The sequence below is a fragment of the Nevskia sp. genome (genome assembly GCF_051860985.1).
In the GTDB taxonomy this organism is placed as follows: domain Bacteria; phylum Pseudomonadota; class Gammaproteobacteria; order Nevskiales; family Nevskiaceae; genus Nevskia.
In genome coordinates this window covers 1-46,118 of record NZ_JBIMKV010000025.1, presented here as the reverse complement: position 1 = coordinate 46,118, position 46,118 = coordinate 1, and the positions used below count along the sequence as shown (strand labels likewise).

The following is a 46,118-nucleotide window of genomic DNA, read 5'->3' as shown; positions in this document are numbered from 1 at the left end:
GATTCCGGGTCAACTCCCACCATCCACACCGGTTCCAGCACCGGCGAGCGCCGCAGCTTGTACAACAGGTCCGTCCCGATGTTCCCGGGGCCGATGATCGCGCAGCGGATTTTCTTCATGTTCGGTTTCCTGATCTGGGCATGGTCCAGGGGCCGGAGTGCGCTGCCCAGATCCAGGTCGCGCGTCGGCTTCACATCAGGGCCCATCAGCGGCATCACCGCAGTCGGGCCATTGCTACGGGACTCGACGCCGGCCAGCTACGCCGCCCGGCGTCGAGTCCCCTGCCGCGTTTCTCCGGTCCGGCTCAGGCGGCCCGGCGGTCGTTCGGCGCGGCCAGCAGCGCCTGCTCGGCTGCCTTGGCTGCTTCGATGCTGCGCTGCTTGACGTGGCCGTAGCCGCGGATCTCGTCCGGGATGGAGGCCAGCGCCACGGCCGTGGTGTGGGTTGCCGGGCTCAGCGTGGCGAGGCTGCGATCCAGCTGCTGGATGTAGTCCTCGATCAGCTGGCGCTCCTGATGACGCTCCTCGGTCTTGCCGAAGACATCCAGCGCGCCGCCGCGCAGCCCCTTGAAGCGCTTCATCACGCCGAACGCGGTGCCCATCCACGCGCCGAACTGGCGCTTGACCAGATGGCCGGTGACCGGATCCTTCTTGGAGATCGCCGGCGGCGCAAGGTTGTACTTGACGCTGTAGCCCTGCGGGAACATGGCATCCAGCTGCGCCAGGAACGCCGGATCACGGTGCAGACGGGCGACCTCGTATTCGTCCTTGTAGGCCATCAGCTTGTACAGGTAGCGGGCCGCCGCTTCGGCCAGGCTGCTGTGGCCGGCCATCACGCGGCGTTCGGCATCGACCACGCGCTTGACGATCTCGGCATAGCGCCTGGCGTAGGCCGCGTCCTGGTAGGCGATCAGTTCCGGCACCCGCACTTCGACCAGACGACGCGTCTCGCCAACAGCGCCGATCGACTCGACGATCGCCTGCGCTTCCGTCGACAGCGACACCGCCACCTGCTTCGGCGCGTAGCGAGCGATTTCGGCTTCGACGAACGCGCGGTCGACCACCGTCATGCGGCCCCAGCGGAACGCGGCGAGGCTCTGCTCGACGCCGACGCCGGACTGGCTGATCGCCGCTTCGATCGACTCCGCCTTCAGCGGAATGGTGCCGGCCTGGAACGCCACGCCGACCATGAAGTTGTTGGTCGCCATGGCATCGCCGAACAGGCCTTCGGCGAACGCCTGGCCGTCGAGGAAAACGTTGTCGTCACGGCGCGTGACCTTGTTGATGCCGGCCGTCAGCGCCGTGATGTTCGGGAACAGCGCGTTTCGGTTCGACACCATCTGGCCGGTCGGCGTCTGGGTCGTCGAGACCACCGCGATGGTCCGTTCCGGCAGGCACTTGTCGAGGTTCTTCGGATCGGTGGCGTTGAGGATGTCGAAGCCGAGGAACAGGTCGGTGCGGCCGTCGGAAATCTTGCTCGAGCCATTGAACGGCTGGTGCGAGATCTTGATGTCGGAAATCACCGCCCCGCCCTTCTGCGCAAGCCCGGTCTGGTCGAGACCGATGACGTGCTTGCCTTCCAGACGCGCGGCATTCGCCAGCGTGGCCACGACCGTCACCGAACCGGTGCCGCCGATACCCATCACGTGGATGCCGACGCCCAGCGTGTCATCGACCTTCTTGACCGGCTCCGGCAGCGCCCGGTCGAGCACCGCGATGCGGCCCTTCTTTTTCTTCTTGACCAGGCCATCGGCCGCCGCCGGCTCGGCGTTCGGCGTGATGGTCAGGAACGACGGGCAGAAGCCCTTCACGCAGGAGAAATCCTTGTTGCAGGACGACTGGTGGATGCGGGTCTTGCGGCCGAACTCGGTCGCCACCGGCTCCACGCTCATGCAGTTGGCCTTGACGCCGCAGTCGCCGCAGCCTTCGCAGACGCGCTCGTTGATGACCGTGACTTCCACCGGCTCCTCGGCCTTGCCGCGGCTGCGTGCGCGACGCAGTTCGGCGGCGCATTCCTGGTCGTGGATCAGCACGGTGGTGCCGGGGATCGCCGCCAGCGCGCGCTGCGCCTCGTCGAGCCGGTCGCGGTGCCAGACCTCGGTGCCGCCGGCGAGGCTCACGCTCTGGTAGCGGCCCGGATCGTCGGTGGTGACGATGACCCGCTTGACGCCGTTGGCCAGCAGGTCGGCCACCACGTTGCCGACCGAGCGGATGCCCATGGCTTCCTGGCCGCCGGTCATCGACACGTGCGAGTTGTAGAGGAGCTTGTAGGTGATGTTGACGTTGGCCGCCGCCGCGTAGTGGATCGCCAGCACGCCGGAGTGGAAATAGGTGCCATCGCCGATGTTCTGGAAGATGTGCTTCTCGTCGGTGAACGGCGCCATGCCGATCCACTGCGTGCCTTCGGCACCCATGTGGGTGCCCATGACGACGTTGCGATTCATCCACATCGCCATCGTGTGGCAGCCGATGCCCGCCGACACGACGCTGCCTTCGACCGCCTGCGTGGAGCTGTTGTGGGGGCAGCCGGAGCAGTACCAGGCGGTGCGAGTTGCGGTCGGCAGCTTGTTGCGCGAATGGATCTCGTCGACACGCTGAAGCCAGGCTTCCGCCGACTCCACACGGGCGCGCTGCGACAGCCGCTTGACCAGCGCCCGGCCGATGACGTCCGGCTCGAACTCACCGTAGTGCGGCAGCAGCGTCTGCTCGCTCTGGTCGAACTTGCCGACGATGCGCGGCGCGTTGGCCATGCCGTACAGCACGTTCTTGGCAAACATCTCGAGGAACGGCCGCTTTTCCTCGATGACGAAGATCTCTTCCAGCCCGCGCGCGAAGTCGCGGACGATGGTCGGCTCCATCGGGAACAGCATGCCCATCTTCAGGATGCGGATGCCGTAGCGACGCAGTGCCGCATCGTCGAGACCCAATTCCAGGAACGCCTGCCGCAGGTCGTTGTAGGTCTTGCCGGCGGTGATGATGCCGAGCCAGGCGTCCGGGCAGTCGAACACCACATTGTTCAGCTTGTTCGCGGCCGCGTAGCGCTTCGCCACTTCCAGCCGGCGCGTGTACAGCGACTGCTCCATCTCCAGCGCTTCGGCGCGCACGTTCATGCCCAGGTTCATCCGCGGCGTGAACAGCTTGCCGTCGAACTCCATGTCCGGCGTCAGGAACTGCAGGCGGTCCGGCGAGACTTCGGCCGTGCCGGTGCCGTCGGCGATGTTGGTGACGAACTTCAGACCCATCCACAGGCCCGACAGGCGCGACATCTGGTAGCCGTGCAGGCCGTAGTCCAGCACTTCCTGGACGTTGGCCGGGTACAGCGACGGAATGCCGACGTGCATCAGCATCGGCTCCGACTGGCTGCACAGCGACGACGACTTGCAGCTCGGGTCATCGCCAACGATCGCCAGCACGCCGCCGTTCTTGTCGATGCCGGTGTAGTTGGCGTGCTTCAGCGCGTCGCCGGAACGATCGACACCCGGCGCCTTGCCGTACCACATGCCGGTCACGCCATCGAACTTCTGCTTGCCGACGGCATGCAGCATCTGCGTGCCCCAGACCGCCGTCGCCGCCAGGTCTTCGTTGAGACCATCGACGAAGTGGATGTTCTTCTCCAGCAGCGTCTTCTGCTGCTTCTGCAGCGCAGCGTCCAGCATGCCGAGCGGCGAACCGCGATAGCCGGAGATGAACATGCCGGTCTTCAGGCCGCGCCGGGCATCGGTGCGGACCTGGTCAAGGCTCAAGCGAACGAGTGCATCGACGCCCCCCAGATGAATCTGCCCTTCTTCCTGGGTGAACGGGTTGCTGCGGGGCGGCTTTGCGGACATGAAACGAGTGACCTTCCTGGCAATCAGACGAAACGCATCGACACGCTGCCCAGATCCTGGAAACGGACCTGGATCGAATCACCGGCGGCCACCGGAATCGCTTCCGTGGCACCGCCGCTCATGATGTAGGTGCCGGCCGGAATCTCTTCGCCGCGCGCGGCCAGATGGTTGGCCAGCTGGGCGATCGCTTCAGCCGGATGACCGAGCACCGAAGCGCCGGCCGCCATCGCCACCACTTCGCCGTTCTTCTCCATCACCATGCCCAGCGTGCGCAGGTCCAGCCCTTCGATGCCGCGGGCGACACTGCCGACCACGAAGCGCGACGACGAGGTGTTGTCGGCGACGACGCTGACCAGGTCGAAGCGGAAGTTCTCGTAGCGGGAATCGATGATCTCCACCGCCGGCACCACGAAATCGGTGGCCGCCAGCACCGCGCCGACATGGCAGCCCGGTCCGCGCAGCGGCGCCTTGAGAACGAAGGCGATCTCCGCCTCCACCTTCGGGTGGATCAGTTCGCTGGTCTTCACGTCACCGCCGTTGGCGATGCTCATGTAATCGAACAGCAGACCGAAGCACGGCACTTCCACGCCCATCTGCTTCATCTTGGCGCGCGAGGTCAGGCCGGCCTTGAGGCCCGCCACCTGGTTGCCGCGCGCTTCCTTGCGGGCGCGGATGGCGGCCTGGATGGCGTAGCCGTCATCGAGCGTCAGCTGCGGATGGGCGTCGGTGATCTTCACCACCTCGCGCGCTTCCAGCTCGGCGGATTCGAGGTACTCGGCGAGCGAGTCGAGGGTCTTCTGGTCGATGGTCATGATGGTGTTCAGGAGAAGCGGGCCGAGCAGCTGCCGAGGCCGCCGACCGAGCAAGTGAAGAAATCGCCGGCCTTGACCGGCATCAGCGGCGACTGCGAACCGGACAGGATCACTTCGCCGGCCTTCAGCGGAATGCCGAGCGCGCCGAGCGTGTTTGCCAGCCAGGCCACCGCGTTGACCGGCGAGCCCTGCACCGAGGCACCGGCGGAGGTGGACACGATCTCACCGTTCTTCTCGACGACCATGCCGGCCACCGAAAGGTCGAGCCCGCGCAGGCTGCGCGGCGTGCCGCCGAGCACGAAGACGCCGCAGGAGGCGTTGTCGGCGACGGTGTCCTGGATCTTGATCTTCCAGTCCTTGATCCGCGAGTCGACGATCTCGAAGCACGGCATCACGAAATCGGTGGCGCGCAGCACGTCGGCCGCAGTGACGCCGGGGCCGTCCAGATCGCGCTTCAGGATGAACGCCACTTCGGCTTCGGCGCGCGGCGCGATCATGCTGTCAGCCGGAATCGCCTGGCCTTCGGCGTAGACCATGCCCGACAGCAGCAGACCGAAATCCGGCTGGTAGACGTTCAGCATCTGCTGCACGGCCTTGGAGGTGACGCCGATCTTCTTGCCGATCACCGTCTCGCCCTTGGCCAGGCGGCGCTCGATCATCCGCAGCTGGATGCGGTAGGCATCGTCGATGGTGATGTCTGGCTCGCGCTCGGTCAGCGGCGCCAGCGGCTGGCGGTCGACGAGCGCCTGGTACAGCGCGTCGCCATGAAGCTTGATTTGTTCTGGAGTCATGTCGTGGGACTGGAGGCATCGGCCTCGGCAAGGAAGGAATCGACGAGCTTGGCAAAGCGCGCCGCGTGTTCGATCTGGGTCCAGTGCCCGCACTGGCCGAAGACGTGCAACTGGGCCTTCGGAATCAGCGAGGCCAGGCGCAGCGAGGTTTCAAGCGGAATCACCCGGTCCTCGCGACCGTGGATGACCAGCGTCTCGTTGCTCAGCGCGGCAATCTGCGCTTCATCGCTGGCCAGCCCGTCGACGCCGTTCTGACGCGGCGCCGGGAACATCGACGCGTAGGCGTCCTGCACGCCGGGCCGCAGGCTGGCCTCGTAGCGCAACTGCGCCAGCGCATCAGTGACCAGTCCGCGATCGAAGGCGAACAGGTCCATCATCGTGCGCATCGCCTCGAACGACGGCTGGTAGCCCCAGACCTGGTCAAGCGCCGGGGTCAGCGTGAAGCGCAGGCCGGCCGAGCCCATCAGCACCAGCCGGCGCACCCGCGTCGGATGGCGGATCGCCACCGCCAGCGCCAGCGCGCCGCCGAACGAGTTGCCGACCAGGTCGACCGTCGGCAGCGCCAGCGCATCGAGCAGGCCGACCGCGTGCTCCACCCAGCTGTCGAGGCCGTAACGGTGACCGGCCGGCCGGTCGCTGTAGCCGAAGCCGACCAGATCAGGGGCGATCACCCGCCGCTGGCTGGACAGCGTCGGCAGCACCGCACGCCAGTTGGCCCAAGCGCTGACGCCGGGGCCGGAGCCGTGCAGCAGCAGCACCGGACTGCCCTGGCCGAGGTCGTGATAGTTGGTGCGAATGCCAGCCGCGACGATGCTGCGGCCGACTTCCGGACTGGTGTTGACGTCGCTCATGCGTACTTGATGCAGACGTTGCGGAGTTCGGTGTAGAACTCCAGCGAGTGCACGCCGCCTTCGCGGCCGATGCCGCTCTGCTTGGAGCCGCCGAACGGTGTGCGCAGGTCGCGCAGGAACCAGGAATTGATCCAGCACAGGCCGACGTCGATGCGCTTGGCGATCCGGTGCGCGCGCGACAGGTCCTGCGTCCACACCGTGGTGCACAGGCCGTACGGCGTGTCGTTGGCGAGTGCCACCACCTCGTCCTCGGTATCGAACGGCGCGATGTGGCAGCACGGCCCGAAGATTTCCTCGCGGATCACCGTCGCCGTTTCCGGCAGGCCGGTCCAGATGGTCGGCTGCACCCAGCTGCCGCCCTTCAGTTCGGCCGGCATGTCGGGCACGCCGCCGCCGGTGACCAGAGTCGCGCCTTCGGCCTTGGCCTTGCCGTAGTACGACAGCACCTTGCCGAGGTGTTCCTGCGAGATCAGCGGGCCGATGCCGGTGGACTTCTCGTACGGCAGGCCAGGCTTCATCGCTTCCGCCTTCAGCTTCAGTGCGGCGACGAACTTCTCGAAGATCGGCCGCTGCACGTAGACGCGCTCGGTACCGAGGCAGACCTGACCGCAGTTGACGAACGCCGCACGGGCGATGCCCTCGACGGCGGCATCGAAATCGGCATCGGCGAACACCAGGCCGGCATTCTTGCCGCCGAGTTCAAACGACACCGGCCGCAGGCCCTTGGAGGCCGCGCCCATGATCGCTTCGCCGGTACGCGTCTCACCGGTGAAGGTGATGGCGTTGACGCCGCGATGGGAGGTCAGGAACTCGCCCGCCGAATTCGGGCCGAGGCCGTGGACGACGTTGTAGACGCCCTTCGGGATGCCGACCTTGTTCATCACTTCGCCGAGCAGCGTGGCGGTGGCCGGCGTCTCTTCCGACGGCTTGACCACCACCGCATTGCCGCAGGCCAGCGCCGGCCCGACCTTCCAGGTCATCAGCAGCAACGGCAGGTTCCACGGGCAGACCACGGCGATCACTCCGCGCGGCACGCGCACCGCGTAGTTCAGTGCCTCGCCGCCATCCGGTGTCGCCATCTCGAAGGTTTCGCTGGGGACGTTCTTGATGACGTCGGCGAAGATCTTGAAGTTGGCGGCACCGCGCGGGATGTCGATGTGGGCGGCCAGGCTCGCCGGCTTGCCGGTGTCGGCGATTTCCGCCGCCAGGAAGTCATCGAAGCGGCGGTTGATCTCGTCGGCCAGCGCGTACAGCAGCTCGACGCGCTTTGCGACCGGCATCTTGCCCCAGGGGCCGTCGAGCGCAGCGCGCGCGGCCGCCACGGCGGCATCGACTTCCGCCTTGCCGCCTTCAGAAACGAGCCCGATCAGCGAGCCGTCCAGCGGGCTGCGGTTCTCGAAGGTCTTGCCGCTGGCGGAGGGAACGAAGGCGCCGTTGATGAAATGCGGGAAGTCGCGCCGGACGTTGACCGCCGCAGCTGCAGTTGATGCATCAGTTGCCATGTTGTGCTCGTGCTTGGATAGGGGGGCCGGACTCAGGTCACCACCGATAGGAAAGCTTCGTTGAGCTTCCGGTCGTGGTAGAAGATCGCCGGGCCGAGCTGGTCGTCGGTCCAGGTGATCGTCGGCTTGTCGGGGTACCAGATGTAACCGCCGGAAAACACTTCGTTGCGGTTGCCGCTCGGGTCGAAGAAGTAGATGGTTTCGCCGCGCGTGATGCCGTGGCGCGTCGGGCCGAGGTCCAGCGACACCTTCTTCTTCGAGATGATGTCGGCCGCCTTCAGCACTTCGTTCCAGCTGCCGAGCAGGAACGAGCAATGGTGGAACTTGTTCTTCATCGGCTGGCGGATGAAGGCCACGTCGTGCGCCTTGTTCGAGCAGGTCAGGAAGGCGGCGATCTGCAGCTTGTCCGGACCGGCGACAACCTGCTCGGCCAGGTTGAAGCCCAGGATCTTGGTGAACAGCTCGACCGTGCCATCGAGATCATCGCCATACAGCAGGCAATGATCGAAGCGCGACGGCGCCATGCCGCGCAGGCCGTCCGGCCATGGCTCCGGATTGAGGTAACCGGTGGCGCAGCCGGTGACATCGCGATGGGCGTACAGCTCCATCACGTGGCCGGTCGGGATCGTGAAGCGGAAGCGGCGGCCGGTATGCGGATGCTCGCCGGCAGCGATCCAGCTGGTCTCGGTGGCCAGCGGGCTGGCTTCGAGCTCGCCAGCCAGGCGATCGAGCGTGGCGTCGGAATCCACGCGCCAGCCCATGTAGTCCATGCCGGCCTCATCGGCCTTGCGCAGCACCACGCTGTGGTGGTCGGCTTCGTCCCAGGCCTTGAAGAAGACGCGTCCCTGCGCATCGCGCATCACCTCGGCCAGGCCCAGGATCTCGGTGTAGTGGTGAACCGCCTGTTCCAGATCAAGCACTCGCAGTGCGACGTGCCCTGGACGCAGGACTCCAGTGATTGCCATGTTCTTCTCCTCTTGTTCTTCGCGTACTAGCTACGGTGAGGCGCCGTCGCCGGCGCCCCGTAAAAGTGGAATGCACCGCGTGAGATATCGAAGGAGCGCGCCATCTTGCCGATCACTCGCAGGCTCAGGTCGCTCTCGGGAATCAGCTTGCAGGCGAGGCTGTAGCCTTCCGCCTCTTCTTCGGTGCTCACGCAGGCGCGGCTGATCGCCTCGTTGCGGTAGCGGCCGTCCAGCACCTTGACCTTGCAGACGCCACAGCCGCCGCCCCGACAGCCGACCGGAATGCCGCGCCGACCCAGGCATTCCATGGCCCGCAGCACATTGCTGCCATCTGGGCAGGGAAAGCTGTCGTCACAGTTCTCGATGTGGATGCGGATCGACATCGCGACACTCAGATCGACCGGAACAGCGGGCTGCGCGCCGAGGCATTGGCGCCGTCGGCGGAGGTCAGGAACTTCTCGGTGAAGATGTCGCGCTCGAACAGGCGGCCCTGCATCAGTGTGCGGATGCAGGCTTCGATCATCACCGGCGGGCCGCAAAGATAAGCGCGCCAGCCGCGGAAATCGTTGCTGAAATGCGCCATCGCGGCGTCATGCACGAAGCCCTTGAAGCCATCCCAGGCACAGGCCTCGGTCGGTTCGTTGAGCGCCGGCACGTAGACGAAATTCGGATACTCGTGCGTGAGCGCCACGAATTCCTCGTGGTAGTACAGCTCGGCACGGTTGCGGGCACCGTAGACCAGCACGATGTCGCGCATTTCCTGCTGTTCCAGCAGGTCCAGGATCATCGAGCGCGGGCTCGACAGGCCCGAACCACCGGCCATGAACAGCAGCGGCTTCGGGTCCGACGCGCGCACGAAGAAGCGGCCGTACGGGCCCGACAGCTCGATGCGGTCGCCGACCTTGAGTCCATCGTGCAGCCAGGTCGTGCCCTTGCCGTTCGGCACCCGGCGCACGTTCAGCTCGATGCGCCGCCGTTCACTCGGCCGGTCGGCCAGCGAGAAAGCGCGCGGCTGTTCTTCGCCGGGAATCTTCACCTGTACGTACTGCCCGGCCTGGAAATCGATGCCTTCCGGGTCGTCGAGTTCGATGACGATGCCCTTGATGGTCGGCGACAGCGTTTCGTGCACGACCACGGTGCCGGCGAAGTCCCGGACCGGACAATGCCGCGCGTCCGGGTCTTCGTCGATGTCGGCCTCGATGGTGATGTCCGACTGCAAGGTCGCGCAGCAGGCCAGCGCCTTGCGCTCGTCACGCTCGAAATCCATCAGCGCGAACGGCGATGCATTGCCGTGCTCGTAATCACCATCGAGCACCTGCACCTTGCAGGTGGCGCACAGGCCATGACAGCAGGCATGCGGCAGCCAGACGCCAGCACGCAGGCAGGCATCCAGAATCGTCTGCCCTTCCGCGGCCTCGACGCTGTGGCCCAGCGGCTCGATGGTGATCCGATAGCTCATGGCGTCAGCTGCAGGTGTCGTGGATGCCGCGCAGGCCCGGAGTCCGGAAGCGGATCACGGCCTTGTGCCCGAGTCCGTTGTCGGTGACCGACTTGCTGGCATCCGGCGTGAACGGCTGGCCGGAGCGCAGCCATTCAACCTTGTTCCAGTCGATCTTTGCGGTATCCGGATGCTGGGCGTAGAGGTTCGGAATGATCTCCGCGGTCAGCGCGCCGAACGGCAGTTCCGGGGGTACCGGAATGCACAGCGGCGCGCAGAACAGCAGGTGATCTTCCCAGCCGATGTACAGCAGCTGCTTGCCGTGGAAGTTCTCGACGCGATCCTTGATCTCGCCGGTGTAGCCGGGTTTGATGGCAGTAACGCTCATGTTCGTCTCCTCAGCTGCTGACGCCGGGCTTGCCGGTCCAGGATTCCCAGTTCTTGCGATCCGGCGAATCCAGGTACTCGCCGCCGTCGTGGCCGGGCTTGAAGTTGTAGTAATGGAGCACTTCGACAAGCGGATCGAAGCCCGGCGCCGTCGGGTCGGCTTCCGGACGGAAGCAGTTGCCCTGGTAGATCTGGTGCACCGGCAGCCACGACTGCACGTACTTCTCCGGCTCGTAGTCGAAAACGTCCTTGCAGCCGTCGGAGCAGAAGTGGAATTTGTTGCCGCGATATTCCGACTCGCGGTAGCAGATCTTGGTCGGATCATCCGGTTCGGTGAAGAACATCGGGATCTGGCAGGTCTGGCACAGCATCGGCAAGGTCGGGTTGTAGAAGCGCTTGCCTTCCTTCTGCTGCTCGCGCCAGTACTCGAAGCGCGCGCGGTAGTGCTTGTCGAAGGTGGTCGGATATTTCTCCGACAGCCACTTCATCTCGCTCTCTTCCGGCACCCAGGTGTGGAACGCCGCCGCATGGCCGTAGTTGTAGAACGTCGCCCAGGCCTCGTGGCTCAGGCGATGCTTTTCCTTCGAGGCCACCTCGTGGTACTTCGGCATGCGGATGCCATAGCGGGCAAGATCGTTGAACAGCGCGCCGCCGTTCTGCTCGAAGTACATCTCCCAGGCTTCGGCCCAGGACATGACGCGCTTCGGCAGCATGTAGTCCATCATCATCGACACCAGCGTCAGCAGCCGATAGCCGCGCCAGAACCACTTGTCCAGCCAGCGCTGGACGATCGGCACGTTGCCCGGGTCCTGCTCGAGAATGAACTTGACGACTTCCAGGCCCAGCGTCATGTGCCGCGATTCGTCGCTCTGCGCCGAGAAGCCGAACGTCACCGTCGCCATATCGCCGTTGTAGGCCGCGCCGCTCATGAACGGCATGAACAGCAGGTTGGTCAGCACGTACTCGAAGGAGAACGAGATCGCGGTGACGAACTCGAACGGACCGGCCGACATCGCGTCCTCGAAGTACGACTTCGGCACGCTGAGGTACCAGACCCGGTCGTGCATGTGACCCGGATCATGGAGTCCATTGAAGAACTTGTTGTAGTGGCTGATCGTGTGCGCCTGGGTCTGCGCATGACGCAGTTCGTCGATCGCCTGCATCTGGCTGGCGATCCGCGCGCTGGTGCCGCGGAAGTTGCGGCCGGCCATCGCGAAACCGCGATGCGCGGCGTATTCCAGCGGCGATACGCCGGTCAGGAACAGCTTCAGCGTGTTGATGTAACGCGCGTCGACGATGTTGAACTGGCCGTTGTTCTGCTGGAATGCATCGACGATGGCGTAGAGCTTGCGCTCCTTCTCGCCCTGGTACTTCCAGTAGGCGTCCATGGTCAGACGGAACGGGTCTTCCCACTTGTCCCAGTCGTGGATCTTGATGCCTTCGAACTTGTCCTGCGGGAAGGCGCGGTCCATGTCGACATAGCTGGTTTCCCAGCCCAGGCCGCGCGTCAGCAGCGCATAGTTTTCCTTCAGGCTCAGCTTCTTTGCCGGCTTGGCCGTCAATGGCATGTTCATCGTGGTGCTCCTCGAATCGAAACGAATGAAAGAGAGGGGAAATTCAGTTCCAGTGCAGGACGAACTCGTCGTCCGACTCTTCGATGTTTCCGGAAAGCGAGATCAGGTTGACCTGCAGTTCGCGCAGGTCGTAAGCGCGGCCAACGCGCTCCTCGATGGACTCGCGCTTGACGACAAGCCGGCCCGGCACGTCGATCTTCACCATCGCCGGATAGCGATTGACCTTCGCTTCGGGGTTGTCGGCTTCGATCGCCTCGATGATCGGGCGCGTGTCGTCGTTGGTCTGGAAGGCAATGAAGACGTTGCTCATCACGCCTTCTCCGCCAGTGCCACGCCAAGCTTCTCGACGCGGGCGCCGAAGCTCTGATCGACCTGCGCCAGGACGGCTTCGGCGTGCTCGCCGAATACTTCCGCTGCATAGCCCTGCAGTGAGGCGAACACGGTGCCGCGCCAGCTGAGAATCCAGCTGCGAAGCAGCGCGCGGTTCTCTTCCGACTCGGTCGCGACCGTCTTGATCACGGCGTCAACCCAGCGCGACGTTTCGTCGTACCAGTTGTTCATGAACTCGGTCAGCAGGCTCAGCACCGGGCCGACTTCATCGCTCAGCAGGCGATCAAGGTGCTGATAGACCAGCGGATAGAGCAGCCCGTCGATCACCAGGTTCTGGGCCACGAAGACTTCCATGCAGTCTTCGGTGACCATCAGTGTTTCCACCGCCTTGCGCAGGCCCTGCCAGGCGGCATTTTCCATCCACAGCGTCTTGCCGCGCGCCAGCGAATCGCCGGAGTTGCCATCCAGCAACAGGCCGATGCGGCTCACATACTGGGCAAGGCCCAGACGGTCCATCGTGTGGTACATCGTCGCCTGCGTCAGCGCCGTGCCCCAGCCGTAGGCCGTGATGTAGCAGTTGTTGGTGTTGGCGCCCCACTCCAGATGGCGCAGCGGCACCAGCGCCATGATCAGGCGATCACGCAGCGCGTCCGGCAGGCTGCGCATCAGGCCACGCTTGTCGACGAACTCGATGTTCTTCTCCATCGCATCCTGCTGGCGGGCGCGGGCGATGGTGTAGGCACCGTAGTAGTACTGGCGCGGATCACGCAGCGCGTACCAGTTCTTCATCTCGATCTTGGTGCGGCGACGGTCGTAGACCTCCAGTTCCGGCTGCCACAGCGGTCGGTAGTGGAAGTTGACCTGCGGCTGCAGATCGTAGGTGGCCTCCTGGTAACGCGACGCCGGCTTGTCGCCACCGATATGGCGGGCCGTGTGCGAGAACGTCTGGCGGATTTGGGTGACCGTTTCGGTCCTGATATCGACTTGCATGAACTCCCCCTACTCTTGGATTCCGGGACGCCCGAACTGCCACTTCGATCGTTCGAAATCGATCGTGTCGGCCTGTTCGCGCGTCAGGTAGATCACGCCGCGTTCGCGGCAGAAGGCCTGATAGGCAGCCAGAGGGAGCATCAATTCCACCGCCAGTTCGGGATCGCCGATGGCGAAGTCGAACAGCACGTAGCCGTCATCGCGGATCTCGCGAAAACGCACGTAGTGCTTGGTGACGTCGAACCGCGGGCGAGCCTGCGGCAGCTGATGGAATGACACCGTTCTCCTCCGGTTGCTGCCCTGACAATTCGGTCGCCGGATGGCCACGCTTGTCAGGTACGCGGATCGCTCCATTGCAGCGGCCGTGCCATGACCGCGCCTGCTGCACTGCGTCATCGATGCAACAGACTGTGTGCAATCAGATTCTTTCTTTGTAACCGTCATCAAGCGCGCTGTTCGAGGCGCGCCCATCAGCGCGCGCGTTGATTGAAATCACGCAAATCAGGGTAGGCGCAGCCGCGGGTTTCGCTGAAAATCCGCAGGCCATCCGGCCTGCGTTTCAGACCGATGAGATCGACGGCCGATCACCGCCGCCGATGTGGCCATTCACCGGACAAGGGGGACCGCCTGACGGCGACCCGCTACAGTGCCGGCATAACGACGGGCATGACGGCGCAGCCGGACCTGCCGAAGAAGTGTGCTTTGCGAGGAGAAGCTTGATGCCGACCGATGCCCCTGCATCCGCGCCGTCGCGCGGCTGGACCCCTGGCGAAAACCAGGTCGACGACAGCACGCCGGATATCGACGATCTGCTGGCGCGGCTGCATTTCGCGCCGGCCGAGGGCCGCATCTGGCTGGACGATCAGCGGATGCAGCTCATCCACACCTCGGCGATGGGCGTGCTGCGCCGGGAACTGATCGAAAGCCTCGGCATCGAGCGCGCGCGCGGCCTGCTGACCCGCATGGGCTACAACTCCGGCGCTCACGATGCCGAACTGGCCCGCCGCCTGCGGCCGCAGGCAGCCGTCGGCGACATGTTCGCGGTCGGCCCGCAGCTGCATGCCCTCGAGGGCATGGTCAAGGTCGACCTGGTCCGCCAGGAGATGGATATCGCCCGCGGCCAATATCGCGGCGAATTCATCTGGCGCCATTCCTCCGAGGACGAGGTGCACGTGCACACCTACGGCATCGGCGTCGAACCGGTCTGCTGGATGCAGATCGGCTACGCGTCCGGATACACGAGCGTGTTCATGGGCCGTCCGGTGCTGTTCAGGGAAGTCGAATGCCGCGCCACCGGCAGCGATCACTGCCGGATCATCGGCAAGCCGGTCGAAGAATGGGACGATGCCGAGGACGACGTGCGCTACCTGCGCGCGCAGAGCTTCTCCAGCGGCCTGTCCACCGGCGGCCGCGGCCGGCGCGCCGCGCCGAATCCGGAAACCGCCGCGATGTTCGCCGACGACGAGATCGTCGGCGTATCGACCGGTTTCAATGCCGTCTGCCACATGCTGCGCTGTGTGGCCGACACCGATGCCACCGTGCTGTTCCTCGGCGAAAGCGGCGTCGGCAAGGAAGTGTTCGCCCGCACGCTGCACCGGATCAGCCCACGCGCCGACAAGCCGTTCATCGCCGTGAACTGCGCCGCGATTCCGGAGAACCTGGTCGAATCCGAGCTGTTCGGCGTCGAGAAAGGCGCATTCACCGGCGCCACCGCCTCACGCGAAGGCCGCTTCGAGCGCGCCAACGGCGGCACGCTGTTCCTCGACGAGATCGGCATCATGAATCTCACCGCGCAGGGCAAGCTGCTGCGCGCGCTGCAAGAGCGGGAGATCGAACGCGTCGGCGATACCCGGGTGCGCCACGTCAATGTCCGCGTGGTGGCCGCCACCAACCTGGACCTGAAGGCCGAAGTCCGCGCCGGCCGCTTCCGCGAGGACCTGTTCTACCGGCTCAACGTGTTCCCGGTGAAGGTTCCGCCGCTGCGCGAGCGCCGCGAAGACATCCCGGTGCTGATGAACCACTTCCTGCGCAAGTTCAGCGCCCGCCATCGCCGCGACGTCACCGGCTTCACGCCGCGCGCGATCAATGCGCTGCTGAGCTACGAACTGCCCGGCAACATCCGCGAACTCGAAAACATGATCGAGCGCGGCGTGATCCTGTCGCAGCACAGCGGCGCCATCGACGTTGGTCAGCTGTTCGTCAGCGGCGAACGCTGGGACACCGCCACCTTCGGCCTCGACCGCGACGGCCATGTGGCCGCCGACGACGCGCTGCAGGACAGCGCCCGGAAAGCCGGCGCCGACTGCGCGGACCGGGAAGCCGGCGCGGTTCGCGACGCCATCCGGCGCATCGAGGCGCTGCTGTCGGAGGACGATGCACCGCACGACTTCTCCCTCGACAAGGTCGCCGGCTCGCTGGAGCGGGCCTTGCTCGAACGGGCGATCGCCAAGGCCGACGGCAACCTGTCGGCTGCGGCGCGAACGCTGGGCATCACCCGCTCCCGGCTCGTTTACCGGCTCGGCAACCTCGGCATCACAACCAGCTGACGCCTGCCTCGACCGACCTCTCAAGGTCTGCACCCCGACGACCGTCGGGGTGCGACCGCTCAGCCTGCGATGCCGTAACGGTCGGACAACACCGTCAGGAAGATTTCGACGGCGGACAGCTCGCGGTTATAGATCCGAACCTCGTCAAGCGCGCCGTTCAGCGGGTAGCGGTACAGGTTGGGGCCGAACAACGGCGCCTGGGCACCGAGGAACAGCGGCAAGGCATTGGCGACGTCGAAGCTGTAGCCTGCGTTCTCGATCGTTCGCGCCAGCTTGCCGTTGACGTACAGCCGAAGGCGGTTGGGGTTCGACCGATGCGTGACGGTCACATGCAGCCACTTGCCAGTTTCAATCGGTGTCTGTGTATCGAAAAGCGCCCCCGCACCGTAATCGATGAAACCAACGTAAGCCGGGCTCGACGGCGGCGCCGGCGATACGTAGCTGAACAGGCCCTGGGCATCGTGACGCTTGGCCACCGCGATCTGCGTCGCGTACGGCACGAATTGGCCGAACGCATTCTCGCCAGCCGGATCGTCGACGCGCACCCAGTAGCTGATCGTGAACACGTTGCCGAACGACAACGACGGGCTCGACGGCACTTCAATCGAGCCGATGTTCTGATAGCCGCCGAACTTCGCAGCGGTGCCGAGGACGCCCGGAACCAATTGCACCGAGCCGCTGGGCGTTCCGTGGTTGCCGCCGCCGCTGCAATCGGCACTGGTGGTCTTGTTGAAGCAGTAATACGCGACGAGGCCGTTCTTAGGGCCTGCAGCGTGGCCGGCCCCCGATACCAGCGCGGCAGTCAACAGCAGCGGCGTGACGAACAGCGAAGCCGGCGTTTTCAGGAAAGTCATGAGCGTTCTCCGTGATGAGCGTTGTCGCGGCCGGCCCCAAATGCCGGCCGCCCGTGAGTCTTTCCGTTCCGACGCGCACATTCCTCGCGGAAAGCTCACGGAGTTCCAACCGAATTTCATCGGCCGGCTCGGCGAACACATGCAGGCCGAGATCAGCAGCCGTCCTGCTGGGCTGCATGACGGTGGACCGGCAGAAATTCCGCGCGACGCCCCGACCAGCCCCGCCAGCTTGTGCCGCACCGCATCGGCGCCGGCACCCCGACCTTGACGCTCGCTGTATCGCGGAAGGCAGAGCAGGCCCTAGCAGGCAGCGTCGGAAACGAAAAAGCCCCTGCTGGCAGGGGCTTTCACACTCGAAGCAGGAATGGCGGAGAGGGTGGGATTCGAACCCACGGTACCTTGCGGTACGCCTGATTTCGAATCAGGTACGTTCGACCACTCCGCCACCTCTCCGCGTTGCCAGGGCGCCGGTGCGCCGGAGGGTCGATTCCGGACGCGGGCTTTGTTGCCGCAGCCCGACTATTCTATCAACCCGCTTTTGGCTGCGCAGGACTTTTTTGCGGCGACGGCACTGTCAGCCGCAAGCCGCGCGAGCAGCCGACGCGATACCTGCATGATGGCCACCAGAACAATGCAGCGGCCGGACCCGCGAGGGTTCGAGCGGCTGCGGGCACGCGAGACCGACATGACGACGGATGCAGCTTCACGATGATGGCCGTGCGGGGCCAGGTCTGGGCGGTGCGCAGCGTGCTGGTGGTAGCCATCGCGCTGGTCGTGCTCACCACCTGCTCGCCGCATCCCGGCAGGCTCGAGAAGGTCCGCGGCAACGGCGTGCTGCGGGTGGCGACCACCAACAGCCCGACCACCTGCTTCGATGGCCCTTCGGGGCCGACCGGCTACGAATGCGACCTGCTGCGCACCTTCGCCGAGAAGCTGGGCGTGAAACTGGAACTGGTCTACCTCGCCAACGGCGCGCAGGTGCTCGACTACGTGGCCGGCGGCAAGGTCGACATCGGCGCGGCCGGCATCAATGTGACGGTGGCCCGCAGCGAGATGGTCCGCTTCACCAAGCCCGTGCAGACCGTGCGCCAGCAGCTGGTCTATCGCGCCGACCAGCGGAAGCCGCGCGATCCCGGCGATCTCGACGGCAAGCTGGCGGTGCCGCTCGGCAGTTCGATGGCCGAGCGGCTGGTGCAGCTGCGCGCCAGCCGCTACCCGACCCTGCAATGGCTGGAAGTGCCGGATGCCGGCGGCAACGACCTGCTGGCCCGGGTGGCGGACGGCGAACTGACTTACACGATCGCGAACTCCGACCTGGTAGCGCTGAACCGCCGCCATGCGCCGAAGCTGCGCGTGGCGTTCGATCTGTCCGGCAACGAGGACATCGCCTGGGCGCTGCCGGTTGGCCGCGACAGCAGCCTGTACGACGAGGTCCAGCAGTACCTGACCACGTATCCGAAAGAAGAGCTGGCGCGCCTGCGTGATCGCCATTTCGGCGTCGTCGAGAACGACGAGTACCTGGGCGTGGTGCGCTTCGTCGGCGACGTCAAGGCACTGCTGCCGAAGTACCAGCGCCACTTCGAGGATGCCGCCGAACGCTATGGCATCGACTGGCGCACGCTGGCGGCAGTGGGCTATCAGGAATCGAAATGGGACCCGGATGCGGTCAGCTACACCGGCGTGCGCGGCATCATGATGCTGACCACCGACACCGCCCAGCACATGGAGGTGAAGGACCGCGAGGACGCCGCGCAGAGCATCGAGGGCGGCGCCCGCTACCTGCAGCAGCTGCTGCGCAAGATGCCGGCGTCGATCGCCGAGCCGGACCGCACCTGGATGGCGCTGGCCGCCTACAACCAGGGACTCGGGCACCTGCACGACGCCCGCAAGCTGGCCCAGAAGCTCGGCAAGAACCCGAATCTCTGGCAGGACGTGCAGGACAGCCTGCGCCGGCTGTCACAGGAACAGTGGTATTCGCAGACCAAGCACGGCTACGCGCGCGGCGGCGAAGCCGTGCACTTCGTCACCAACGTGCGCAGCTATTACGACGTGCTGCTGTGGATGACCGGCGGCACCACCGTGGCGCCCAGCACCGAGGCGCAGGCCGCCGCGATCAAATCCGCAGCCGAGACACCGGCTGACCCTTGAGCAGGTGCTCGGCGACGATCTCGTCGACATCGGCCTCGCTGCCGTAGCGGTACCAGACCCCTTCCGGGTAGACCACCATCACCGGGCCCTGCTCGCAGCGATCGAGGCAGCCGGCCTGGTTGACCCGCGCGCGGCCGATGCCGGTGATCGCCGCCTTCTTGACCTTCTGCTTGCAGTAGTCGCGCAGTGCGCTGGCACCGTGATCCTCGCAGGAGGCGCGGCCGTCGCTGCGCTGGTTGCAGCAGAAGAACACGTGGTGCTTGAAGTACGGGTCCGGCAGCGGCCGGGAGTCTGCGTCGCTCATGGCGTTCCGAACGAATAACCGAGGTTGAGGGTGGAAATCTGGTCGATGTGCCGGGTTGCGGCCGGCACCTGCGAGTTGTAGCGGATTTCGTGGTTGAAGGTCGCGAACAGGTTGCCGACGATGGTCAGCTTCAGCGCCGTGATCGGATTCACGTAGACATTGGTCTGGCCCGCTTCGGTGCGCAGCGTCTGGCTGAACTCGGCGTTCGGCGAAATCACCCAGATGTACTTGCCGCCGAAGGTGGCGATCGCCGCCGTCTCGTAGACATCCTCCTGGTCCCGCGTGCGGTTGGCACCGACGCCGGTTTCGATGTCCAGCGTATGCGTCGGCCCGGTCAGCAGGTGACGGCCGTAGCCGATCGTGGCGGCGTAGCGCTCGGCGATACCGGCGAAGCGGTCGTTGTCGTAGGCCAGGTTGGTATACGCGTAGTTGCGCTCGTTGAACTGCAGGTCGGTCTTGTTGGCGGCCGAGTAGCGCTCGTCGGTGGTCAGGCCTTCGCGCGTGCCGCTGAACGCCAGCGCGCTGAAACGGTTGCGCCAGCGGTCGTGGCGATACTCGATGGCGCCGCGCGTGTTGACCGAACGGGTGCGAGTGTTGCCGGAGGTGTTGACCACGCCGATCGCAACATCGCCGCGCCAGGGCGACGTCGGTGGTGGTGGCGGTGGAGCCGGCGGCGCTTCTGCCGCTGCTTCTGACGCGGCCACGTCCGGCTGCGCTTCGGACCCGGGAACCGGATCGCGGATCGGCTCGGCCGTCTCGTCGAAGGCATCGGTGTCGGCGGCGGCATCCGCGGCGGGCGCGGCAGCCTCGGCCACTGGCGCCGCATCGGCCGCAGCGCGGGCACCTCCGGCCATCAGCAGCAGCGACAGCAGACTCACGGATAACGGCGAACGGGCGGGCGGCTTCACGGGCATCGAATCGGGTTCCTCTCGGGGTTGGGAGCAGCCGGCACTGGCAAGCGGGGCGGACGGCCGGCTGTGCTAGCGTCGTGGCCATCATGTCGACGCCAGAATCGCGCCCGTTTCCACTTGCCGACGCGGACCTTTGCGTGAAGTGCGGGCTGTGCCTGCCGCATTGCCCGACCTACGGGGCATCCGGCACAGAAGCGGATTCTCCGCGCGGCCGGATCATGCTGATGCAGGGGCTGGCGACCGGCCGCATTGTCCCGTCAAGCGCCACCGAACGCCACCTCGACGGCTGCCTCGGCTGCCGCGCCTGCGAGCGCGTCTGCCCGGCCCAGGTGCCCTACGGCAGCCTGATCGACGCCGGCCGCACGCTGCTGGCCGGCCAGCGCCCGGCCCGGCTGCGGCCATCGCGGGTGGTCAGCGCGGTGCTGTCGCGGCGCGTGCTGCGCCAGTGGCTCGCGACACTGCTGAGACTCCACGCGGCAAGCGGTCTGCAGCGGCTCATCCGCCGTTTCCGACTGCTCGGCAACGGCCGGCTGGCGCGGCTCGAATCCCTGCTGCCCACGCCGCTGCCGGCGTCGGCGGCATCCGCGCCACGGCCGTCCGCCGAAGCGCGCGGCGACGTCATGATCTTCAGCGGCTGCGTCGGCGACATCGTCGACCAGCCGCTGGCCGACGACCTGGCCCTCCTGCTGGCCGACTGCGGCTATCAGGCGCGCCGCCCGGCGGCGCAGACCTGCTGCGGGGCGATCGACCAGCATGCCGGTGATCCGGCGGGCCTGATGCGTCTGGCCGCGCGCAACCGGGCGGCCTTCGGAAACGGCGATGAAGCGATCCTGCCGCTGGCCACCGGCTGCGCGGCGACGCTGCGCGACTACCCGCAGTGGATCGACGGCGGCGACGCCTTTCGCCGGCGGCTGCAGGATCCGATCGCCTTCCTGCTCGAACACGGCACGGCCCTGCGCTTCCGTGCCACGCCGATGACCGTCGCCATCCACGAGCCCTGCACGCAGCACAACGTGATCCGCCAGGGCGCAGCGCTGCGGACGCTGCTGGCGCGGGTGCCGGCGCTGAAGGTGGTGGAACTCGACGCCGGCGGCCGCTGCTGCGGCGCGGCCGGAACGCATTTCATCCACCATCCGGACGCTGCCGATGCGCTGCTGCAGCCGAAGCTCGATGCGGTAAAGCGGCTGCAGCCGGAGGTGATCGTCAGCGCCAACGTCGGCTGCGCGCTGCATCTGGCCGGCGGCCTGCGCCGGGCCGGCGGGATCAGCCCGGCGGTGCTGCATCCGGTGCAGCTACTGGCACGATGCCGGGCTTGAGGTCCGGCGCGTCCGGATCGGCCGTCGCCAGCCGCGCCTCGACCCGCAGCAGCACCCGCTCCGCCAGTTCGTCCTGGATGTAGCGGCGCAGGCGCGCTTCTTCGGCTTCCTTGGCCAGGATCTGCTGGGCGCTGAAGCTGTAGTCGCGCGACACCGTCTGCGACTCCGGTGCGATCAGCACTTCGGCCTTGCCATCGACGACCCGGCGCATCTCGAAGGTCACGCGGGTCACCAGCCGGTACTCGATGGCCCGGCCATCGGTGCCGATCGACAGCACCTCCTGCGCTTCCCGCAGGTCGGACAGCCGCAGCACGGTAGCGGCGTCATCGGCCTTGGAGATCACTTCGCCGCCGCCGCGGACGATGCGCGCCTTCAGCGCCTCCTCGACCGGCGGCGTGGTGACGCGATACGGGTCCACCAGTTCGACATGCACCGCGCGCAGCGCCTTCGGCAGCGGCCGGCTGCCGACCGGATGGAAGCCGCAGGCGGCGAGCGCCAGCGTGGCGAGCGAGATGCCGATCGGTCGAACGAGATTCATGCGCGGATCACACCACGAAATTGACCAGCTTGCCCGGCACCACGACCTGCTTCTTGATCGGCGCCCCGGCCAGGAAACGCTGCACGCCTTCGTCGGCCAGCGCGGCGGCGATGATCAGATCCTGCGCGGCGCCGGCCGGCACGCTGATCTGGCCTCTGAGCTTGCCGTTGATCTGCACGACCATCGCGATCTGGTCCGACACCCGCGCCTCTGCTTCCGGCTCCGGCCAGTCGGCGTCGATCACCGGCGTGGCATGGCCCAGCGCCTGCCACAGCGTGTGCGCAACGTGCGGCACGATCGGCGACAGCACGCGCACCAGCGCGTCCAGCGCCTCGCCGAGCACTGCCCGGCCCTGCGGGCTGCGGTCATCGAACTTCGCCAGCGCGTTGACCAGCTCCATGCAGGCGGCGACCGCCGTGTTGTAGTTGTGGCGACGGCCGAAGTCGTCGCTGATCCGCGCCAGCATGTCGTGCAGCTTGCGGCGCAGGTCCTTCTGCGCGGCGTTCAGCACCGCGCGGTCCAGCGGCTCGGTGGCACCGAGCGCGACATGCTCGGCCACCAGCTTCCAGACCCGCTTCAGGAAGCGCAGCGCGCCGTCGATGCCGGCATCGCTCCATTCCAGCGTCTGCTCGGGCGGTGCGGTGAACATCATGAACAGGCGCACGGCATCGGCACCGTGCGAGTCGATGATCGCCGCCGGATCGACACCGTTGTTCTTCGACTTCGACATGGTGCCGAGGCCGACCGCCGTCACCGGCTCGCCGCTCGCCTTCAGCGTGTAGCTGCCATCGGCGGCCCGCTCGACATCCTTCGGATTGATCCAGTCGCGGCCGCCGGCCTCGGTGGTGCGATAGAAGCCTTCGGCCAGCACCATGCCCTGGGTCAGCAGGCGCTTGAACGGCTCGGCGACCGCCGGCAGGCCGCAGTCGCGCATCAGCTTGGAGAAGAAGCGCGCGTAAAGCAGATGCAGGATCGCGTGCTCGATGCCGCCGATGTACTGATCCACCGGCAGCCAGTAGGCGGCGCGCTCGTCGACCATGCCGGTCTGCGCACCGGCACTGGCGAAGCGGGCGTAGTACCAAGACGAATCGACGAAGGTGTCGAAGGTGTCGGTCTCGCGCCGCGCCGGCTTGCCGCACTGCGGGCAGGGCACGTTGACGAAGCTGTCGAGGCGCAAGAGCGGGTTGCCGCGGCCATCCGGCACCAGGTCTTCCGGCAGGCGCACCGGCAGCTGATCGGCCGGCACCGGCACCGCGTCGCAGGTCTCGCAATAGATCACCGGGATCGGGCAGCCCCAGTAGCGCTGGCGCGAGACGCCCCAGTCGCGCAGCCGGTAGTTGACCCGGCGGCGGCCGGCGTTCTGCGCTTCGAGCTTGGCGGCGATGCCGTCGAAGGCGTCCTTGAACGCCAGGCCGGAGAACTCGGCGGAGTTGATCGTGAAGGCCTTTTCGGTGAACGCGCTCGCCGACAGGTCCGGCGCCGGGCCGTCGACAGCAGCGGCAATCACCGCCTTGATCGGCAGCCCGTACTTGGTCGCGAATTCCCAGTCGCGCTGATCGTGGCCGGGCACCGCCATCACTGCGCCGGAGCCGTAGCCCATCAGCACGAAGTTGGCGGCATAGACCGGAATGCGCGCGCCGGTCAGTGGATGGATGACCTCGATGCCGAGCGCGACACCGCGCTTCTCCATCGTTTCCATCGCCGCTTCGGTGACGTCACCCCGGCTGGCTTCCTCGACAAACGCGGCCACGGTGGCATCCCGCGCGGCGGCTTCCAGCGCCAGTGGATGCTGGGCGGCGACGCTGACGAAAGTGACGCCGTACAGCGTGTCCGGGCGCGTCGTGAAGACGGTCAGCTTCTCGTCTCGGCCGGCCACCGTGAAATCGATCTCCAGACCTTCGGAGCGGCCGATCCAGTTTTCCTGCATGCGCCGCACGGCTTCCGGCCAGTGCTCCAGCTGCTTCACTTCTTCCAGCAACTCATCGGCGTAGGCGGTGATCTTCAGGAACCACTGCGGGATCTCGCGCTGCTCGACGATCGCGCCACTGCGCCAGCCGCGGCCGTCGATGACCTGCTCGTTGGCAAGCACGGTCTGGTCAACCGGGTCCCAGTTGACTCTCGAGTTGCGGCGGTAGATCAGGCCGCGCTTCAGCAGCTCGGTGAAGAACCACTGCTGCCAGCGGTAGTAGTCCGGCTCGCAGGTGGCCAACTTGCGGTCCCAGTCGTAGCCGATGCCGAGCTGCTTCAGCTGCCCGCACATGGTGTCGATGTTCGAGTAGGTCCACTGGGCCGGCGGCACGCCGTTCTTGATCGCCGCGTTCTCGGCCGGCAGGCCGAAGGCGTCGAAGCCAATCGGCTGCAGCACGTTCCTGCCCTTCATCCGCTGGTAGCGACTGATCACGTCGCCGATCGTGTAGTTGCGCACATGGCCCATGTGCAGCTTGCCGCTCGGGTACGGGAACATCGACAGGCAGTAGAACTTCTCCGCCCCCGGCTTCTCGATGGCCTTGAAGCACTGGTTGGCTGCCCAGAACGCCTGGGCGCTGGACTCGACTTCGACGGGGCTGTAATCGGCTTTCATGAGGCGGCAGGCGGTGGCGCGCGTCGGGACGACGGGCTTGCGGGGGCGAACAGTTTACAGGCTGGTTCCGCGCGACCTGCGCACCGGGCATCGACGGACAACGACCCGCAGGTGCGTCCCGCGCGGACCGACGTTTTTTGTCAGCTTGCGACCCGGATCGGCCACGGCGTGTCAGTCGCCACCGGTCGCCGCTTGTAGAGCCACCCTGATTTTTCTCGCTTTTTCTCGCCCGTCGCGAGTGGCACAGCGGTTGCTCCCCGTTCGTTGCGCAGCATCCCGAATCCGCCGTTCCTGCCTACACACCCGGAGCACACCCATGAAGAAGGTCCAGCAAGGTTTCACCCTGATCGAACTGATGATCGTCATCGCGATCATCGGCATCCTCGCCGCCATCGCCCTGCCGGCTTACCAGGACTACGCGAACCGCGCCAAGGTCAGCGAAGTGGTCGTCGCGGCCGATGCCTGCAAATCGGCGGTCACCGAATCGTTCGCCTCGTCGGGCGCGCTGCCGGCAAATATTTCGGCAGCCGGCTGCGTCAGCGACACGACCAGATATGTTGAAAAGCTGGAGGTTGCGAATGGGGTTATCACCGTAACGGCGCAGGGTACCGGGCAGCCCACAATTGACACTAAGACGCTGGTCTTTACGCCGACTGCTTCGAGCAGTGGCACGCTAACCTGGGCCTGCAACGCCGCCGCCGGCTCCACGATCCCGGGCAAGTACCTGCCGCAGGCCTGCCGCTGATCGGAACAGCTCAGGCCGGCTGAGCGGATTCCGCGGCCAGCCTGAGTTGCACTTTCGCGAGAACGCCGCCGTCAAGGCGGCGTTTTCGTTGGTTCTCCGGAGCGCGCCGTGACACCTGCCACCTATCCTGCATCGGCCCTGCTGCTGGCACTGGCGATGGCCGCCGCGCTGCGGCATGTCGGCGGCCCTGAAACCGTTTCGCTGGCGCTTGCCCTGCTGCTGATGCTGGCACTGCTGCTGCCGACGACTGCGCGCGAGGACGGCGGGGTGGTGGCCGATACGTCGCCGACAGTGCCGGTGACGCTGGCCAGCGGCAGCCTGCTGGCCTTGTCGGCCTGGCTGCTGCTGATGCCGCGCTTCAGCGAACTGCCCGGCACCAGCGCGACGGTCGGCTGGATCATCGCGGCGCTGCCGCTCGGCTACCTGGCCGCGCAGCGCTTCCGCGATGCCGCCGACTGGGAGGCCGCCCTGTCGCTGCTGCGGGTGGTGGCGACACTGGTGCTGGCGATCGGCCTGGTCGATTTCCTGCTGCTGCGCAGCCGCCCGTTCTCGGTGTTCGAGGACGTCAACGCCTTCGCGGCGTTCTGCAATGTCTTCGCCGTCACCGCCATCGCCGGGCTGGAAACGCGCCGCCGCGCTGACGGCCTGGGCCCGGCGCTGCGCTCCGGCACCGCCGCCTTCGCGCTGCTGGCGCTGGCCTGCCTGGCCGCCACCGCCTCGCGCGGCGGGCAGCTGAGCTTTGCGCTCGGCATCACCGTGCTGGGGCTGCTGCTGATCCGCCGCGATCGCCGCGCGTGGACGACGCTGGCGGCTAGCCTGCTGGCCTTCGTCGCGCTGCTGGCGCTGATCGCGCCGCTGCAGCAGCACACCAGCGCACTGTCCCGACTGGCCGCGATCGAGGGCGACGGCTCCACGCGCGACCGGCTGGAAATGCTCAAGTCGACCTGGCGGATGGTCGAGGACGGCCCGTGGTACGGCAGCGGGCTGGGCACCTACAAGATCCGCTACCTGATGTACCGCAGCCCGGACGAGCAATCGACGACCGGCGATCTCGCCCACAACGATTACCTGCAGATGCTGGCCGAGGGCGGCCCGCTGCTGGCCGGCCTGCTGGTGCTGCTGGGCCTGAGCGCGGTGGCGGCGGCTATCCGGCTGTGGCGCAACGCGGCCGGTGGTGCAGCCACTTTCGGCGAAGCAGCCGGCTGGGTCGCGGCGCTGGCCTGCCTGTTCGGTCACGCAGCGCTGAATTTCATTTTCTACGTGCTGCCGCTGTCGCTGCTGGCGGGGCTGGCGCTCGGCCGGCTCGATGCGCTGCGCGACGATGTTGCCCGGATCGATCCGGGCCGTTACCTGTCGGGGCCGATGCAGCGGACGCTGATCGGCGTGCTGGCCCTGTGGCTGGCCGGCACGCAGGGCCTGCAGGGCGTCTATCAGGCGATGACCACCGGCCGCTGTCCGTTGCGCCTGTGCACCCAGCTGGCCGGCGACGAGCCGTTCTTCGGCCGCTACTCGGCGCTGCTGGTGGCCACCCAGCCCGACTACCTGCCGGCCCGCGAATGGTTGGTCAACGCCTACAGCGCGGCAGCCGACAAGCCGGCGGCAGCGCCCCCGGCGCGCGCGGCCGCCGCCCGGCAGGCCGCGCAGGAACTGGCCGAGCAGATCGCCCGTTTCCCGGCGGTGCCCTACCTGTACCGCGATCTCGCCAGCCTGCTGATCCGGCATCCGGATGCAGCGGCTGCGCTGCCGGCCGGCATCGAACGCCAGCCGATCGCCCTGCTGCGCGAAGCGGTACGGCGCAATCCGCTGGACATGCGCGCCCGCACGATGCTGGCCGAGCGGCTCGATGCCGATGGCCAGACAGCAGCGGCGTTCACGCTGCTGGACGAGGACGGCATGCGCTGGTGGAACGTCCAGGCCCTGCCGGACAGCGGCCGCATCGAGCTGCTGAAAACGGCGATCCCGCTGGCGCTGAAGCTGCGCCGCTGCAGCGATGCCGCCGAGATGGCACGCGGGCTGGCGGTGTTCCAGCCGGGCGAACCGCTGGCACAGCCGATCGCCGGGGACGGGCCGGACTGCGACCCGCCGGCGACACCCGCCGCGCCGCACTGACCTGGCTTGCGTCGCTGTTTCGTCACCGGCTACGGTCGCTTCATCTCCCGATTCCGGTCCGCCCGATGAGCGCCACCGTCACCCCGCTTCCCGATGCCGTTCCAGCGCCCGCCCTGCCGGCCGCACCGAAGACCGGCTTTGCCCAGACGCCCGGCTATCTGTTCGGTCCGTGGACCGATTTCTTCTGCCTCGGCGGGGCGACGCTGCTGATCATCCCGTGGTTCGCGCTGCTGCCGGACGACTGGAAGCAGTATGCGGACGTGCTGGTGATCACCACGGCGATCGCCCACTTCATCAACAACCCGCACTTCGCGCATTCCTACCATCTGTTCTATCGCGGCTTCACCGAGCGCGGCTTCTCCGCCGAATACCCGCGCGAGTGGCGCATCCGCTACCTGATCGCCGGTGTGGCGGTGCCGCTGGCGCTGGTCGGCTTCTTCCTGTGGTGCCTGCTGACCAAGAACGCGCGCGCGCTGGGCTTGAGCGTCAACCTGATGTTCTTCACCGTCGGCTGGCATTACGTGAAGCAGGGCTACGGCATGCTGATGCTGGATGCCGTGCTGAAGCGGCGCTTCTTCGACGAGCGCGAAAAGCGGCTGCTGCTATGGAACGCCTACGGCGTCTGGTTCCTGTCGTGGCTGCTCGGCAACGCCATGGCCTACAAGGCCGACTACTGGGGTATCGCCTACTACACGTTCGCCACGCCGGCGCCGATCCTGACCGCGCTGGAAGTGATCGCCGGCCTGAGCTCGGCCGCCGTGCTGGCGATGCTGGGCCGGAAGTGGTGGCTGACCCGGCAGCTGCCGCCGATCAATGGCCTGGTCGGCTACGCGGTGGCGCTGTACCTGTGGCTGCTGTACCGCGATCCGGTGCTGACCCTGGTGTTCCCGGCGCTGCATTCGATCCAGTACATGATCGTGGTCTGGCGTTACGAGCTGAACTACCAGCAGGCCCAGACCGGCGGCACCCGCCAGCCACTGCAGTTCGGCGCGAGGATGGCGATCTTCTACACGCTGGCGCTCGGCCTCGGCTATCTCGGTTTCTGGATGGCGCCGAAATGGCTGGCGACCGTCGCGCCATCGCTGATCGCAGGGGTTGGCGACTACGCCTTCCTGCTGGCGGCGTGGATCTTCATCAACGTGCACCACTACTTCCTCGACAGCGTGGTCTGGCGCAAGGGCAATCCGGAAACCGGCCGCTACCTGTTCCGCTGACACTCGGCCAGCGCGGTGCGGAATCGGTCAGAATCCGGCGGCGGCACGCGCCGGCGCGACACGGCACTGGCCGCGCCGGCACCGCCGGTGTAGCGTCCGGCAACCGGCCGCACGGCGCACCGAGTGCGCGAAAGGGTCCATCGTTTCAAGGCGAGATTCGTGGTCACCAACGTCCAGAGTGTTCCGTTCAGCACCTTCATCGGCGGCCTGCCGCGGCGCCTGATCAACGACGGCCTGCTGACCGAGGAACAGGCGCGCGAAGCGCTGGGCAAGGCCGCCAAGACCGGCTCCCATTTCGTGTCGGTGGTCGTCGAATCGAAACTGATCAACGCCGGCCGGCTGGCCGAAATCGCCAGCATCGAGTTCGGCACACCGCTGATCGATCTTTCGACCTTGACCATCGAAGCGCCGCTGGCGCGCGAGATCAACGAAAAGCTGATGCGCAAGCATCACGTGCTGCCGATCTACAAGCGCGATCGCAAGCTGTTCGTCGCGTTGTCCGATCCCACGCGCCTGCAGGCGCTGGACGAGGTCAAGTTCGCCACCGGCTATCTGGTCGAAGGCATCCTGGTGGAGGAAGACAAGCTCACCAAGGGGATCGAGGCCGCGGTCGCCGCCGTGCAGGCCACGGCGCTGCAGGGCGGTGACGAGGATCTGGAGAATCTCGAAGTCGAAGGCGGCGAAGCCGATCCGGCAGCGGACACGGGCACCGGCGGCGATACCGACGACGCGCCGATCATCCGCTACGTCAACAAGGTGCTGATCGACGCGATCAACCGCAGCGCCTCCGACATCCACTTCGAGCCCTACGAGAAGAAGTACCGGATCCGCTATCGCATGGACGGCGAACTGCGCGAGATCGCCACCCCGCCGGTGCAGATGGGCGGCCGCCTGGCTGCGCGCCTGAAAGTCATGGCGCGGCTCGATCTGGCCGAACGCCGGGTGCCGCAGGATGGCCGCATCAAGCTGAAGCTGTCGGTCAACAAGGCGATCGATTTCCGCGTTTCCACCTGCCCGACCCTGTGGGGCGAAAAGGTGGTGATGCGTATTCTCGATGCCTCCAGCGCGATGCTCGGCATCGACGCGCTGGGCTACGAACCGGACCAGAAGGAGCTGTACCTGAAGGCGCTGTCGAAGCCGCAGGGCATGATCCTGGTCACCGGCCCGACCGGCTCCGGCAAGACCGTGTCGCTGTACACCGGCCTGAACATCCTCAACACCGACGACTGCAACATCTCCACCGCCGAGGACCCCTGCGAAATCAACCTGCCGGGGATCAACCAGGTCAACGTCAACGTCAAGCAGGGCCTGACCTTCGCCGCTGCGCTGAAGGCCTTCCTGCGCCAGGACCCGGACGTGATCATGGTCGGCGAGGTCCGTGATCTGGAAACCGCCGAGATCGCGATCAAGGCGGCGCAGACCGGCCATCTGGTGCTGTCGACCCTGCACACCAACGATGCGCCGCAGACCCTGACCCGCCTGCTGAACATGGGCGTGCCGGCCTACAACGTGGCGAGCTGCGTGACCCTGATCATCGCCCAGCGTCTGGCCCGCAAGCTGTGCAAGTTCTGCCGCCGGCCGGACCGGGTGCCGAAGGAAGAGCTACTGCGCGAAGGCTTCACGCCGGAGCAGATCGCCGCACCGGGCTTCACGCTGTTCAAGGCGGTGGGCTGCGACCAGTGCAACGGTGGCTACAAGGGCCGTACCGGCATCTACCAGGTGATGCCGGTCACCGAGTCGATTTCGCGGGTGATCATGGAAGGCGGCAATGCCATCGACATCGCCGACCAGGCCCAGCGCGAAGGCATCCGCACGCTGCGCCAATCGGCGCTGCGCAAAGTGCTGGACGGCACCATCGACCTGACTGAAGCGAATCGCGTCACGACCGATTAGCGGTATTCTTCAAGCCGTTTTCCAGCGCTGTCCGTTGCCCGGCAGGCGCTGGATGCAAGAGCCGAAATCGTGCCGCCGGCGCGTCCGCACGCCTTGCTGCGGCGTCGGCCACTCACCCGGAATGGCCATGGCAAGCGCGAACGCACAACCCAAGGATTCGACCTTCAAGTGGGAAGGCCGCGACCGCAAGGGCGCGATCGTGAAGGGCGTTTCCGAAGGGCCGAGCGAGGCGGCGATCAAGCTGCAGCTGCGCAAGCAGGGCATCAATCCGACCCGCGTCAACAAGCAGCTTTCGCTGTTCGGCAAGCAGAAGAAGCCGATCAAGGGCCAGGACATCGCCGTGTTCAGCCGCCAGCTGGCGACCATGATGTCGGCCGGCGTGCCGCTGGTGCAGTCGCTGGAGATCGTTGGCCGCGGCCACGCCAATCCGTCGATGGGCGAGATGGTGCTGGGCATCAAGTCGAACATCGAGGGCGGCGCCACGCTGGCGGAATCACTGGCCAAGTACCCGCGCCAGTTCGACGACCTGTTCGTCAATCTGGTCGACGCCGGCGAGCGCTCGGGCGCGCTGGAAGCGCTGCTCGACAAGATCGCCACCTACAAGGAAAAGACCGAGTCGCTGAAGAAGAAGGTCAAAAAGGCCCTGACCTACCCGGCGGCGGTGATCGTCGTCGCCTTCATCGTCACCGGCATCCTGCTGTACTTCGTCGTGCCGCAGTTCGCGTCGCTGTTCCAGGGTTTCGGCGCCGACCTGCCGGCATTCACCAAGATGGTGGTCGCACTGTCGGACTTCATCCAGGAAGACTGGTGGATGATCCTGCTGGGCGGCCTGGGCAGCTTCTTCGGCCTGCGCGAGGCGCATGTCCGATCACCGAAGGTGCGGCGCTTCACCGACCGGCTGATGCTGCGGCTGCCGGTGGTTGGCGACATCCTCTACAAGTCCGCCGTCGCCCGCTTCGCTCGCACGCTGTCAACCATGTTCGCGGCCGGCGTGCCGCTGGTGGAAGCGATGGAATCGGTCGCCAAGGCAGCCGGCAACATCGTGTTCACCGAAGCGATCCTGCAGATGCGCGACCAGGTGTCGACCGGCCAGCAGCTGCAGCTGACGATGCAGCAGAGCGGCCTGTTCCCGCCGATGGCGCAGCAGATGGTGGCGATCGGCGAGGAATCCGGCTCGCTCGACCACATGTGCGCCAAGCTCGCCGATTTCTACGAGGAGGAAGTCGATTCGCTGGTCGACAACCTGACCGCGCTGCTGGAGCCAATGATCATGGTCGTGCTCGGCGTGCTGGTCGGTGGCCTGGTGGTGGCGATGTATCTGCCGATCTTCAAGATCGGCCAGGCGATCTGAGCCGCCACCCGGTTCGATCGGACGCTGTGCGCGATCAATCGGCGCGCCGGACGCCGCCGCCGTCTACTGGTTGCGCTTGATCGACAGTCGCACTTCGGAGCGGCCGCCGAGATACCAGAACTCGTACTGCCGCCACGATACCTTCGGGGTATGCGGGCTGAGCACGATCTCCTGCTGCCGGTGGCGGGTGATCAGCAGGATGCGGGCGCGGGGAATGACGCGTCGGTCCGGCTCCGGGGTCAGCCACTTGTCGACCAGTTCGGTGACCAGCAAGGTCAGTCGCGCGTTCAGGTCGAACGGCACATCGGGCCTCAACGTGATGGCGATCTGTGTGCCCATGAAAGGCTCCGGCGATGGCAGCAGGCTGTTCGTATATTCGCGTATCGATGGGCGTCCGTCACCCGCCTTCTCTACCGCAAGAACCCCGCCGGGCAACCGTGGATCGGCCGGTCGCCACTACTGCAGTGCGGACAGCAAAACGTGAGTGCTGCGCCGTGTCTCGCGACGCGACACGTCGTTGCGAATCGTCGCCATAGAACGATGATCGCTCCTCATCGCGCCCCGATTCGCACCGCGATCCATCGCCGCGCCACTCACGCTTCGTCGTGGGCGCTGTACTCGCCGATCGCCGCCGGTTTCACCGCCCGGTGGAAGCCTTCGAACGGCCGGGTGTTGCCATTGCCGGCCAGCGGAAACGCTTTCGGCGACAGGCTGGTGCCGCCGTCGATCCGCAGGCAGGTGCCGGTCACGAAGGCAGCGGCCGGCGACAGCAGGTAGACGATGGCGCTGGCGACTTCGCTTTCGGTGCCCATCCGCTTCAGCGGTGCGACGTCCGCCATCTTCGAGATCACCTCGGCGCGGAAACGGGCGTCGTAATGATCCATGCCGCTCGAGGCGATGTAGCCCGGCGCCACGGCATTCACCCGGACACCAGCGGCTGCCCATTCCAATGCGGCGGTCTCGGTCAGATTCATCATTCCGGCACGCGCCGCACCACTGTGCGCCATGCCGGGCATGCCGCCCCACATGTCGGCAATCATGTTGACGATCGCCCCGCCGTGGGCCTGCATGCTCTGCAGGTAGACCTCGCGGCTGATCAGGAAACCGCCGGTGAGATTGTTGGCAACCACCGCGTCCCAGCCCTTCTTGCCGATGCTCGCCAGCGGCGCCGGATACTGGCCGCCGGCGTTGTTGACCAGCCCGTGGATCACGCCGTGCTCGGCGACGATCGCCGCCACCGCCGCCTTCACCGCCTCCTCGTCGCGGATATCGAAGCTGGCGCAGCTCGCCGTGCCTCCGTCCTCGCGGATCTCGGCGACCGTGCGGTCGAGCTTGTCCTGCTTGCGGCCGGTCAGCACCAGTCGCGCGCCCAGCGCCGCCAGTTCATGCGCGGTGCAGCGGCCGATGCCGGAACCGCCGCCGGTGACAACGATGGTCTGCCCCTTGAACAGGTCCTTCGCGAAGATCGACTGGTACGCCATGTGGGTTCCTGCTGCGGAAAAGACGAAGGCCGGTTGCCCGGCCTTCGTGGATCAGCGTTGCGGACCGTTCGGTCCGGTCGGGCCGATGAGCCCTGGCGGCCGTTAGGCCTTGGCTTCGAGTTCCGGCACCAGCTGGAACAGGTCGCCGACCAGACCGTAGTCGGCCACTTCGAAGATCGGCGCTTCCGGATCCTTGTTGATGGCGACGATGGTGCGGGCGTCCTTGATGCCGGCCAGATGCTGGATCGCGCCCGAGATGCCGATCGCGAAGTACAGCTCCGGCGCGATGATCTTGCCGGTCTGGCCGACCTGCATGTCGTTCGGCACGTAGCCCGAGTCCACCGCGGCGCGCGAGGCGCCGACACCGGCCTTCAGCTTGTCGGCCAGCGAGTAGATGATCGAGAAGTTCTCGCTGGAACCCAGCGCACGGCCGCCGGAGACGACGCGGTTGGCCGACTGCAGTTCCGGACGCTCGCTCTTCTGGGCTTCCAGCTTCACGAAGCGGGTATGGGTCGGGATCGCGGCGTCGACGCTGATCTTCTCGACCGGCGCGGCGGCAGCGGCGGCGCCGGTGGCCTGGAACGAGGCCAGACGGATGGTCGCGACGATCGCCGGGGCGGCCGGCGCTTCGACGGTCAGGATCGCGTTGCCGGCGTAGATCGGGCGGTCGAACGAGGTCGCCGAATGCACGGCCATCACGTCCGACACCTGCTGCACGCCGAGCTTGGCGGCCACGCGCGGCAGGAAGTCCTTGCCGCTGGTGGTGCCGGCGGCCAGCACATGGCTGTAGCCGCCGCTCTGGGTCAGGGCGACGATCTGCGGGGCGATGGCGCTGGCGACGTAGTCGTCGTTGCCGGCGCGGTCGACGACCAGCACCTTGGCCACACCGTCCAGCGCGGCGGCCTGGGCGGCGACGGCCGCGCCGTCGTTGGCGAAGATGGCAACGTGGATGTCGCCGCCGATGGCCTTGGCGGCGTTGACGACCTTGGCGATACCGCTGTTCAGCTTGCCGTCGGCGTGCTGGCCGATGACGAGAATCTTGCTCATGGAAATCTCCTAATGGGGGAAGACGGTTAGATCAGGCCCTTGGCCTTGAGCGCGGTGACCAGCTCGTCGACCGTCTTGACCATCACGCCCTTCGAGCGCTTCGGCGGGTTGGCCGTCTTCACCGACTTCAGGCCGGCGGTGGCGGTGACACCGAGGTCGGCGAGACCCACCACTTCGATCGGCTTCTTCTTCGCCTTCATGATGTCCGGCAGCTTGAGATAACGCGGCTCGTTCAGGCGCAGGTCGGTGGTGATGATGCCCGGCAGGTCGAATTCCAGCGTTTCGAGGCCGGCGTCGACTTCACGGGTGACCGTGGCCTTGCCGCCGTCGATTTCCACCTTGGAGGCGAACGTCGCCTGCGGCAGGTCGAGCAGCGCTGCGACCATCTGGCCAGTCTGGGCGGCGTCGTCATCGATCGCCTGCTTGCCGAGGAAGAACAGGTCCACGCCTTCCTTCTTGAACACAGCGGCGAGCGCCTGCGCGGCGGTCAGCGGCTGGATCTCGTCGTCGACCTTGACGTGCACGGCGCGGTCGGCACCGAAGGCCAGCGCGGTGCGCAGGGTTTCCTCGCACTTCGCGCCGCCGACGGTCACGGCGATGATTTCGGTCAGCTTGCCCTTTTCCTTCAGGCGCACCGCCTCTTCCATCGCGATCTCGTCAAACGGGTTGACGCTGTGCTTCACACCGTCGACCACCACGCCCGAGCCGTCCGGCTTGACCTGGATGCGAACGTTGTAGTCGATCACTCTCTTGACGCTGACCAGTGCTTTCATCTTCTCTCTCTAGCGAACCACAGTAGTTGATTGACAGTTCTTCAAGCGCCTTCGCCGAACAGGCCATCCCTGCGCAGCTGGTTGAACTCGGCCACGCTGCCGATGCTGACGCCGGTCTCGTGGATCAGGCCGTCCTTCAGGCCGTAGACCCAGGCGTGCACCTTGACCGGCTGGCCGCGCTCCCAGGCGTCGCGGATGATCGTCGTTTCGCAGACGTGCGCCGCCTGCGAGATCGCGTTGAACTCGCACAGCAGGTCGCCGCGCTTGACCGCGTCAGGCTCCGCATCGAGCTTGCCGCGATAGCGCTCGATGACATCGCGAACGTGCTGCAGCCAGTTGTCGGCCAGCCCGACGCGGGTGCCGTTGAGCGCCGCCAGCACACCGCCGCAGCCGTAATGGCCCACCACCAGGATGTGCTTCACCTTCAGCACGTCGACCGAGTACTGCAGCACCGACAGGCAGTTGAGGTCGGTATGCACGACCACGTTGGCAATGTTGCGATGGACGAACACGCCGCCCGGCGGCAGGCCGATGATCTCGTTGGCCGGCACGCGGCTGTCGGCGCAGCCGATCCACAGGTATTCGGGCACCTGCTGCTTCGACAGCCGCTCGAAGAAGCCCGGCTGGGCTTCCTCGATGCTGCGCGACCAGGCGCGGTTCTGCTCCAGCAGTTTCTTCAGTTCGGGCATGTGCTGCTCGCGATCGGGCTGTTACAGGACGGGGCGGCAGATTACATCGCGGCGTAGTTCGGGCCGCCCGAACCTTCCGGCGCGATCCAGGTGATGTTCTGCGCCGGGTCCTTGATGTCGCAGGTCTTGCAGTGCACGCAGTTCTGGGCGTTGATCTGGAAGCGCTTGTCGGCGCCCTCGCCGATCACTTCGTAGACGCCGGCCGGGCAGTAGCGCTGCGCCGGTTCGTCGTACAGCGGCAGATTCTTCGCGATCGGGATCGTCGCGTCGGCCAGCTTCAGATGCACCGGCTGCTCTTCCTCGTGGTTGGTCGAGGACAGGAACACCGACGACAGCTTGTCGAAGCTCAGCTTGCCATCCGGCTTGCGATAGGCCGGCTTCACGCTCTGCGCCGCCGGCTTCAGCGTGGCGTGATCGGGCGTGGTGTCATGCAAGGTCACCGGGATCTTGCCGCCGAACAGGTTCTGGTCGACCCAGTTGAAGGCGCCGCCGAACAGGACGCCGAACTTGTGGATCGCCGGACCGAAATTGCGGCTGCGGTACAGCTCGTCGTACAGCCAGCTGGCCCGGAAATCGGTGGTGTAGCCGGTCAGCTCGTCACCGCCCTCGGCACCGGCCAGCAGCACCTTGGCGGCCGCTTCGGCGGCGAGCATGCCGCTCTTCATCGCCGTGTGGCTGCCCTTGATCTTCGAGAAATTCATGGTGCCGAGATCGCAGCCGACCAGCACGCCGCCCGGGAAGCTCATCTTCGGCAGCGAGTTGAAGCCGCCCTTGGCGATCGCGCGCGCGCCGTAGGAAAGCCGCGTGCCGCCTTCGAGGTGCTCGGCGATCTTCGGGTGATGCTTGAAGCGCTGGAATTCGTCGAACGGCGACAGATAGGGGTTCGAGTACGACAGGTCGACGATCAGGCCGACCGCCACCTGGTTGTCCTCGAGGTGATACAGGAACGAGCCGCCAGTCGCTTCCGAGCCGAGGCCCAGCGGCCAGCCGGCACCGTGGATGACGAGGCCGGGCTGGGCCTTGGCCGGATCGACTTTCCAGAGTTCCTTGATGCCGATGCCGTAATGCTGCGGGTCGGCGTCCTTGTCGAGCTGGAATTCGCGCAGCAGGCGCTTGCCGATGTGGCCGCGGCAGCCTTCGGCGAAGAAGGTGTACTTGGCGCGGATTTCCGGACCCGGCGCGAAGTTCTCGGTCTGTTCACCGTGGCGGTCAACGCCCTTGTCGCCGATGGTGATGCCCTTGACCACGCCGTCTTCGATGATGACGTCCTGGGCGGCGAACTCGGGAATGATGTCGACGCCGAGACCTTCTGCCTGCGCACCCAGCCAGCGCACCAGCTTCCCGAGGGAAATGATGTAGTTGCCTTCGTTGTGCATCGGCTTCGGGACGAACAGGCCGGGCAGCTTCACGGCCGCCGTCTCGCTGCGGAACAGGTAGATGTCGTCGCGCACGACCGGCGTTTCCAGCGGCGCACCCAGCTCCTTCCAGTTCGGGAACAGCTCGGTCAGCGCGCGCGGCTCGAACACCGCGCCGGACAGGATGTGGGCACCGACTTCCGAGCCCTTCTCGACCACACAGACGGAAATCTCGCCGCCCGCTTCGGCCGCTTTCTGTTTCAGGCGGCAGGCTGCGGACAGGCCGGCGGGGCCGGCACCGACGATGACAACGTCGTACTCCATCACATCGCGTTCAACGGACATGGCGCACTCGAAGGACCAGGAAAACGGGACAATACTTTACCGTATTGTAACGCGGGTATTGCACTGCACCATCCCACGCGGCTCCAAGCGGGATGGTCTATGTAGTACGGTACCATATCAATATGCCGGACGCGGCAGCGACCCTTCCGGACCGGAAGGCGCAGCCTTGCAGCCGGCCTGCCATCAGCCCGCCAGCACCAGGCCGAACGCCAGCACGGCAGCGGCAAACAGTCCGGCCACCAGGTCGTCGACCATGATGCCGACGCCGCCCTGCAGGCGCCGATCAAGCCAGCCGATCGGCCAAGGCTTCCAGATGTCGAAGATCCGGAACAGCACGAAGGCCGCCGCCAGCCCGGCCGGCAGCCCGTGTCGGTTCAGCGCGAACGCCGGCAGCAGCGGCGTCGCCGCCACCACGTAGCCGACGATCTCGTCGAACACGATGCCGCCGTAGTCGTGCACGCCCAGCTGCCGCGCCGAGGCGCCGCACAGCCAGCAACCGAACAGGCTCAGCGCCAGCAGCAGCACCACGAAAGCCGGCAGCGGCATCGCCATCATCGCCAGAAACAGCGGGATGCCGACCAGCGTACCCGCCGTGCCGGGCCCTTTCGGCGCGAGCCCGGTGCCGAAGCCGAACGCCAGCAGATGGACCGGCGAGCGCAGGATCACCGACGCGGCCGGTCGCCAGGCGTGACGGGCGGATGGCTGCGGGCCGCTCATGCCGGACCCGGCATCGCCGGCCACAGCGCCGCATTCGGACGACCGGCGATCAGCACGGGAACCGGCTCAGCGGCGGTAGCTACGCACGAACAGCCACAGCAGGCCGGTGGCCTGGATGTCGCGCGTGGTGACGCCGAACAGCGAGGCTTCGCCGCCGGGCCAGGCGTGGCCACCGCCATTGATGGTGAACAGTTCCAGACGGGTGTCGCCACGGCAGCCGCCGTAGACGGTGCGCGTCACGCGGGTGCCGTCGGCGGCCCGATCGGGCAACTGCGCCGAGACTACCGGCCCGTCGCAGCCCTGCTGGCCGGCCCAGAACGCCATCGTGCCGTCCGCCGAACGCTGACCGTTCGGCAGCTCGGGAAACACACCGTTGTAGGCGACGATGAGGTCGGCGGTGCCGAGGAAGTACAGCTTCGGCCGCTGAACGCTCGGGCTGGCGCAGGTGGCGACCATCGGATTGCGCATGGTCGCGGCATCGACTGCGAACGCCGCGATCTTGTCCGGCAGGCTGCAGGCCAGCCGCTGGGTCATGAAGCCGCCGCTGGAGAAACCGGTCGCGTAGATCCGCTGCGGGTCGACGCTGCCCTGGGCGACCAGCGTATCGATCAGCTGCGAGATGAACTGCACGTCGTCGTCGCGGCTGCTCACCTGGTCATCGTTCCAGCCACCGGCCTGCGCCTGAGGCAGCACCACCCAGAAGCCCTGGGTCAGCGCGTAGTCGGAAACGTTGGTGGTGTTGGCCATCGTTTCGGATGAGGTGAACGACGGATGCAGCATCACCAGCAGCGGCGGATTGGACAACGCCGCCGCCGGCCGCAGCAGCACATAGCGACGGCTGACGCCGGCAACGGTGATCGTCTGCGAGGTCGCCGTCGTGCCGACCGCGATGCGGATCGGGGCAAAGCCGGAAGTGGTGTTCTGCTGCGCAATCGGCGTGCTGGTGTTGAGGAAGCCGCTGACCGGATCGATGGTCACCGTCGGCTCCGGTCCCGGCGTCGGCCCTGGGCTCGGGGTTGGACCTGGGCCCGGCCCCGGACCTGGCCCGGGTCCCACGTCGACCGCCGAACTGCCGTTGCAGGCCACCAACATGGCCACGATCGACGCGGCGAAGATCACTTGCAAAGATTTCACGCCCTACCCCTGAACAGTTCTGGTGATGCCGCGCGGGTCCATCAACGGCGCGCGGTCTGGAGGCACAACAACAGGCGCGGTCCCCGCCGCCTGCGAAACGGAAGCGCGCAACGGTACTGCATTGTGCTCAGCTACCCAATGGCTGCGCCGCCAGTGGCGCACCCCACAGTCGACTGCCGACGGCGCTGATCTGCCCCGGATCGCCACTGGTGTACCAGCGGCGGGCAGCAGGCTGCAGCCCGCTGGCCGAGGCAGGCGGCGGCGCGGCAGGCAGCAGGCTGTCGACCCGCCGCGCCACCGCCTCGCCAGTATCCAGCAGGGTCACCCCCGGCCCGACGAGGTCCGCCAGCGTCGCGCGCAGGAAAGGGTAATGCGTGCAGCCCAGCACCAGCACGTCGGCACCGGCGGCGACCAGCGGCTGCGCGTAACGCGCCAGCAGTGCGCGGGTCTGCGGGCCATCGAGATCGCCGCGCTCGACCTGCTCGACCAGCCCCGGGCACGGCTGGGTGATCACCCGGACGGTGCCGCGATGCCGGTCGATCAGCCGATGCAGCTTGTCGCCGGCCAGCGCCGCGCCGGTGGCCAGCACGCCGATCACGCCGGAACGGGTGGCCGCCACCGCCGGCTTCACCGCCGGCTCCATGCCAACGAACGGCACCGAGTAATTGGCGCGCAGGTATTCCACCGCCGCGATGGTCGCCGTGTTGCAGGCCACGACGATCAGCTGCGCGCCCTGCCCCAGCAGGAACTCGGTGATCGCATCGGCGCGGGCGATGATCTGGTCGGCCGGCTTGTTGCCGTACGGACAATGGCCGGAATCGGCGACATAGAACGTCGACAGCGCCGGCCGCCGGGCCACGATCTCGCGCAGCACCGACAGGCCGCCGAGCCCGGAATCGAAGACGCCGATCAGGCCCGGCTCAGCCATGGGCGGCGGCCGACTCGAAATGCCGATAGCCGTGCTGCGGACCGGCGATCACCTGCCCCGCGCGCTGCCAGCGCAGGCCAGGAAGGTCATCGATGCAGCCGATCACGGTCAGCCGGCAGCCGCTGGCGGCCACCGCCGCCTGCGCCTCCGCGAGTTGCGCCGGCGGCAGGCAGACGCAGAGTTCGTAGTCGTCGCCACCGGCCGCCTGCAAGGCCAGCCGCTGGTCGTCCTCGGCCTGCTGGGCGAAAGCGTTCGACATCGGCAGAAGGTCGGCGTCGATCACGGCGCCGACGCCGCTGGCGGCCAGCAGGTGGCCGAGATCGCCGGCCAGGCCGTCGGACAGATCGATCGCTGCCGTCGCCAGGCCGCGCAGCGCAAGCCCGGCGGCCACTCTCGGCGTCGGACGGTCCAGCCGCGCGCGCAGCGCGGCGATGTCGTGGACGGTCTGGGCGCAGGCCGACGGCGCGGCCGGCGCCAGCCGCCGCAGGCCGAGTGCGGCATCGCCAAGCGTGCCGGTGACACAGACGACATCGCCGACCCGCGCGCCCGAGCGCCGCAGCGCCGTGCCGGCCGGTGCGCTGCCAACGGCGGTGACGGTGATCGAAAGCGCGCCGCGCGTGGTGTCGCCCCCGACCAGCGCGATACCGTGCGCCTGCGCCAGCGCCGCGAAGCCTTCGGTGAAGCCGGCCAGCCAGCCGTCATCCGAAGCCGGCAGGGTCAGCGCCAGCAGACACCACAGCGGCTTGGCACCCATAGCGGCGAGGTCCGACAGGTTGACCGCCAGCGCCTTCCAGCCAATGTCGGCTGCGGCGGTCTGCAGCGGGAAATGGCGGCCGGCCACCAGGGTGTCGCTGGTCATCAGCAGCTCGTGGCCGGGCGGCGGCGCGAGGATCGCCGCATCGTCGCCGATGCCCAGCCGGACGCCCGGCGCGCCGGCCGGCGTCAGGCCGGAAAAATGGCGGCGGATGAGTGCGAACTCATCCATCGCTCAACCGGCGGCGTTGATCTCGTGCACCCGCGTCTGGCGGGCGATCTTGTCGAGCACGCCGTTGACGAACTTGTAGCCGTCCTCGGCGCCGAACACCTTGGCGAGATTCACCGCCTCGTTGACGACCACGCGGTACGGCACTTCCGGCCGGTGGTTCAGCTCGAACGCGCCCATCAGCAGCACCGAGTACTCCACCGGGTCGAGCTGGTTCAGCGGCCGGTCGAGGTGCGGCACGATCTGGGTGGTCAGCACCGCCGCCTCGTTGACGGTGCCGTGCAGCAGCTCGCCGAAGTACTGCGGATCGGCGCGGCCGAAGCCGTCCGGCATCTCGCGGAACTCCTTGATCAGCGTGTCCGGCGCGGTCTGGTTGAGAATCCACTGGTACAGCGCCTGCACGGTCAGCCGGCGGGCGAGGCCGCGACGGCTGGTCGGATGAACGCCCTGCCCGGCCTGCGGGCTACCCGGCTCAGCCACCGACTTCATCCAGCAGCGCGATCATTTCCAGCATCGCGGCTGCCGCCTCGTAGCCCTTGTTGGTCTTGCCCGGTTTGCAGCGTTCGAAAGCCTGCTCGGCGGTGTTCACCGTCAGCACGCCGAAGCCGAGCGCGGTCTTGTAGATCTGCGAGGCCTCGCGCAGGCCGCGCGAGCATTCGCCGGCCACGAAATCGAAGTGCGGCGTGTCGCCGCGGATCACCGCACCAAGCGCCACCACGCCATCGAACTGGTCGCTGTCCATCAGCGCCGACACCGCCAGCGGCAGCTCGAAGGCGCCCGGCGCATGGAAGTGCCGGACGTTGGCCGGCGCCACGCCCCAGTCCTTCAGGCACTTGACGACACCCTCGGTCAGCGCATCGACGATCTCGACATTCCAGCGCGTCTTGATGATGGCGATCCGCTTGTGGCGGAAGCGGCCCTTCTCCGGCTTCGGCGGGGCGGCATAACCGCTCTTGTGCGCGCTCGGGGCGGCGGCGGACGGCGACTTCTTCGGGGCGGCTTTCGGCACGTAATGGCTCTGATGAATGATTTACTGGGTGTGAACGTATTCGACGACTTCCAGGCCGAAGCCGGACAGCGCCTGCATGCGGTACGACGAGCCGGACAGCACGCGCATCCGGCGCACGCCGAGGTCGATCAGGATCTGCGCGCCAATACCGTAGGTGCGCAGGCTCTGGGCGTCGTCGCTGCTCGCCGCCGCCGGGCTGGCGGGCGTGGCGTGCGGCGTCGATAGCGCCAGGATCTGCTTGACCAGATCGCGCGGCGATGCAGTCTTGCGCAGCAGCACGACGACGCCGCTGCCTTCCTCGGCCACCCGCTGCAGCGCCTTGCGCAGCGGCCAGGAGAAATCCGGGTGCTCGACGCACAGCACGTCGGACAGGATGTTGCCGACATGGACCCGGACCAGCGTCGGCCGATCGGCCTCGACGTTGCCACGCACCAGCGCCAGATGCAGGGTGTTCTCGACCGCGTCCTGGTAGGTCACCAGCCGGAAATCACCGAACTCGGTGCGCACCGTGGTTTCGGCGACCCGCTCGATGGTGTGCTCGTTGTGCAGGCGGTAGCGGATCAGGTCGGCGATGGTGCCGATCTTGAGATTGTGCTCGCGGGCGAACACTTCCAGATCCGGCCGGCGTGCCATCGTGCCGTCGTCGTTGAGGATCTCGACGATCACCGACGCCGGCTCCAGTCCGGCCAGACGGGCCAGGTCGCAGCCCGCCTCGGTATGGCCGGCGCGGGTCAGCACGCCGCCCGGCTGCGCCATCAGCGGGAAGATGTGGCCGGGCTGGACCAGGTCTTCGGGGCGCGCATCGGCCTTCACTGCCGCCCGCACGGTGACCGCGCGGTCGTGCGCCGAAATGCCGGTGGTGACGCCCTGGGACGCCTCGATCGACACCGTGAACGCGGTCTGATGCAGGTCATCGCCATAGGCCACCATCGGCGGCAGGCGCAGCTGGCGGCAGCGGTCGGCAGTCAGGGTCAGGCAGATCAGGCCGCGACCGTAGCGGGCCATGAAGTTGATGTCTTCCGGCCGGCAGTGCACGGCGGCCATGATCAGATCGCCTTCGTTCTCGCGATCCTCGTCATCCATGATGACGACCATCTTGCCGGCCTTGATGTCGGCGATGATCTCCTCGGTCGAATCGAGGCCACGGCCCCGCGCGTCGGCGATCGGCTGGACCTTACTCATGATGCGGACTCACTGCGGGCCTCCAGCAGGCGTTCGAGGTAGCGGGCGATCAGGTCGACTTCGAGGTTCACCGCATCGCCGGGGGACAGGCCGCCGAGCGTCGTGTTTTCCCAGGTATGCGGCACGATGTTGACCTCGAACCGGCACTTGTCGACCGCGTTGACCGTCAAGCTTACTCCGTCGATCGCCACCGAGCCCTTGCGGGCGATGTAGCGGGCGATCGCCGGCGGCGCTTCGAAGCCCAGCCGCCACGAGCGGGCATCGACGTGCTTGTCGACCAGATGGCCGACACCATCGACATGACCGGACATCATGTGGCCACCGAGCGGCTTGTGCGGCGTCAGCGCCCGTTCCAGATTCAGCCGGGTGCCGACCTGCCAGCGGCGGGCGGTGGTGGCATCCAGCGTTTCCACCGAGACATCGGCGACGAAGGCCTTCGGCGGCAGCGCCACGGCGGTCAGGCAGACGCCGTTGCTGGCGATCGAATCGCCCAGATTGACGCCGTCGAGATAGCCGCCATCGGTAGCGATGGTCAGGCGGACGTCGCCGCCGACGGCTTCGATGCGATCGATGCGCCCGAGCGCTTCGACGATTCCGGTAAACATGGCTAGCCATTCCTGCCCGCGATGCGGGCGGTGATTTTGAGATCGGGGCCGAGCAGTTCGGCCGAGGTGAATTGCAGCGCGATGTGGTCGGCCAGCCGCTCCAGGCCGGGCAGTTCGGCCAGCCCGCGCGCCGCGCTGCCGAGCAGCTTCGGCGCCGCGTAGACCACCAGTTCATCGACCAGCCCGGCGCGCAGCAGGCTGCCGGCCAGCTTCGGCCCGCATTCCGCCAGCACTTCGTTGACGTCGCGCGTGGCGAGCCAGGCCAGCGCCGCCGGCAGCGACAGGCGATCGTCGGCCTCGAGCGGCACGGTGGCGACCTCGACGCCGGCCGGCGCCTGCACGGCCGCTGCGGTCAGCCAGAACCGTCGCGCGGCGCCGTGCCAGACCCGTGCCGATGCCGGCACCCGGCCACGGCTGTCGAGCACGATGCGGTCCGGCTGGCGCCAGCCTTCCGCGTCGGCCTGCGGCAGACGGACGCTGAGTTCGGGCTCATCCGCCAGCACGGTGTCGCTGCTGGTCAGCACGGCGCCGGCTTCGGCGCGCAGGCGGTGCACGTCGGCGCGCGACTCGGCGCTGGTGATCCAGCGGCTTTCGCCACTGGCCATCGCGGTACGGCCGTCGAGGCTCATCGCCAGCTTCAGCGTGACGAACGGCCGCCGGCGCTCGATGCGCGACAGGAAGCCACGGCTCAAGGCGCGCGCCTCGGCTTCCAGCAACCCGGATTGGCAGGGGATGCCGGCCGCGCGCAGCTTCGCGAAACCGGCGCCGGCGACCTGCTCGAAGGGGTCGCCGACGGCGGCGAACACCCGGCCGACACCGGCGGCGATCAGGGCATCGGCGCAGGGCGGCGTGCGGCCGTGGTGGGCGCAGGGCTCCAGGGTCACATAGGCATCGGCGCCACGGGCGCGCTCGCCGGCCATGCGCAGCGCGAACACTTCGGCATGCGGTTCGCCGGCTCGCTGGTGCCAGCCTTCGCCGACGACCTCGCCGTCGCGCACCAGCACGCAGCCGACTCTCGGATTGGGCTGGGTGGTGCACTTGCCGCGTGCCGCGAGCGCCAGCGCGCGGCGCATGTACGACGGATCAGGAGCGCTCACTTGACCCGCTTGGTGGCTTTGGCGGGCTTGTCGTGTTCGGCCGCCAGCCGTTGCGCCGGCGCCGTCTGGGCGGCAGCCGCAGCGGCTGCCTGATCGGTCTCGATCAGCAGCATCTGGCTGCGCCGGGCTTCCGGCGTCGGCAGCTGTTCGAGGCGATTGATTTCCTCGCGGAAAGCATTGACGTCGGAAAACGCGCGGTAGATCGACGCGAAGCGGACGTAGGCCACATGGTCGAGATCGCGCAGTTCGTCCATCACCCATTCGCCGATCCGCATCGACGGCACTTCGCGCTCGCTGACGGCGCGCACACGGCGCATGACGTTCTCGATCGCGTGGTCGACCTTTTCCGGCAGCACCGGCCGCTTGAAGATCGCGTGCTCGATGCCACGCCGCAGCTTGTCCTCGTCGAACGGCTCCGGCGTGCCGCTGCGCTTGAGCACATACGGCATTTGCAACTGGGCGCGCTCGAAGGTCGTGAAGCGGGCGTCGCACTGCGGGCATTCTCGACGCCGGCGGACCTGGGTGCCGTCCTCGAACAAGCGCGAGTCGATGACCCGGGTGTCCGGCGTCTTGCAGAACGGGCATTGCACGGCCGCCGCCTCAGAGCGTCGGAGACCGGCCGCCGCGCTGCGCCGCCGGCATCGCCTAGGCCGCCGCCTTGCGCGCGGCGGTGTAGACCGGGAAGCGGGCGGTCAGCTTCGCCACGTCGGCGCTGACCCGAGCGATCACGCCGTCGAGGTCGCTGCCGGCCGCCATCGCGTCGACGATGTCGGCGATCCAGGTCGCCACCTGCACCAT

42 protein-coding genes, 1 tRNA gene and 1 pseudogene are annotated in these 46,118 nt (G+C 67.0%); 8 read left to right on the top strand and 36 right to left on the bottom strand.

Going from position 1 to position 46,118, the window contains the following annotated elements; translation table 11 throughout:
- The 14 genes and pseudogenes from ACTIGJ_RS18265 to ACTIGJ_RS18200 all read right to left on the bottom strand — a co-directional run.
- A pseudogene (locus ACTIGJ_RS18265) lies at positions 1-215 on the bottom strand (hypothetical protein); the annotation flags it as partial.
- An 89-nt stretch (positions 216-304) separates the two neighbouring features.
- Positions 305-3,826: an indolepyruvate ferredoxin oxidoreductase family protein gene (locus ACTIGJ_RS18260; protein ID WP_439641759.1), complete on the bottom strand. Its 3,522-nt coding sequence runs from the start codon at positions 3,824-3,826 to the stop codon at positions 305-307.
- A gap of 23 nt (positions 3,827-3,849) precedes the next feature.
- Positions 3,850-4,638, bottom strand: coding sequence for a 2-oxo-3-hexenedioate decarboxylase (gene dmpH / locus ACTIGJ_RS18255; protein WP_439641758.1), 789 nt, complete (start codon positions 4,636-4,638; stop codon positions 3,850-3,852).
- An 8-nt stretch (positions 4,639-4,646) separates the two neighbouring features.
- Positions 4,647-5,429 (bottom strand): 2-oxopent-4-enoate hydratase, encoded by a 783-nt coding sequence (dmpE, locus tag ACTIGJ_RS18250; protein WP_439641757.1) that lies wholly within the window; start codon positions 5,427-5,429, stop codon positions 4,647-4,649.
- Positions 5,426-6,280, bottom strand: coding sequence for an alpha/beta fold hydrolase (locus tag ACTIGJ_RS18245; protein ID WP_439641756.1), 855 nt, complete (start codon positions 6,278-6,280; stop codon positions 5,426-5,428). The genes dmpE and ACTIGJ_RS18245 overlap by 4 nt, the downstream gene beginning before the upstream one ends.
- Positions 6,277-7,782, bottom strand: a complete 1,506-nt coding sequence (locus tag ACTIGJ_RS18240; protein ID WP_439641755.1) for a 2-hydroxymuconic semialdehyde dehydrogenase — start codon at positions 7,780-7,782, stop codon at positions 6,277-6,279. The genes ACTIGJ_RS18245 and ACTIGJ_RS18240 overlap by 4 nt, the downstream gene beginning before the upstream one ends.
- Positions 7,783-7,814: 32 nt before the next feature.
- On the bottom strand, positions 7,815-8,747 hold the full coding sequence (locus ACTIGJ_RS18235; RefSeq protein WP_439641754.1) for a catechol 2,3-dioxygenase: 933 nt from the start codon (positions 8,745-8,747) through the stop codon (positions 7,815-7,817).
- A gap of 26 nt (positions 8,748-8,773) precedes the next feature.
- A complete protein-coding gene (locus tag ACTIGJ_RS18230; RefSeq protein WP_439641753.1) occupies positions 8,774-9,130 on the bottom strand; it encodes a 2Fe-2S iron-sulfur cluster-binding protein in 357 nt (118 codons plus the stop codon).
- A gap of 8 nt (positions 9,131-9,138) precedes the next feature.
- On the bottom strand, positions 9,139-10,206 hold the full coding sequence (locus ACTIGJ_RS18225) for an NADH:ubiquinone reductase (Na(+)-transporting) subunit F (RefSeq protein ID WP_439641752.1): 1,068 nt from the start codon (positions 10,204-10,206) through the stop codon (positions 9,139-9,141).
- 4 nt (positions 10,207-10,210) lie between these two features.
- The gene (locus ACTIGJ_RS18220) at positions 10,211-10,573 is read right to left on the bottom strand and encodes a phenol hydroxylase subunit P4 (RefSeq protein ID WP_439641751.1); all 363 of its coding nucleotides are present in this window, start codon (positions 10,571-10,573) and stop codon (positions 10,211-10,213) included.
- 10 nt (positions 10,574-10,583) lie between these two features.
- Positions 10,584-12,146, bottom strand: a complete 1,563-nt coding sequence (locus tag ACTIGJ_RS18215) for an aromatic/alkene/methane monooxygenase hydroxylase/oxygenase subunit alpha (protein ID WP_439641750.1) — start codon at positions 12,144-12,146, stop codon at positions 10,584-10,586.
- A gap of 43 nt (positions 12,147-12,189) precedes the next feature.
- On the bottom strand, positions 12,190-12,456 hold the full coding sequence (locus tag ACTIGJ_RS18210; protein ID WP_439641749.1) for an MmoB/DmpM family protein: 267 nt from the start codon (positions 12,454-12,456) through the stop codon (positions 12,190-12,192).
- Entirely contained in the window at positions 12,456-13,466 is a 1,011-nt protein-coding gene (locus ACTIGJ_RS18205; protein WP_439641748.1) for an aromatic/alkene monooxygenase hydroxylase subunit beta, read from the bottom strand. Before ACTIGJ_RS18205 ends, ACTIGJ_RS18210 begins: the two co-directional genes overlap by 1 nt.
- Before the next feature lie 9 nt (positions 13,467-13,475).
- Positions 13,476-13,745, bottom strand: a complete 270-nt coding sequence (locus ACTIGJ_RS18200; RefSeq protein WP_439641747.1) for a phenol hydroxylase subunit — start codon at positions 13,743-13,745, stop codon at positions 13,476-13,478.
- A gap of 440 nt (positions 13,746-14,185) precedes the next feature.
- Here ACTIGJ_RS18200 and ACTIGJ_RS18195 point away from each other — a divergent pair, with 440 nt between their 5' ends.
- Positions 14,186-16,012 (top strand): sigma 54-interacting transcriptional regulator, encoded by a 1,827-nt coding sequence (locus ACTIGJ_RS18195; RefSeq protein WP_439641746.1) that lies wholly within the window; start codon positions 14,186-14,188, stop codon positions 16,010-16,012.
- A 59-nt stretch (positions 16,013-16,071) separates the two neighbouring features.
- Here ACTIGJ_RS18195 and ACTIGJ_RS18190 read toward each other — a convergent pair whose 3' ends face one another.
- Together ACTIGJ_RS18190 and ACTIGJ_RS18185 are read right to left on the bottom strand one after the other, a co-directional pair.
- Positions 16,072-16,866 carry a LamG domain-containing protein gene (locus ACTIGJ_RS18190; RefSeq protein WP_439641745.1) on the bottom strand — a complete coding sequence of 265 codons (795 nt, stop codon included), beginning with the start codon at positions 16,864-16,866 and terminating at the stop codon, positions 16,072-16,074.
- 365 nt (positions 16,867-17,231) lie between these two features.
- Positions 17,232-17,319 (bottom strand) — tRNA-Ser (locus tag ACTIGJ_RS18185).
- A 255-nt stretch (positions 17,320-17,574) separates the two neighbouring features.
- On the opposite strand from ACTIGJ_RS18185, the gene mltF reads away from it, so the two are divergent.
- On the top strand, positions 17,575-19,014 hold the full coding sequence (mltF, locus tag ACTIGJ_RS18180; protein ID WP_439641744.1) for a membrane-bound lytic murein transglycosylase MltF: 1,440 nt from the start codon (positions 17,575-17,577) through the stop codon (positions 19,012-19,014).
- Here the strand turns inward: mltF and ACTIGJ_RS18175 are convergent.
- Together ACTIGJ_RS18175 and ACTIGJ_RS18170 are read right to left on the bottom strand one after the other, a co-directional pair.
- Positions 18,980-19,318 (bottom strand): (2Fe-2S) ferredoxin domain-containing protein, encoded by a 339-nt coding sequence (locus ACTIGJ_RS18175; RefSeq protein WP_439641743.1) that lies wholly within the window; start codon positions 19,316-19,318, stop codon positions 18,980-18,982. The genes mltF and ACTIGJ_RS18175 overlap by 35 nt on opposite strands.
- Entirely contained in the window at positions 19,315-20,196 is an 882-nt protein-coding gene (locus tag ACTIGJ_RS18170) for a DUF481 domain-containing protein (protein ID WP_439641742.1), read from the bottom strand. Before ACTIGJ_RS18170 ends, ACTIGJ_RS18175 begins: the two co-directional genes overlap by 4 nt.
- 119 nt (positions 20,197-20,315) lie before the next feature.
- Here ACTIGJ_RS18170 and ACTIGJ_RS18165 point away from each other — a divergent pair, with 119 nt between their 5' ends.
- Positions 20,316-21,545 (top strand): (Fe-S)-binding protein, encoded by a 1,230-nt coding sequence (locus tag ACTIGJ_RS18165; RefSeq protein ID WP_439641741.1) that lies wholly within the window; start codon positions 20,316-20,318, stop codon positions 21,543-21,545.
- Here the strand turns inward: ACTIGJ_RS18165 and ACTIGJ_RS18160 are convergent.
- Both ACTIGJ_RS18160 and leuS read right to left on the bottom strand, forming a co-directional pair.
- Complete coding sequence (locus ACTIGJ_RS18160) at positions 21,493-22,083, bottom strand: LPS-assembly lipoprotein LptE (RefSeq protein WP_439641740.1); 591 nt, start codon at positions 22,081-22,083, stop codon at positions 21,493-21,495. The two genes, ACTIGJ_RS18165 and ACTIGJ_RS18160, sit on opposite strands and share 53 nt — an antisense overlap.
- A 7-nt stretch (positions 22,084-22,090) precedes the next feature.
- On the bottom strand, positions 22,091-24,664 hold the full coding sequence (gene leuS, locus ACTIGJ_RS18155; RefSeq protein ID WP_439641739.1) for a leucine--tRNA ligase: 2,574 nt from the start codon (positions 24,662-24,664) through the stop codon (positions 22,091-22,093).
- 316 nt (positions 24,665-24,980) lie between these two features.
- Here leuS and ACTIGJ_RS18150 point away from each other — a divergent pair, with 316 nt between their 5' ends.
- From ACTIGJ_RS18150 to ACTIGJ_RS18130, 5 genes are all read left to right on the top strand, one after another.
- Positions 24,981-25,409 (top strand): pilin, encoded by a 429-nt coding sequence (locus tag ACTIGJ_RS18150; protein ID WP_439641738.1) that lies wholly within the window; start codon positions 24,981-24,983, stop codon positions 25,407-25,409.
- A gap of 108 nt (positions 25,410-25,517) precedes the next feature.
- A complete protein-coding gene (locus ACTIGJ_RS18145) occupies positions 25,518-27,518 on the top strand; it encodes an O-antigen ligase family protein (protein ID WP_439641737.1) in 2,001 nt (666 codons plus the stop codon).
- 65 nt (positions 27,519-27,583) lie between these two features.
- The gene (locus tag ACTIGJ_RS18140; RefSeq protein WP_439641736.1) at positions 27,584-28,732 is read left to right on the top strand and encodes a hypothetical protein; all 1,149 of its coding nucleotides are present in this window, start codon (positions 27,584-27,586) and stop codon (positions 28,730-28,732) included.
- A gap of 159 nt (positions 28,733-28,891) precedes the next feature.
- On the top strand, positions 28,892-30,625 hold the full coding sequence (gene pilB, locus ACTIGJ_RS18135) for a type IV-A pilus assembly ATPase PilB (protein WP_439641735.1): 1,734 nt from the start codon (positions 28,892-28,894) through the stop codon (positions 30,623-30,625).
- 127 nt (positions 30,626-30,752) lie between these two features.
- On the top strand, positions 30,753-31,976 hold the full coding sequence (locus tag ACTIGJ_RS18130; protein WP_439641734.1) for a type II secretion system F family protein: 1,224 nt from the start codon (positions 30,753-30,755) through the stop codon (positions 31,974-31,976).
- Positions 31,977-32,039: 63 nt separating this feature from the next.
- Here ACTIGJ_RS18130 and ACTIGJ_RS18125 read toward each other — a convergent pair whose 3' ends face one another.
- The 16 genes from ACTIGJ_RS18125 to nrdR form a co-directional block, all read right to left on the bottom strand.
- Complete coding sequence (locus ACTIGJ_RS18125) at positions 32,040-32,315, bottom strand: hypothetical protein (protein ID WP_439641733.1); 276 nt, start codon at positions 32,313-32,315, stop codon at positions 32,040-32,042.
- Positions 32,316-32,569: 254 nt separating this feature from the next.
- A complete protein-coding gene (locus ACTIGJ_RS18120; protein WP_439641732.1) occupies positions 32,570-33,457 on the bottom strand; it encodes an SDR family oxidoreductase in 888 nt (295 codons plus the stop codon).
- A gap of 102 nt (positions 33,458-33,559) precedes the next feature.
- The gene (locus ACTIGJ_RS18115; RefSeq protein ID WP_439641731.1) at positions 33,560-34,504 is read right to left on the bottom strand and encodes an electron transfer flavoprotein subunit alpha/FixB family protein; all 945 of its coding nucleotides are present in this window, start codon (positions 34,502-34,504) and stop codon (positions 33,560-33,562) included.
- A gap of 26 nt (positions 34,505-34,530) precedes the next feature.
- Positions 34,531-35,277, bottom strand: a complete 747-nt coding sequence (locus tag ACTIGJ_RS18110; protein WP_439641730.1) for an electron transfer flavoprotein subunit beta/FixA family protein — start codon at positions 35,275-35,277, stop codon at positions 34,531-34,533.
- Between the two features lie 41 nt (positions 35,278-35,318).
- A complete protein-coding gene (gene can / locus ACTIGJ_RS18105; RefSeq protein WP_439641729.1) occupies positions 35,319-35,966 on the bottom strand; it encodes a carbonate dehydratase in 648 nt (215 codons plus the stop codon).
- 41 nt (positions 35,967-36,007) lie between these two features.
- Positions 36,008-37,666: an electron transfer flavoprotein-ubiquinone oxidoreductase gene (locus ACTIGJ_RS18100; RefSeq protein ID WP_439641728.1), complete on the bottom strand. Its 1,659-nt coding sequence runs from the start codon at positions 37,664-37,666 to the stop codon at positions 36,008-36,010.
- Positions 37,667-37,849: 183 nt separating this feature from the next.
- Entirely contained in the window at positions 37,850-38,383 is a 534-nt protein-coding gene (locus ACTIGJ_RS18095) for a phosphatidylglycerophosphatase A family protein (protein WP_439641727.1), read from the bottom strand.
- Positions 38,384-38,449: 66 nt separating this feature from the next.
- On the bottom strand, positions 38,450-39,361 hold the full coding sequence (locus ACTIGJ_RS18090) for an extracellular catalytic domain type 1 short-chain-length polyhydroxyalkanoate depolymerase (RefSeq protein ID WP_439641726.1): 912 nt from the start codon (positions 39,359-39,361) through the stop codon (positions 38,450-38,452).
- Between the two features lie 283 nt (positions 39,362-39,644).
- On the bottom strand, positions 39,645-40,445 hold the full coding sequence (murI, locus tag ACTIGJ_RS18085; RefSeq protein WP_439641725.1) for a glutamate racemase: 801 nt from the start codon (positions 40,443-40,445) through the stop codon (positions 39,645-39,647).
- Entirely contained in the window at positions 40,438-41,430 is a 993-nt protein-coding gene (gene thiL, locus ACTIGJ_RS18080) for a thiamine-phosphate kinase (protein WP_439641724.1), read from the bottom strand. The genes murI and thiL overlap by 8 nt, the downstream gene beginning before the upstream one ends.
- A gap of 3 nt (positions 41,431-41,433) precedes the next feature.
- The gene (gene nusB / locus ACTIGJ_RS18075; RefSeq protein WP_439641723.1) at positions 41,434-41,916 is read right to left on the bottom strand and encodes a transcription antitermination factor NusB; all 483 of its coding nucleotides are present in this window, start codon (positions 41,914-41,916) and stop codon (positions 41,434-41,436) included.
- Positions 41,900-42,436 carry a 6,7-dimethyl-8-ribityllumazine synthase gene (gene ribH, locus ACTIGJ_RS18070; RefSeq protein WP_439641722.1) on the bottom strand — a complete coding sequence of 179 codons (537 nt, stop codon included), beginning with the start codon at positions 42,434-42,436 and terminating at the stop codon, positions 41,900-41,902. The genes nusB and ribH overlap by 17 nt, the downstream gene beginning before the upstream one ends.
- Before the next feature lie 21 nt (positions 42,437-42,457).
- A complete protein-coding gene (ribBA, locus tag ACTIGJ_RS18065; RefSeq protein WP_439641721.1) occupies positions 42,458-43,618 on the bottom strand; it encodes a bifunctional 3,4-dihydroxy-2-butanone-4-phosphate synthase/GTP cyclohydrolase II in 1,161 nt (386 codons plus the stop codon).
- The gene (locus tag ACTIGJ_RS18060) at positions 43,615-44,223 is read right to left on the bottom strand and encodes a riboflavin synthase (protein WP_439641720.1); all 609 of its coding nucleotides are present in this window, start codon (positions 44,221-44,223) and stop codon (positions 43,615-43,617) included. Before ACTIGJ_RS18060 ends, ribBA begins: the two co-directional genes overlap by 4 nt.
- A 2-nt stretch (positions 44,224-44,225) precedes the next feature.
- Positions 44,226-45,296 carry a bifunctional diaminohydroxyphosphoribosylaminopyrimidine deaminase/5-amino-6-(5-phosphoribosylamino)uracil reductase RibD gene (gene ribD / locus ACTIGJ_RS18055; RefSeq protein ID WP_439641760.1) on the bottom strand — a complete coding sequence of 357 codons (1,071 nt, stop codon included), beginning with the start codon at positions 45,294-45,296 and terminating at the stop codon, positions 44,226-44,228.
- Between the two features lie 20 nt (positions 45,297-45,316).
- Positions 45,317-45,910, bottom strand: a complete 594-nt coding sequence (gene nrdR / locus ACTIGJ_RS18050) for a transcriptional regulator NrdR (protein ID WP_439641719.1) — start codon at positions 45,908-45,910, stop codon at positions 45,317-45,319.
- Positions 45,911-46,118 lie beyond the last annotated feature (208 nt).

Bases quoted from the DNA above. Each gene is read 5' to 3' on its own strand.
- ACTIGJ_RS18205 (WP_439641748.1), bottom strand. From the start codon at position 13,466: ATGCAAGTCGATATCAGGACCGAAACGGTCACCCAAATCCGCCAGACG.
- murI (WP_439641725.1), bottom strand. From the start codon at position 40,445: ATGGCTGAGCCGGGCCTGATCGGCGTCTTCGATTCCGGGCTCGGCGGC.
- ACTIGJ_RS18225 (WP_439641752.1), bottom strand. From the start codon at position 10,206: ATGAGCTATCGGATCACCATCGAGCCGCTGGGCCACAGCGTCGAGGCC.
- ACTIGJ_RS18215 (WP_439641750.1), bottom strand. From the start codon at position 12,146: ATGAACATGCCATTGACGGCCAAGCCGGCAAAGAAGCTGAGCCTGAAG.
- ACTIGJ_RS18230 (WP_439641753.1), bottom strand. From the start codon at position 9,130: ATGTCGATCCGCATCCACATCGAGAACTGTGACGACAGCTTTCCCTGC.
- ACTIGJ_RS18120 (WP_439641732.1), bottom strand. From the start codon at position 33,457: ATGGCGTACCAGTCGATCTTCGCGAAGGACCTGTTCAAGGGGCAGACC.
- ACTIGJ_RS18110 (WP_439641730.1), bottom strand. From the start codon at position 35,277: ATGAAAGCACTGGTCAGCGTCAAGAGAGTGATCGACTACAACGTTCGC.
- ACTIGJ_RS18095 (WP_439641727.1), bottom strand. From the start codon at position 38,383: ATGAGCGGCCCGCAGCCATCCGCCCGTCACGCCTGGCGACCGGCCGCG.
- ACTIGJ_RS18060 (WP_439641720.1), bottom strand. From the start codon at position 44,223: ATGTTTACCGGAATCGTCGAAGCGCTCGGGCGCATCGATCGCATCGAA.
- mltF (WP_439641744.1), top strand. From the start codon at position 17,575: ATGATGGCCGTGCGGGGCCAGGTCTGGGCGGTGCGCAGCGTGCTGGTG.
- dmpE (WP_439641757.1), bottom strand. From the start codon at position 5,429: ATGACTCCAGAACAAATCAAGCTTCATGGCGACGCGCTGTACCAGGCG.
- ACTIGJ_RS18100 (WP_439641728.1), bottom strand. From the start codon at position 37,666: ATGTCCGTTGAACGCGATGTGATGGAGTACGACGTTGTCATCGTCGGT.
- ACTIGJ_RS18240 (WP_439641755.1), bottom strand. From the start codon at position 7,782: ATGGCAACTGATGCATCAACTGCAGCTGCGGCGGTCAACGTCCGGCGC.
- dmpH (WP_439641758.1), bottom strand. From the start codon at position 4,638: ATGACCATCGACCAGAAGACCCTCGACTCGCTCGCCGAGTACCTCGAA.
- ACTIGJ_RS18210 (WP_439641749.1), bottom strand. From the start codon at position 12,456: ATGAGCAACGTCTTCATTGCCTTCCAGACCAACGACGACACGCGCCCG.
- ACTIGJ_RS18235 (WP_439641754.1), bottom strand. From the start codon at position 8,747: ATGGCAATCACTGGAGTCCTGCGTCCAGGGCACGTCGCACTGCGAGTG.
- ribBA (WP_439641721.1), bottom strand. From the start codon at position 43,618: ATGAGTAAGGTCCAGCCGATCGCCGACGCGCGGGGCCGTGGCCTCGAT.
- ACTIGJ_RS18160 (WP_439641740.1), bottom strand. From the start codon at position 22,083: ATGAATCTCGTTCGACCGATCGGCATCTCGCTCGCCACGCTGGCGCTC.
- ACTIGJ_RS18125 (WP_439641733.1), bottom strand. From the start codon at position 32,315: ATGGGCACACAGATCGCCATCACGTTGAGGCCCGATGTGCCGTTCGAC.
- ACTIGJ_RS18260 (WP_439641759.1), bottom strand. From the start codon at position 3,826: ATGTCCGCAAAGCCGCCCCGCAGCAACCCGTTCACCCAGGAAGAAGGG.
- ACTIGJ_RS18165 (WP_439641741.1), top strand. From the start codon at position 20,316: ATGTCGACGCCAGAATCGCGCCCGTTTCCACTTGCCGACGCGGACCTT.
- ACTIGJ_RS18195 (WP_439641746.1), top strand. From the start codon at position 14,186: ATGCCGACCGATGCCCCTGCATCCGCGCCGTCGCGCGGCTGGACCCCT.
- ACTIGJ_RS18245 (WP_439641756.1), bottom strand. From the start codon at position 6,280: ATGAGCGACGTCAACACCAGTCCGGAAGTCGGCCGCAGCATCGTCGCG.
- ribD (WP_439641760.1), bottom strand. From the start codon at position 45,296: ATGCGCCGCGCGCTGGCGCTCGCGGCACGCGGCAAGTGCACCACCCAG.
- ACTIGJ_RS18150 (WP_439641738.1), top strand. From the start codon at position 24,981: ATGAAGAAGGTCCAGCAAGGTTTCACCCTGATCGAACTGATGATCGTC.
- ACTIGJ_RS18115 (WP_439641731.1), bottom strand. From the start codon at position 34,504: ATGAGCAAGATTCTCGTCATCGGCCAGCACGCCGACGGCAAGCTGAAC.
- ACTIGJ_RS18130 (WP_439641734.1), top strand. From the start codon at position 30,753: ATGGCAAGCGCGAACGCACAACCCAAGGATTCGACCTTCAAGTGGGAA.
- leuS (WP_439641739.1), bottom strand. From the start codon at position 24,664: ATGAAAGCCGATTACAGCCCCGTCGAAGTCGAGTCCAGCGCCCAGGCG.
- thiL (WP_439641724.1), bottom strand. From the start codon at position 41,430: ATGGATGAGTTCGCACTCATCCGCCGCCATTTTTCCGGCCTGACGCCG.
- ACTIGJ_RS18175 (WP_439641743.1), bottom strand. From the start codon at position 19,318: ATGAGCGACGCAGACTCCCGGCCGCTGCCGGACCCGTACTTCAAGCAC.
- nusB (WP_439641723.1), bottom strand. From the start codon at position 41,916: ATGAAGTCGGTGGCTGAGCCGGGTAGCCCGCAGGCCGGGCAGGGCGTT.
- ACTIGJ_RS18190 (WP_439641745.1), bottom strand. From the start codon at position 16,866: ATGACTTTCCTGAAAACGCCGGCTTCGCTGTTCGTCACGCCGCTGCTG.
- ACTIGJ_RS18220 (WP_439641751.1), bottom strand. From the start codon at position 10,573: ATGAGCGTTACTGCCATCAAACCCGGCTACACCGGCGAGATCAAGGAT.
- can (WP_439641729.1), bottom strand. From the start codon at position 35,966: ATGCCCGAACTGAAGAAACTGCTGGAGCAGAACCGCGCCTGGTCGCGC.
- ACTIGJ_RS18140 (WP_439641736.1), top strand. From the start codon at position 27,584: ATGAGCGCCACCGTCACCCCGCTTCCCGATGCCGTTCCAGCGCCCGCC.